We start from the raw sequence: 56,144 nt of genomic DNA, 5'->3' as shown, positions 1-56,144 counted from the left end.
GCTTATATGAGATAAACATATGTACGTGATCACATGATATTTTCCCTGAAATTATATGTACTTCATGTTCCATACAAATCTGCCTCAGTAAATCTCTAGTCCTTTCCGATACTTTGCCTATCAATATTCTCTTCCTATATTTTGGTATCCATATAAGATGCACTTTTAAATCATACTGACTATGACTATTCTTTCTATAACTTCTCATATTTCTTGATATAAATTCATTGCTAAAGCAATTTCATTATATCTTCCCTTCGCCTAAAGGCGAGGGATTTTTGATCCCCGAAGGGGGACATTAATTATTGATAGTTTTATATGAATGATATTATTTTCTTATATGAATTAAATATTTAACTAATAGGTGAAGAGGCACCGTCAAGTTAAGGGAGTTATAAATTAAGTATTGAGCAATTACAGGGAATGATTTATAGAATAGCAGTAACAATTTATCCTAGATTTTACCGCTATGCATATTACTCAAGCCCCGAATAGACATCGTTTTCCAGCAAGCATTATTAGCCATACAGTATGGTTATATCATCGCTTTAATAATAGTTACCGAGATGTTCAAGAGCAGATGGCTTATCGAGGTATTATATTAAGTCATGAGACTGTAAGGTTTTGGTGTTATAAGTTTGTAGTTTATTTTCAAGATGTTATTAGTAAGAGAGAGCGAAAGCCAACTGATAAATGGCATTTGGATGAGATGAATATCAAGATCAAAGGTGAAGTATTCATATTATGGAGAGCTGTTGACTCTGAGGGACATGAATTAGAAGTATTACTGCAGAAGCGTCGTAACAAGAAATCAGCTATTCGCTTTTTATCAAGATTATTGGGTAATTATCCATGTCCAAGGGTTATTGTGACTGATAAGCTAAAAAGCTACATTAAACCAGTTAGGTATATGTGTCCTAGGACTAAGCATCGTACCGATAAAAGACTAAATAATCGGATTGAGAATGCCCATCAGCCAACTAGGAGAAAAGAGAAGATACTGATTAAATTTAAGCATCCTAATTCAGCACAATGTACATTATCACTGATGGGAAAAGTCAGAAATATATTTGCTGTAAATGTTGGAAGATATACTAAAACAGCATCTGAGCAAAGAATTGCATTTGCGTCCGCTAAATCCATTTGGGATGAAGCTACTCAAAGACTTCTTGGAGGGTGTCAGGAAGTTTGTGTAAGTTGTAAAAATAGTTAAGAATAAAAATAACATAAACAACTTACATGGAGCTAATATCAAGAACAATAACAAAGTATCAAATCCAGCTATAGAAAAATTAGTATCAGAAATACTATCACAAAGTGATCCATCTGAAATATTTGGTAAAGAAGGGATATTTCAGGGAATTAAAAAGCAGATAGTAAATAAGATTTTAGAGAAAGAAATGGAATCTCATATAGGTTATGAGAAACATTCTAAAAATGAGAAATACTCAGATAACAGACGTAATGGTAATTATGAAAAGACTCTAATAGATCCAGAAGGTCGTAAATTGACAGTAGAAGTGCCAAGGGATCGGGATGGAGAATTTGAACCTCAACTAATTCCAAAAGGAGTGCGTAAATTTGAAGGATTTGATGATAAAGTAATATCCTTATATGCTCGGGGAATGACCATTAGGGAAATACAAGGGCACTTAGAAGAACTATATGCCACCAAGGTATCATCTGAGTTAATATCAAAGGTAACTGATGGTATTTTAGAGGAAGTAACTGCTTGGCAGAATAGAGCACTTGATAATGTATATCCTATAATGTACTTAGATTGTATTCATGTTAAGGCAAGAGATAATCATGTAATAATAAATAAAGCGGTTTATCTAGCTATTGGAGTGAATATGGAGGGCAAGAAAGAGCTATTAGGAATTTGGATAGGCAAGAATGAAGGGTGTAAATTTTGGATGCAGGTAGTAACAGAACTGAAGAATCGAGGAGTTGCACAAATATATGTTGCATGTGTTGATGGTCTTAAGGGTTTTCCAGAGGCGATAAATAGCATTTTTCCAAAGACGATAGTGCAGTTGTGTATTGTTCATATGGTAAGAAATTCTGTAAAATACGTATCATACAAAGATCTAAAAGCGGTAACAGCTGATTTAAAAGCAGTTTATTCTGCAATAAATGAAGCAGAGGGATTAAGAGAATTACAAAACTTTGCCAAAAAATGGGATGAAAAATATCCAGTTATTTTTGACATATGGCAACGAAATTGGTCTGGCATAGCTCCATTTTTTAGCTTTCCGGAAGACATTAGGAAGGCGATTTACACTACTAATGCTATTGAATCCACTAACCGTCAAATTCGTAAAATTATTAAAAATAAAGGAGTATTTCCAGATGACAAATCGATTCAGAAAATAATCTTTTTGGCGTTGACAAATGCCTCTAAAAAATGGACAATGCCTATTAAGAATTGGGCGATGGCTTTAAATCAATTTGCTATACTTTGTGATACTAATTTACAAAATTGGGCAAATGGAGAAATCGTACTTACACAAAAAATCTGACAGACCCAAAAAATCTGACAGACCCACTTCTGAGTCAATCATAATTTTTGTGTTAGTTCAGGATAGGCTTTGGTAAATTCCACAGCACAAATAAAATCTTTATTAGGATGGTTAATAGCTCCTAAACAAACCGCTTCAAAATATAACATTTTAGCAGTTTCTATATTTTTAGTACTCGATAAATCCCTTAATTGCTTTGCTAAATATTTATCGCATAAATAACCTTTCACACCCCAATTGCCTAAGAACCTAATAAAAAATTTTCCTGTACTCCATTTACCTTTAGCAGCATTAGTATATATTTTATTTAAAACTTTTTTTTGTATTTTTTGTTTAACTTCTAAAGTAACTTCCTCAAAATCCCTACGTTGTAATATAAACTCCCTAGTCTCGTTATTTTTTATAAATTCTGGTGAGATTATTTTAATATAACTTTCTAAGTTTTTAGTATGGGAATGTTTTAAGCCTAAAGTTTGTACATACATTAAATAAGCTTGTTTATGAAGTTCTTTTGCTTTGCTTATGTCTCCCAATTTTCTATATACTGTTCCAATATCAATAAAAGAAAGAATAATATAATGATGATTTCCTTTGTATAATATTTTTATCATCCTAAACGCTTCTTCTTTATATCTTAGTTCTTTAGAGATATGGTTTAATTTATCATAAACTGTATTTACATTATTAAGGGAGGTAATAATTGTAGGATGATCAATTTGATATAATTTTTGTTTCATCTCTAAGGCTTTTTTAAAATATTCTAGCCCTTTAGAAATATTGTCCAAATCCTTATAAACTAAGCCCACATTATTAAGAGAATTTGCAATATCGGGATGATCAGCTTGATATAATGCTTGCCTTATCTTCAAGGCTTCCTCCAAATATTCTAGTGCTTTTGAAAACTGTCCTAATTTTTGATAAGCTATACCAATATTTTTGAGAGAAATAACAATATAAGGATGATTACCTGAATACAGTACCCTATATTTCTTTAAAGCTTCCTCGTGATATTCTAATGATTCTTTAAATTTATATAATATATGATCATTATAATACCCCACTTTTTTATATAAGCTTGCTTTGCTAAGTTTATGTATATTTAATATTTTTATTACATGAGGATAAATTAATTTAGCATTTTCCCAATCTTTGCTTGGTTCATTTGTTACTGACGGAAATAAATTATCTAGTACTTCTATTAATCTTACAAAAACTTCTTTTTTATCTATTGCATGCTCTTGATGTCTATCTACATATCTTTTTACTGCAAACTGTACTAATCCATGTAATTGTAAACCTGCTTGTCCATCTTGGTATATTAGCTTCATTAATGATAATGCTTCTAATTTCTTTATAAGTTCTTGCAATTTTTCTTCATCTAATAAAAATAATTTCTTGAAAATATCTATACTGATAAAGTCAGGGTCTAAATATGCTGAGTATTGTAACATCTGCCAGGCTACTGGTGATTTTTCTAATATTTCTAACAATAATATTGTCTCAGGTTGTTTATCTTTGTTATTACGTAGAAAATTAAGATAATCTTTTACTTTAAGTAATTTATTTTCTTTTAAATACGCTACTGCTTTGTACAAACTATATGGCAATACTTCATCTTTATTGCCTAGCTCTTCTATTAAATCGTTAATATCTTGATCATTAAACCTATTTCCTAAGGAATTTTCTAAATATGTTATTGCTGTTTTTATATTAAAAGGTTTTAATTCAATATTTGTTATATCATCACTTAGCTTATTATTTTTAGTAGTAATTATTACCTGTACTTTATCTTTAAGTATACTCATCATACTGTTAAGATAAGGCTCAATGTCCTTATATATTTCTACGTTATCAAAAATAAATAATGTATTTGAATTTAATTTTGCGATATTCTCATGGATTAATCTTGTTATATCTTCTTCCTTTTCGCCTATTGTATAAATACCAAGCTCTTTAGCAAGTTGCCTATATGCTTCATTAATTTTATAAGCAGAATCCGTATTAATAAAACGTACTATTTTCTTTGCTTCTTCTATTTGTTTACGACCGTAATCCTTAGCTAGGGTAGTCTTACCCGTTCCGGCAAAAGCACTAATGGCTACACATGAGTTTTTACTTAAAGCATTATCGATTTGTTTAAATACAGCTTCACGATGAATAAGGTTATGAATTGATAAAATAGGTAAATTACTGTTTATAGTATTGGAAATAAAAGCATTACGATTTTTCAATATTTTTTTTTGCTTCTTTGCTAACTTTAACTAATCTTAGAATTTGTTCTCTTAAATCATCAACTTTAATATCAGGTGAGTTTGTAAATATATAATTTTTATGATTTTCTTCCTCTATCTCTTCTATCTTATATTGTTCTTTTATGATTTTTAATTGCTTTTTAATTAACTCTGGTATTTCCTTTATTTCAAGGTTTAGTTCTGCTAATTGGCATAAATACCAATCACCATTTCTTTTATTATCTATATTTACTACATCTTCAGATAAATTTACTTCCTGCGAGCGGTAATGTCCTTGATAAAAAAGCTCAAATTGTTTCTTTCCCTCTGTTTATGTAGGTTCTTCTAAATGCTTATAAATTTCTAAAATTTGCTCAATTGCAATATTACCGCTGACAAAATGATCAACTACCTCAAGAAAACTTCCTAATGTCGTTGCCGTGATGCCTCTTTTTACTAATTTAGTTGCTATCCCTCCAGCAGGTATAGAATCAAATATTTTATCTCCTAAAGTATCATCTTTAGGCTCATATTTGATACAAGGCCAATCTATTATCTGTTCATATTTTATAGGTCTACTTTAATGGGGATTGCTTTATTCAAGGTATTTATTATTTTACTGCTATACTCGGTAGCCGTAATTTCAGGAAATAATCTATATGCTTTATGAATATGAGCGTTACTAGTATTTACAAAATTTGGAGCAGATAGATAAGTAGTTATGTCTAAATTTCTTATATCAAAATAAGTTTTATGACTAATTATATTGGGTTTAAAACTACCTATAACTTTTGCAGAGCCAGGACTATCGAACGTTATAGCTTTTGCTTTGAAATAGTTAAAATCTTGATAAGCAAAATATAAGCTTAATTCTGCAAACCATGCACCTAAAGAATAACCGGTAAAAGATAGGTTATAGTCATGCTTTTTAGCATACTCGGTAATTTCTTGCGTAGCCTGATATGCTGCTGCTTGCTGTGCTACTATCTGCCCGCCTAAAATGCTTTTTAAGTGAGCCTTAAGCGGCGAGTCTGTTTTTAGCAAATTCCACCCCTCAAATGTATTACCTCGATGAGCAAATACTAGCTGCTTTTTCTTTTCATTTACATATGCTACTGCGTAATATCTGCCTATTTTAGGCTCATTAAATATTTTAAATATTTTCCAATCTTCTAAATATAAATTATATTTTGCTTTTTCAAAGGCTACTTTTTCTTGTGTTTTAGAATTTATATAAGAATGCAAACTAAGTAACCCATGAATAAAATCGCTAGGGTGCTGCTTGTAATTCTGATTGTTTAAAATTATTTTATTTTCTATCTTCTGTATAAAATCACTGGAAGAATTAGGCATTTTTCCCCAGCTTACATTACCGATAAAATCATTATTTTGGATTTTACTTGCTATTTCTTCTAGCTGCAATATTGTTAAATCTATATCTTTAAGGTCAAGATATACAAAATTAGGATCGTTTTTTTGTAACTGAGTGATAAGTGCTTGATATTTGTTCGTAGAATTCATAAATAGATTTAGTTGAATTTTCACAAGGCATTATAAATTAAATTTTATAATTTTCAACTGTTACGTTATTTACCATGAAATTTTTTATCTATAATCCTTTATCAAAAACAGCATTTTTAAATATAAAAGTTAAGGCGGCTGCCAAAATTAATGATATCAAAGAATTTATTATAATTAACGATATCCCCCATCTAAAATTATCTATAAAAGCACTGCCAGAACAAAGCAAAGCTAACGAAGAGATCATAAATTTTTTAGCAAAAGAATGGCAGTTATTGCGGAGTAATTTAGAAATTACTAAAGGACATACTAACAGCTTAAAGACAATTTTAATAAAAAATATTGACGAAGAGTATTTAAATTTGATTTTAAAATCCTATATTAAATGAATAAAGTTTTGTTACATTGGTGTCACCCCGTAGCTTGACCGGCGTTGTTGCACGGCTCGGGAAATACCATCAATGTCATTCCCGCCTAGGCGGGAATCCAAAAAAAAAGCATAAATACAGTAAATTTTTAGGACTAAAAGCTTGATTTATCTCGCTTTATGCTGGATCCACGCAACAATGCCACGCGGGAATGACATAACCGACTATGTAGGAATGACATTACAAAACTAAAAACACGAATTTTAAAAGGTTAGTATGAAACAAGAAAAAAAGAAATTTGATGCCGAAGTTGGTAAGATTTTAAATTTAATGATTCACTCTCTTTATAGTAATAAAGAGATTTTTATGCGGGAATTGATTTCTAACGCTTCTGATGCTTGTGATAAGCTGCGTTATTTATCTCAAAGCAACGCTGAATTAGTAACCGGTGACTCTAACTTTAAAATTACTGTTAAAGTCGATAAAAATAATGGTCAGGTTATCATCCGTGATAACGGAATCGGTATGAATAAAGAGGATTTAATCGAGAATCTAGGCACTATTGCAAGATCGGGTACGGCAAATTTCCTTAAAAATCTCTCAGGTGACTCTAAAAAAGATAATATGCTAATTGGTCAGTTTGGCGTTGGTTTTTACTCAAGCTTTATGGTAGCTGATAAGGTCACTGTAACTTCAAGAAAAGCTGGCGAAGATAAAGTATATGTTTGGGAATCGGAAGGCGAAGGCGAATATATTGTATCAAGCTCAGATAGAGAATTTAGCAGAGGAACGGAAATCGCTCTACACATTAAAAAGGAAGAAGATATTTTCCTTGATCATTTTAGATTAAAACATATAGTTAAAAGCTATTCCGATCATATAGCTGTGCCAATATATTTCTTTGATGAGGGGGATAATAACGAAATACAACTAAATTCTGCATCAGCATTATGGACAAGATCAAAATCAGAAATTACCGAAGAGCAATATAAAGAATTCTATAAAAGCTTATCTTATGCGGTGGATGATCCTTGGGTTACTATGCATAATAAAAACGAGGGAGCTATAGAGTTTACGAACTTGCTATTTATTCCATCAAGCAAAACTTATGATTTATTCCATCCTGATCGCAAAAGACGAGTAAAATTATACATAAAAAGAGTATTTATTTCTGATGAGAATATTGATTTAATCCCATCATATTTAAGGTTTTTACGAGGAGTGGTAGATTCAGAGGATTTACCGCTAAATATAAGCCGTGAATCGTTGCAACATAATAACATACTTGAGAAAATCAAAAACGCTATTACTAAAAGAGTGCTAGGAGAGTTGAAGAAAAAAAAAGAAGATTCGCCAGAGGAGTATAATAATTTTTGGGCTAATTTCGGCGGAGCTTTAAAAGAGGGGTTATGTGAGGCTACAACAGATCATGAAAAATTGTTAGAAGTATGTGTATTTAGAAGTGCTTTGCATAACAAAATGATTAGCCTTGATGAATATATAAAAAGCTTTAAAGATGGGCAGAATACTATATATTATTTAAGTGGTGATAATCCTGACAAACTACTTTCAAGCCCACAAATAGAGGGGTTATTAAGTAAAAATATCGATGTGTTATTATTTACCGATACTGTTGATGATTTTTGGGTAAATGTTAATAGCGAATATAAAGGACATCCGATTAAATCGGCTACAAGAAGCGATATTGATGTAGATCAAGCTACTTCATCACCAGAAGAAAAAAATAAGGATGATAAAAAATCTGATGATGAATATAAATCATTAACTGATTACTTCAAAGAGGTTTTAGGGAATGTAGTTAAAGAAGTAAAGATATCTAAAAAGCTGACTTCAAGCCCTGCTTGTCTTGCCGTTAGCGAAGCTGCTATGGATATTCGTATGGAGCGATTTTTGATCGAGCAGAAACAAATAGCTGCTGCATCTGCTAAAAATCTAGAGCTGAATCCCAAAAATAAGATCATAGAAAAAATATTTAATGACTTAAAAGCGAATAATAAAAATAACGAGGAGCTAGTTAAGTTAATATTTGATCAAGCTTGTATTTTAGAGGGTGAACCGGTAGCAGATACAGGGGCTTTCTCAAAAAGACTTAATGATATTGTACAAAAAGCTATATTATAGCTTTTAACTTAATTAGTTTTAATGTAGAATGGTTGCATATGTCATCCCCGCGTGGCTTTGTTGCATAGCTCGAAAAACAAGTATAATGTCATTCCCGCACAGGCGGGAATCCAGAAAAAAAGCCTAAGTACAGTAAGTTTTTAAAATCAAAAGCTCAATTTTATCTGGTTTTATACTGGATCTAGTTCCCAAGCCACGGGATGACATCTCATAGAGTTTATAATTAACAAAATGGATCCCCGCCTACGCGGGGATAACATTTTAAATGTCAATTTTTCAAGCAAGATAATAGGTTTAATGTCTTATTACGATACTATATTTAGCGATCATATAGATAAAATTAAAAATGAAGGAAGATATCGGGAGTTTAAAGCCTTAAAAAGGCAAGCCGATAATTTTCCTTTCGCTATGTGCGATGATAAACAAATAGTCATGTGGTGTATCAATGACTATTTGGGTATGAGCAAGCATCCAAAAGTAGTGCAAGCTTCCATAGATGCATTGCTAAAATATGGCGTTGGTTCAGGCGGAACAAGAAATATCGGCGGTAATAATGTAGCTATTCTTGAGCTTGAGCAGGAGCTGGCAAGCTTGCATAACAAAGAAGCCTCCTTAGTCTTTACTTCCGGCTTTGTGGCAAATGACACAACCCTTGCAACACTTGCTAAAATTATGCCTGATCTTGTCTTTTTTTCCGATGAGCTAAATCATGCCTCGATCATTGCCGGCATTACCGGTTCTAAAGCCGAGAAGCACATATACAGACATTTAGACGTTAAACATTTAGAAGAATTATTGCAATCAGTTGATATTAAAAGACCTAAAATAATCGTTTTTGAGTCGGCTTATTCCATGGACGGCTTCTTTTCTCCTGTTAAAGATATAATCAATTTAGCTAAAAAATATAATGCTTTAACCTTTATTGATGAAGTCCATACAGTAGGTTTATATGGCAAAACCAGTGCAGGTATTGCTGAGCTTCTTGATTGTAGCGATGAAATCGACATTATCCAAGGAACGCTTGCCAAAGCATATGGCACTATTGGCGGTTATATCACCGCAAACCATAGCTTAATTGATGCTATCAGATTAACGGCTTCCGGCTTTATTTTTACTACCTCATTGCCGCCGGTAATTTCTACCGCTGCAACGCATAGTATTAGGCATTTAAAAGAATCTAATCAAGAACGAAAAACACACCAGCAAGTGGTTAGCAATCTTAAAAGCTCTTTTGACCGCTTTAATATTCCTTATTTAAAAAATGAAAGCCATATAGTGCCGATAATTATTGGTGACCCTATCAAGGCTGCCAAAGCTTCTAATATGCTGCTTAATGAGTATGGTATTTACGTTCAACACATCAATTTTCCAACAGTACCAAGAGGAACCGAACGCCTTCGAATTATCCCAACTCCTGCACATACCGATGAAATGATCAACAACTTATCTACCGCCTTAGTGCAGATATTTGCTACATTAAACATAGAATTATCTTCTGCAAAAGAATTAAATGATGAGATATATTTAAACCTTATTGCTTAATCCATGCGGTTTAATTAACGATGGTTCGAAAAATATTTTCGATGTCGTCCCGTGGCTTGTCCGGTGTTGTTGCATGGATTGAGAAACACGGCACCGTCAAGTTAAGGGAGGTATAAATTAAGTATTGAGCAATTACAGGGAATGATTTATAGAATAGCAGTAACAATTTATCCTAGATTTTACCGCTATGCATATTACTCAAGCCCCGAATAGACATCGTTTTCCAGCAAGCATTATTAGCCATACAGTATGGTTATATCATCGCTTTAATAATAGTTACCGAGATGTTCAAGAGCAGATGGCTTATCGAGGTATTATATTAAGTCATGAGACTGTAAGGTTTTGGTGTTATAAGTTTGTAGTTTATTTTCAAGATGTTATTAGTAAGAGAGAGCGAAAGCCAACTGATAAATGGCATTTGGATGAGATGAATATCAAGATCAAAGGTGAAGTATTCATATTATGGAGAGCTGTTGACTCTGAGGGACATGAATTAGAAGTATTACTGCAGAAGCGTCGTAACAAGAAATCAGCTATTCGCTTTTTATCAAGATTATTGGGTAATTATCCATGTCCAAGGGTTATTGTGACTGATAAGCTAAAAAGCTACATTAAACCAGTTAGGTATATGTGTCCTAGGACTAAGCATCGTACCGATAAAAGACTAAATAATCGGATTGAGAATGCCCATCAGCCAACTAGGAGAAAAGAGAAGATACTGATTAAATTTAAGCATCCTAATTCAGCACAATGTACATTATCACTGATGGGAAAAGTCAGAAATATATTTGCTGTAAATGTTGGAAGATATACTAAAACAGCATCTGAGCAAAGAATTGCATTTGCGTCCGCTAAATCCATTTGGGATGAAGCTACTCAAAGACTTCTTGCTGTCTGAAATCTAAAAATATAGTACTTTGTGACACTAATTTACTTAACTTGACGGTGCCTCACAAAGTATAGCAAATTGATTTAAAGCCATCGCCCAATTCTTAATAGGCATTGTCCATTTTTTAGAGGCATTTGTCAACGCCAAAAAGATTATTTTCTGAATCGATTTGTCATCTGGAAATACTCCTTTATTTTTAATAATTTTACGAATTTGACGGTTAGTGGATTCAATAGCATTAGTAGTGTAAATCGCCTTCCTAATGTCTTCCGGAAAGCTAAAAAATGGAGCTATGCCAGACCAATTTCGTTGCCATATGTCAAAAATAACTGGATATTTTTCATCCCATTTTTTGGCAAAGTTTTGTAATTCTCTTAATCCCTCTGCTTCATTTATTGCAGAATAAACTGCTTTTAAATCAGCTGTTACCGCTTTTAGATCTTTGTATGATACGTATTTTACAGAATTTCTTACCATATGAACAATACACAACTGCACTATCGTCTTTGGAAAAATGCTATTTATCGCCTCTGGAAAACCCTTAAGACCATCAACACATGCAACATATATTTGTGCAACTCCTCGATTCTTCAGTTCTGTTACTACCTGCATCCAAAATTTACACCCTTCATTCTTGCCTATCCAAATTCCTAATAGCTCTTTCTTGCCCTCCATATTCACTCCAATAGCTAGATAAACCGCTTTATTTATTATTACATGATTATCTCTTGCCTTAACATGAATACAATCTAAGTACATTATAGGATATACATTATCAAGTGCTCTATTCTGCCAAGCAGTTACTTCCTCTAAAATACCATCAGTTACCTTTGATATTAACTCAGATGATACCTTGGTGGCATATAGTTCTTCTAAGTGCCCTTGTATTTCCCTAATGGTCATTCCCCGAGCATATAAGGATATTACTTTATCATCAAATCCTTCAAATTTACGCACTCCTTTTGGAATTAGTTGAGGTTCAAATTCTCCATCCCGATCCCTTGGCACTTCTACTGTCAATTTACGACCTTCTGGATCTATTAGAGTCTTTTCATAATTACCATTACGTCTGTTATCTGAGTATTTCTCATTTTTAGAATGTTTCTCATAACCTATATGAGATTCCATTTCTTTCTCTAAAATCTTATTTACTATCTGCTTTTTAATTCCCTGAAATATCCCTTCTTTACCAAATATTTCAGATGGATCACTTTGTGATAGTATTTCTGATACTAATTTTTCTATAGCTGGATTTGATACTTTGTTATTGTTCTTCATATTAGCTCCATGTAAGTTGTTTATGTTATTTTTATTCTTAACTATTTTTACAACTTACACAAACTTCCTGACACCCTCTATAAACATTTTCCAGTTTTTAAACGCTTTACTTCAGCTACTCTTACATATGCTTTATCAAGAGCTATAATGTATGTAGTAGTATCCTTTGGTCTTGTTTATTTAACTAAGGTTTTAAATTATTGGGGACTATTTATTGTTTTTGCTTTACTAGCAACTGGTTTTGCAATTGGTTTATCTCATTTTGAAAAGGTAGAAAAAGAAGCTGGGAATTATCCTCTATAAATAATTCTTTTTGTTGGTTTTGTATTGACAAATGTGTATAGCATAGTTGGATTAATTTTTGTACTAGTGTAGGTATTTCTAAGTGCATACTAATTGTTATAAATACATTTAAACTTTCTGTTATAATTTTTTTAATTTTTTCAGGTGATTTTGCTCCAAGAGTTTGTAGATTATGGATACGATCAAAAAGTTTTATTAATGCTGTATCGTATCTTTTTTGTTTAACTAATAAGTTTAAACTTTCTGCGGCTGTAATTTTACCATCAAATTTAACTCTAGTAAGACCCTCTACATGTTTTGCTACTTCTTGCCCAAAAACCTTGGAAATCATTTCTTTCGTAAGCTCTGTATCTTCAATAGTATCATGAAGTAGTGCTGCTTGTATCATTACAGCATTGTAAAGCTTAGGTACTTCCATTGCTGTAAATTCTGCAAGCATAATTGCCACTTCAATCGGATGAGAATAATAAGGATCGCCTGACTTACGCATTTGTGTGCCATGATACTTTCGGGCATAATAAATACCCTTTTTGACTTCGAGGGGATCTATAGGATTATTCACTCTGGTATTTAAATATTCGAGTTTATCAAGTAGTTTTTTAGTATAGATACAGCTTTCAAACTTTTCTTTCCAACGGCTTAAATCTTCCATAAAAGTTACATTTAAATTTATTAAAGAATTTTTTATAACAGTTTCTACTTAAAACTAAACAACCCTCAGCTATAAGCTGAGGGGTTATAAAGTGGAATCGATTAGAAATCGATCATCATTCACAGGTTCACCTTCCTGTTCATCAATATAGTGCTGTATCATTTCATCAGTTATATTACCTGAACTGACTGCCATATAGCCCCTAGCCCACAAATGATTGCCCCAAAATTGTTTTCGTAAATGAGTAAATTCTTGCAATAAAATTCTTGAGCTAATGCCTTTTAAATACTGTACTAACTTGCTAAGAGATATTTGCGGCTTATATGAGATAAACATATGTACGTGATCACATGATATTTTCCCTGAAATTATATGTACTTCATGTTCCATACAAATCTGCCTCAGTAAATCTCTAGTCCTTTCCGATACTTTGCCTATCAATATTCTCTTCCTATATTTTGGTATCCATATAAGATGCACTTTTAAATCATACTGACTATGACTATTCTTTCTATAACTTCTCATATTTCTTGATATAAATTCATTGCTAAAGCAATTTCATTATATCTTCCCTTCGCCTAAAGGCGAGGGATTTTTGATCCCCGAAGGGGGACATTAAAAGTAGGAAATTGCAATAATAAATATTATTTAAACTTTGTGTGGCAAAAATAAACTAGCTTATATACCTTGATATGACTAACAAAATAATATTAATTTGGTGCTACGTTAATTAACTGACTCAAAATAATAATTAACAAAAAGAATTTTTATTAAAAACTAGCGACGCAACTAATAATTGTATTTATACTAAACTTCAAACTTTAATCAATTCATAGCTATAATTAAAGCTTTCAAAAGCTTTTTTTAAGTGAAAAAAATAGTCGGCGGTAATTCTACTACCTATAAACGCCGTTTTTGGTTTAAGAAAAATTTTGTTATTTATCTCGTCCTTTGTCACTAATTCTAGCTTACTAAACCAAGCTATATCAACCATTTTTCCACAAGAATATATTAAATACTCCCTAACTTTACGCCATATATCGTCAAGTCCAACTAGTGCCGTTTCAATATAACTTTCAATACTTACTTCTTGCTCTTGTTTTACAATTGGTTTAGCGTCACTAGTGTGCTTTACTTTTTTAGCTCCATAAACAGCTTGTATTTTTGTCTTATGGTCATATTCAAAGCTAAAATCTTCACTATTAGCCGTAACAGTGTCACGTTTTTCGTTTATTAAAGCTTTAGCCATATAATTTAACAATTTTTCTTTTGTGCTAAAACGATTATTAGGCTTATTATCAGCAAGTTTTAACAATAATTTATTCATAAATCTTAAGTTAAAATCACGACCTGACCTTAATCTTAACCATTCGGCATCTTCTTCGGTTAATGGATGAAATTCTTCCGTTTTCTTCATAACACCTGAAGAAGTAGCCTGATTTATTACCTTCGGCTCTAAACTTTCATTTTTACTTTCAGAAATTAGCGTGTTACCCAAATCGTTGATATTTTCGTTGCTTAAATTTCCTTTATCAAAAATATCATTTTCAAAATCAGCTTCTTCATATCTAGATTTATTTATAGATTTATTATTATCTATTATATTGTGTGGGTGAAAATTATTTCGGGGTTACCCCGAAATAATTTTCAGGGTGACCTGAAATTTTTTGCGGGTAGAATACAAAATTTTTTACAAGCTTAATACTTAAAATATTACGATATTTAGTATATTGTTCAGTCATATTAATTAAAGTAACTTTAATATAGCCACTTTTTTCAAGTTCTACTAAACACTGTCTTATACGTCGCTGACAAAGCCCAAGAAGTTTCTTAAAATAATAGTAAGTTTCCTGTAATTCATTTGGTAAGCTTATGTCATTACTATTTATTTCTTCAGCTTTATCTTCTATATAAGGCATTCGTGAAACCACAAGTGATAAAATTTGCCTTGCGGTTTTGCTCAAAATTTTTCCACTACTAGAAGTTAAATTTTTCCATTCAGGTGGTATAAAATGCCCTACTATATCGTAAAAAATTGTATCGTTGTAAGACTCTGACAAAGAAAAAGGAGCAACTATGTTATTCATAGTTCCTCCATTTTATTGAGGGAAAACCAGCATAAAGCTACCCAGCATATAAAAAATATATATAAGGTAAGGATGTGTTAGAAAGCTGATTATAATATGGTGGGCGATGACAGACTCGAACTGCCGACCCTCTCGGTGTAAACGAGATGCTCTACCAACTGAGCTAATCGCCCTATATTATTAACTTAAAGTTAATTAGATAAAATGACAATGAAGAATAAATTATTAAAAACTAGAATTAAAAAATAATATAATTGTTTTTATAATTTAAATTTAATTCATAGTTTTTATTTTTTTTGATAATTTACTTATTTTTCTTGATGCAGTATTTAACTTAATTATGTTTTTTTTCACACCTTGCATTATCTTAGATTGTGCAATTACTAAAGCTGAGTTAGCTTCTTCTTTATTACCTTGATTAATTTCATGCAAAACTTTTTTCACAAAAGTTTTTATTGCACTAGCTCTTTTTTTATTAACTAAGGTTTTTTTTACTGTTTGTCTTGCAGCTTTCTTTGCTGAAGAATGATTAGCCATTATTTAGTCCCTTTATTACTTTTAATATCTTCTTTGCTATTATCTTGAGGTATATTTCCTTTAGCATTAATATCTCTATCTACAAATTCAATATATGCGATTGGAGCTAAATCACCATAGCGAAATCCGGCTTTTACTATTCTAGTATATCCACCTGGTCTATCTTTGTATCTAACACCTAAAACATCTATAAGCTTCTCGATTGCTTTTTTATCTTTTATTTTTGATAGAATATTTCTTCTTGCTGCTAAGTTATTATCCTTAGCCTTAGTAACTAGAACTTCGATATAAGGTCTTAATTCTTTAGCTTTTGGCAAAGTAGTTTTTATCTGCTCATGAGTAACAAGTGATACTGCCATATTAGCAAGCATTGCTTTTCTATGGCTACTTGTTACATTTAATTTTCTACCTTTAATTTTATGTCGCATCTCTATTGTCCTTAATTATAAGAATCTTCGTAACGTTTAGATAATTCATGTATATTTTCTGGCGGCCAATCTGGTACGTCCATACCAAATCTCAAACCAAATTTTGCAAGTATTTCCTTAATTTCATTTAGGGATTTTCTACCAAAATTTGGAGTTCTTAGCATATCAGCTTCAGTTCTTTTTACCAAATCACCTATATAAATTATATTATCATTTTTTAAACAATTTGCTGATCTAACTGATAATTCCAATTCATCAACTCGTTTAAGTAGATAAGGAGAAAATGGTAATGCATCTGTTTTAACTTGTTTATCTTCTTCTTGTTCTTCAAAAGAAATAAATAATTGCAGCTGTTCTTGCAAAATACGAGCAGCTAAGCCTACCGCCATTTCAGGTAATATATCACCATTAGTTTCAACAAACATAATTAACTTATCATAGTCAGTGACCTGACCTATCCTTGTATTTTCTACTTTATAAGTAACACTTTTTACAGGATTAAATAAAGCATCTATAGCTATTTCACCAATCGGTAAGTTATTATCCTCATTATTGTTTGTACTAAGTGTGTACCCCTTACCAACTTTGCAAGTTAATTCCATTTCAAATTGTTTATTCTTAGCTAAATTGCAAATTACATGATCAGGATTTAATATTTCTACGTCATGTCCAGCTTCAATCATACCAGCCGTTATAGCACCAGGTCCTGTTGCTTTTAATCTTATAACACGTTTTTCTGCAACGTGCATTTTGATTTCTATGCCTTTAACATTCAAAATTATCTCTGATATATCCTCTTTTACACCTGGTATAGAAGAAAATTCATGCTCTATTCCAGGAATTTTTATAGAGGTAACCGCTGCTCCTTGTAGAGAAGAAAGTAAAACTCTTCTCATAACATTACCTAGAGTCAAACCAAATCCCCTTTCTAAAGGCTCAACTATAATCTTAGATTTATTATTAGTCTCAGGGAAGCTCTCATAAGATACTTTATCTGTTTTTATTAAAGCGTTCCAGTTTTTACTTAACGATAACATTTAATACCTATGCTTCTTATACTCTTCTTCTTTTTGGTGCTTTTACTCCATTATGAGCAATTGATGATACATCTAAAATCGATGTAACTACAAAATTTTGGCCAAATAAAGCTCTCATTGCAGATTCACGCTGAGCACCAGGTCCTCCAATTCTAATAGAAATAGTTTTTAGACCGTATTCTTTTGCTTTTTCAGCTGCTTTATCAATTGTTATCTGAGCTGCATAAGGTGTAGCTTTTTTTGCTCCCTTAAACCCATTAGCTCCAGCTGATGCAGAAGATATTGCATTACCCTGAACATCAGTAAATGTTACAATAGTATTATTAAACGATGCTCTAATATGTACCACACCTAGTGTGATAGTTTTTTTCTTTTTTTTAGCTTTAACCGTCTGATTCATTATGTTTATACTCTACTTTAACTATTATTTTACAGCTTTTTTCTTTCTTGCTATTGCAACAGCTTTACCTTTTCTAGTTCTAGCATTAGAATGAGTATTCTGACCTCTCACAGGTAGCTTACGTATATGTCTAAGCCCTTGATAACTTCTAATATCTTTTTTCTTTTTAATATTAAACGTTACTTCTCTTCTTAAATCACCTTCAACTTTATATTCATTTTCGATAATATTACGTAAGCTTATTAGTTCTTGATCAGTAAGGTCTTTAACTTTCTTATCTTCTAATATTTTTGCTTTTTTACAAATTGTTTTTGCCATAGTAGTCCCAAGACCATAAATATAAGTCAAGCTTACTACTAAACGTTTATTATCGGGAATGTTAACATTCGCAATTCTTGCCACAAATATTCTCCAAAATTTTACTGGTAACTAGAAAATAATATAAAAATCTTTACTAAAGTCAATTTATTTTTAGTACTTTCTCTATATGATCTTCTATTTGCTCTTCATTTTTATTTCCATCAATCATATAAAAATCATCATTGTTTTTATAATGCTGTATTAATGGATAAGTTTCAGTTTTAAATATATTAATTCTTTCTTTTATTACTTCTTCATTATCATCTTTTCTATATTCAAATACGCTTGATTTACAAACATCACATATTTTATCAATCTTAGGCTTTAAAAAATAATCATTATATATTTTTCCGCAATTTTTACAACTATATCTGCCTAAAATTCTTTTAATTAGTAATTCATCTGAAACATTTAAATATATTACTTTTATTTTTTCTGTAACGAATGATTCAAAAAACTTAGCTTGTTCTAAATTACGCGGATACCCATCTAATATATAACCTTTTTTATAATCAGAAGATGATAAAAAGTTTTTAATTATCTGATTAACTATTTCATCAGGAATAAGCTTTCCTTGCTCAACATAACTATTAATTATCTCAGCATCCTTACTTGATGTTTTAATAATTGCTCTAAATATATCGCCAATTGCTATATGTGGTAAATGAATTTTTTCAGCTATTTTTTTTCCTTGAGTTCCTTTTCCAGCACCAGGAGGACCTAAAAAAATTATTATCACTTCCAACTCATTTTTAATTTTTTAATTTTACTTTTTTCATTAAACTTTCATATTTACTACTAAATAAGTAAGTTTGAATTTGAGTCAACGTATCAAGTACTACATTTACTACAATTAAAAAACTTGTACCACCTAAAGAAAGAGAAATAACATATTTATTCATTAATAATTCAGGTATTATACATATTATACTTAGATATATACCACCTACAACCGTAAGCCTAGTAAGTATATAATCAAAATATTCAGATGTATTTTTTCCTGGTCTTTTACCAGGAATATAAGCACCATATTTTCTTAAATTATTAGCAGTTTCTTCAGAATTAAATACTATTGCTGTATAAAAAAAGCTAAAAAACATTATTAATGCTACATACAATAATATATATATAGGCTTCCCGTGACCCAAATAATAAGTAAGCATATTCATTATTTCAGAATTACTACTTGAAAAATTAGCCAATGTAGCCGGAAATAATAAAATTGAACTAGCGAATATCGGAGGAATTACCCCAGAAGTATTTAACTTAAGTGGCATATATGTTGAATCACCACCATAAATTTTATTTCCTACTTGCCTTTTAGGATACTGAACTAATAATTTTCTTTGTGCTTTCTCAAAGAAAATTATTATAGATATTAATATAACTACTCCCACACAAACAGCAATTGCAACTAAAGGTGATAACGCACCTTTTCTTGATAGTTCAAACATACTAATAATAGCACTAGGCACACCAGAAATTATACCTATAAATATAATTAAAGATGTACCATTACCTATACCACGTTGTGTAATTTGTTCACCTAACCACATTAGTAGCATCGTACCTACCACTAAAGTAATTACTGTTGTAATTTTAAAGAAAAGCCCCGGTATAATTACTAGAGGTCCAGTATTTGTTACAATTGACTCTAAACTTACTGCAACACCGTAAGCTTGAAGTGAAGCAAGCAAGACTGTTAAATATCTAGATAATTGATTTATTTTCCTTTTACCCGCTTCTCCTTCTTTTTTCAAATTTTCTAAAGGCTTATATGCTACAGACATTAGCTGGATAATTATTGATGCTGTTATATATGGCATAATCGCTAAAGCAAAAATGGACATTCTGCCTAGTGAGCCGCCTGACAGCATATTAAACATACCAAGTATCCCTGACTGATTTTTTTCAGCAATACTACCTAAAGCAATAACATCTATACCTGCAATAGGTATAAACGAACCAAATCTGCATATTATAAGAACAAAAATAGTAAAAATAATACGATTAATTAAATCATTGCTAGATTTTTTAGAGAAATTTTGGTTCATAAATTATAATAATTTTCCGCCTGCTTTTTCAACTATTTCTTTAGCTTTAGAAGAATAAGAATCCAATTTAAACGATAAAGAATAATTGAAATCATCACTGCAAATAGATAACAATTTTACTAACTTTTTATTACTTTTATTAATTAAACCAATTTCTATTAATTTTTCCTTAGTAATAACATCATTAACATTTAAACGCTCTTCTGCTAGTGCTGCTTCAATATTATAAATATTAATAACATTATATTTTTTAGATGAGATACAATTAAAACCCCTCTTAGGCAGCCTCTTAATCATTGGAGTTTGACCACCTTCAAAACCTTTTATTGCAACACCTGCTCTAGATTTTTGACCTTTAACACCTCTTCCAGCAGTTTTTCCTTTTCCACTACCAATACCACGTGCTACTCTTTTTTTATTTTTTTTAGCACCTATATTATTATATAATTCATTTAATTTCATTGAAAAACTCTAATTATACATTTTCTATTTTTAATAAATGCTCCACTTTTTTGAGCATACCTTGAACTGAATCAGTATTTTTAAGAACAACAGATTTATTAATTTTATTTAAACCAAGCCCAATTAATGTTAATTTTTGATCATACTTACGACCTATACTGCTTTTAACTTGAGTAACTTTTACATCATTAATTAAATTTTTATTATTCATAGCGTATACATCTTACCTTAAAATATTATTCATTAACTTGGACATCAGAAGATTTTATAAAAATTTCATTCATTTTTTTATCTCTTCTTGCCGCAATAGATCTTGGGGACGAAAGTTTTTTTAATGCATCAAACGTTGCAGCTATCATTGTATAAACATTTGTTGACCCTATTGATTTAGCAACAATATCATGGACTCCTAAAGAATCAAAAATTGCTCTCATAGATCCCCCTGCTATAACGCCTGTACCTGCTTTAGCTCTTCTTAAAATCACTTTAGCTGCTCCACTTCTGCCTGTAACATCGTGATGAATTGTTCTATTTTGATATAAAGATACTTTCATCATTTTCTTTTTAGCAGCTTGTTTTGCTTTTTCTCTAGCGTCGTTTACTTCTTTTGCTTTGCCGTGACCTGCTCCAACTCTTCCAGCTTTATCACCAACTACTACATAAGCAGAAAAAGCAAATCTTCTACCACCTTTTACTACTTTTGTAACTCTATTTACATCAACTAAAACTTCACTTAAAGCTTCTTCGTTTTTTCTAACTTTAGACATATTTTAAACCTTAACCTAAAATCTTATTTTTTTTCTAGCAGAATCAGCAAGAGCCTTTACAACACCATGATACTTATATCCGCTTCTATCGAACACCACCTCTTCTACACCACAAGATATAGCTTTCTCAGCTATTAACTCACCTATTTTTGTAGCATTTTCAACATTACAATGAGATTTTTTTATTTTTTTAATTTTTTCGTCTAAAGTTGAAGCAGAAGCAATTGTTACCGATTTAGTATCATCAATGATCTGTGCATAAATATGTCTACCTGATTTAAATATTGACAATCTAGCTCTATTAGCTGTTTTAGCTATTTTATGTCTTATTTTACTTCTTCTCTTTTCAAATTTTAGCTTAGCACTACGCATATTTAACTCTTAAATTAATTTTTCTTACCTTCTTTACGTGGTATGAATTGATCTTCAAATTTAATTCCTTTTCCTTTATAAGGTTCAGGCGGTCTTTGTTTTATAATAATTGAAGCAAATTGACCTAATTTTTCCTTATCTGTACCTTCAAGAATAATTATATTTTGCTTAGGTACTTCAACTTTAATATGTGAAGGTATTTCAATTTTTGTATTATGACTTTTAGCAAGCATCAAATTTAAATACTTGCCTTTCATCATTGCTCTATACCCTACGCCATTAATTTCAAGCTTTAACTTAAAGCCTTCTTTAACTCCGGTCACCATATTTGATATTATACTTCTAGCTGTACCCCACATAGCACGTGCAGTTTTACTTGAAGATAATGGTTTTACTAGAAGCTTATTCTCTGCTAATGAAATTCCTATGCTACCTTTAAAGCTTTTTGATAACTCACCTTTAGGTCCTGATATTTTTACTTCTAAATCATTTAACCCGACTTTTATACCTTTAGGTATAATAATCGGTAACTTTCCAACGCGTGACATTTTTTTACCTTAAAATACTTTACAAATTACTTCACCACCAACATTTTTAATATGAGCTTCTCTATCGGACATAACACCATAAGGAGTAGATAGAATATATATTCCCATATTATTATAGTATCCTTTTAAGTCCTTAATTGCAGAATACACTCTTTTACCTGGCTTTGATACTCTATGAATCTCACGTATAGAAGCATCACCATTAGCAGAATATTTTAAGGTTACGTCAGTATAGCTAATATTATCTTTTGGAGTATTTGTATAATTTTTTATATAACCTTCTTTTTGTAGTACTTCTAAAATTGAAGTTTTAATTTTAGAACTAGGAAAAGAAACATTTATTAGTTTGCTTTTATAAGCATTTCTAATTCTAGTTAACATATCTGCTACATTATCTGTCATTGACATATTTATTCACCTATTATTTTTACCAACTTGACTTAATTATCCCTGGAACTAAACCTCTGCCACTTAATTCTCTGAGTTTATTTCTTGATATGCCAAATTTTCTTATAACCCCTCTTGGTCTACCTGTAAGCTCACATCTATTTCTAATTCTAGTGGCTGATGAATTTCTAGATAATTGTGCTAATGACATTACCAAAGAAAAACGCTCTTCTAATGAAATATTCTTATCGTAAATTTTATTTTTTAATTTCTCACGCTTATTATGTAAGCTTTGTGATAATTTTTTTCTTTTTTCATTCTTCTTTATAGAACTTACTTTTGCCATTATATACCTTAAACTTAATTATAAAAAGGTAAATTGAATCCTGATAACAAGGACTTACCTTCTTTATCTGTTTTAGCAGATGTAACGATTGTAATATCCATTCCTCTTATAGTATCAATTTTATCGTAATTAATCTCAGGAAAAACTATCTGTTCTTTTAGTCCAAAAGTAAAATTACCTTTACCATCAAAACTTTTGTAAGAAAAACCACGAAACTCTTTAACACGAGGTAATGCAACAATTACTAGCCTTTCTAAAAAATCATACATTCTATCTTTACGTAAAGTAACTTTGCAACCTATTTTCATACCATCACGTAACTTAAATGTTGCAATAGATTTTCTTGCTGAAGTTACAAAAGGTTTTTGACCAGAGATTAAAGTTAAATCATTTACCGCTTTATCAATCACTTTTGAATCAGCTATTGCTTCACCTACACCCATATTTATGACAATTTTTTCAATAGCTGGAATTTCATGTTTATTTTTATAAGAAAATTCCTTTTGTAAATTGCTAATAATTTCCTTTTGATATAGTTCTTTAAATCTTAACATTATTTGCCTTCCTTACCAATAATTTCTCCAGATTTTTTTGCTATTCTAACTTTAGAACCATCTTCTAAAAATTTAAAAGCTACCTTAGTAGGATTACCAGTTTTAGGATCAACATGTGCAACATTTGAAATATCTATAGGTAATTCCTTAGTTATTATGCCACCTTCGCTTACTTGGGTAGGTTTAGTATGTTTTTTAACTAAATTTATTCCTGAAACAACTATTTTATTTTTTTCGGGAAAAACCTTTAATATTTTTCCTTTTTTCCCTTTATATTTGCCAGTAATAACAATAACTTCATCACCTTTTTTTACTTTTAATTTTATCATTTATAACACTTCCTCTGCGAGCGACATAATTCTAACATATTTTTTTGCTCTAAGTTCTCTTGTCACAGGACCAAAAACCCTAGTACCTATAGGCTCATCTTGTTTGTTTAAAAGCACTAATGCGTTCTTATCAAACTTTATTGTACTACCATCAACTCTTACAACCCCTGTTTTTGTACGGACAATAACGCCTTTATAAACGTCACCTTTTTTAACTTTACCACCAGGTATAGCTTCCTTAATAGATACAACTATAACATCGCCTAGCTTTGCTACCATATGATGGGAGCCACCTAGAACTTTAATACACATAACTTTTTTGGCACCGGAGTTATCTGCCACTTCCAAAATGCTTTGCATTTGAATCATATATCACTTCCAATTTTATTCACGAAAGACAAAATAAACAATTTTCCTAATAAAGTCAAAGGATAAAACCTTTACTCTTCATTTATTACTACCCATGTTTTAGTTTTTGAAATAGGACGACTTTCAATTATATTAACTTTATCGCCTTCTTGAAACTTATTATTTGGATCATGAGCTGCGTATTTTTTAGATACTTTTATAAATTTTTTATAAATAGGATGTTTAAATCTTCTTTCTACTTTTACTGTAACTGTTTTATCAGTTTTTGAACTTATAACTACCCCTTGTAGGACTCTTTTAGGCATTTTAATTACTCTCCACTACTAGATCTTTTTGTTAATTCAGTTTTAATACGTGCTATAGACTTTTTAACTAATGAAAACCTACTAGTATTTTTTAATTCACCCAGAGTTTGCTGAAATCTTAAATTAAATAGTTCTTTTTTTAAAAGATTAAGATGCTTAAAAAGCTCTTCAATTGTTTTACTTGTCAATTCACTCTTTAATGATTTTAAATCATTCATAACGCCTCACTATCCTTGTTCTAACAGGTAATTTTGCACTTGCAAGCTCTAAAGCTTTAACTGCAACATCTTCCTCAACCCCTTCAATTTCAAACATAATTCTTCCAGGTGATACCCTTACTGCAAAAAATTCAGGATTTCCTTTACCTTTACCCATTCTTACTTCAGCAGGCTTTTTGGAAACTGGAAGATCAGGAAAGATTCGTATCCATAACCTTCCTTGACGTTTCATACATCTAGTAGCCGCTTTTCTTCCTGCTTCTATTTGTCTAGCAGTAACACGCCAACCATCTATAGATTTTAAACCAAATGAGCCAAAGGAAAGTGTTGTACCTGCTTTTGATTTTGAAACAACTCTACCTTTATGAGCTTTTCTAAATTTTTGTTTTTTTGGAGCTAACATTTTAATACTTAAACATTAATTATATCTTTTATTTTCGGTATATTCGCCTTTATAAATCCAAACTTTAACTCCTATAACCCCATAAGTAGTTATAGCTTCTGCAGTCGAATAATCAATATCGGCTCTTAAAGTATGCAACGGCATTCTCCCTTCTATATACCATTCTGTTCTAGCAATCTCAGCTCCACCAAGACGTCCTGAGCAACTAACTCTTATACCTTGTCCACCTTGTTTAAATGAAGCTTGAATTGCTGTCTTCATTGCTTTTCTAAAGGATACTCTTTTTTCAAGCTGTGATGCTATTGTCTGAGCTACTATAGCCGCATCTATATTAAACTTTCTAACATCATGAATATTTATATAAACTTCGCTTAAAGAAGTCATTTTTTCAATAGCTTTTTTTAGCTTATCAATTTCACTACCATTTTTACCGATAATTATATTCGGTTTTTTTGCATTAATATTGATAATAATACTTTTGTTAGAAGGGCGTTCAATTAAAATTCTGCTAACTTGAGCTTGAGTAAAACTTTTATTAACTAATTCTCTAATCTTTAAATCTTGTATAAAAAGAGTTTTATACTGCTTTTCTGCATAAAATACAGAATCCCAACCTTTAATTAAAGTTGGTCCAACCCTAAAACCATGTGCACAAACTTTCTGCCCCATCTTAATTATCCTCTTTTTCTGTAACAGTTATATAGAGATTACTAAAAAACTTATTTATTCTAGTAGCTCTTCCTTTTGCTCTTGGCATAACTCTTTTCATTACTAAAGCCTTGCCTACTGTTGCGTTAGTTATGACTAATCTGTCTATATCTAAACCTAGATTATTTTCAGCATTTGCTACAGCAGATTGCAGACAAGCTTTTACAACTTTTGAAATTCTTTTTGGCGAAAAAGTTAATTGCACTAATGCTTCAGAAACTTTCATGTTTCTAATGAAAGCTGCAACTAAGTTTAATTTCCTTGGACTAACTCTAATTGATTTAGCTTTTGCCGTGGCAAAATTTTTGTTTTCCTGTACCATATGATTTTATTTTCTTTTAACTTTTTTATCTGCCCCATGCCCATGAAATGTTCTAGTAGGAGAGAATTCCCCTAGTTTTCTACCAACCATTTCTTCATTTACAGAAACTGGAATAAATTTATTTCCATTGTGAACAGAAAACGTAAAACCAACAAAAATAGGCAAAATGGTTGATCTTCTAGACCAAGTTTTAATCATTTCTGACTTACCAGATTCCATTAATTTTTGAACTTTTTTTATTAAATAACCATCTACGAAAGGCCCTTTCCACACCGAACGTGCCATAATTAATACCTAATTAATTTAAAAATTTACTTTCTTTTCTTTATAATAAACTTAGAAGTACGCTTATTTTTACGCGTCTTTTTACCTTTCGTCGGGAATCCCCAAGGAGTAACTGGATGACGCCCACCAGAGGTTTTACCCTCACCACCACCATGTGGGTGATCTACAGGGTTCATTGCCACACCTCTTACATGAGGTCTCCAACCAAGCCATCTATTTCTACCAGCTTTACCTAAGTTAATATTTTTTTGATCAGGATTAGATACTGTACCTATCGTAGCCATACAATCTAAAGGTACTAATCTAAATTCACCTGACTTTAATTTAATTTGTGCATATCCTGAATCTTTACCTACTAAATCTACCGACGTACCTGCTGATCTTGCAATTTGACCACCTTTACCAACTTTCATTTCAACATTATGTAAAGTAGTACCGATAGGGATATATCTTAAAGGTAAACAGTTGCCAATTTTTATATCTGCATCTTTGCTTGATATTATCTTATCTCCTACTACTAATTTTTGTGGAGCTAGAATATAAGCATGCTCACCATCTTCATATTTAATTAAAGCAATAAAAGCAACTCTGTTAGGATCATATTCTATTCTTTCAACTATAGCAGAAATATCTAATTTATTTCTTTTAAAGTCAATAACACGATATAGTCTTTTATGACCTCCACCTCTTTGCCAAGAAGTTATTCTACCCTGATTATTTCTTCCACCCGTTTTAGATATCCCTTTAGTTAGAGCCTTAAAAGGTCTACCTTTCCATAAACTAGTTCTATCAACTTGAACTAACTCTCTCAAAGAAGGGGTAATTGGATTAAAACTTTTTAAAGCCATTTATTTAATTCCTCCAGCAAAATCAATATTATGATCTTTTTCTAATGTTACCACAGCTTTTTTTCTATCAACTTGACGCCCGATAACTCCCTTAAATCTCTTCTTTTTACCTTTGACATTTAAGATATTTACTTTTTTTACTTTTACTTTAAATATTTCTTCTATAGCTTTTTTAACGTCAAGCTTCTCAGCAAGTTTATCTACATAAAAAGTATATTTATTTTGTTCTGAAAGAAGTGTGGTTTTTTCTGTAATAACAGGTCTTCTAATTAAATCGTAATATTTATAAGAACTCATTTTAACCTCTCTTCTAAAACATTCACTGCTTCTTGTGATAATAATACATATTCATGTCTTATTATGTCATAGACATTTGCACCTATTTGCGGAACAATTACTGTATTATAAATATTTTGTGCTGCTAAAGAAAAATTAACATCCACTTCATTGCCATCTATTACAAAGAAGCTTTTACCTTGAAACTTATTTAATATATTAACAAGATTAGAGGTTTTAGGCGTTTCTAATTTTAAAGAATCTATGACTAGTAATTTTCCTTCAGAAAATTTTTCGGATAAAGCATGGATTAAACCAAGTTTTCGTACTTTTTTAGGTAATTTAGTTGCATGACTACGTACTACAGGACCATGAATTACACCACCTCCATGCATCTGTACAGATCTTAAAGAACCTTGTCTTGCATTCCCTGTACCTTTTTGCTTAAAAGGTTTTTTTGTAGTACCAGATACTTCTGATACAGTTTTAGTTTTATGTGTACCAGCCATTGCTTTAGCTCGTTGCCAATCAACAACTTGCTTTATTATATCATCCCTAATAAACTCTACAGCAAATATATCTTCGTTTAAACTAATCTCACCAACTTCTTCATTAGCAAGATTTAACATTTTAGTTTTCATTTTTTTTCAACCTATACAGTCTTATATAAAATCTTTTATACAAATAGTTTTTTTATGCAGTTATTGAAATCTTTTTTATTGCATCTTTTATTGAAATATATGAACCTTTATGTCCCGGTATACTTCCCTGAATCATAATAAGCCCTTGCTCTTTATCGATTGCAAATATTTTTAAATTTTGGATAGTAACTTGACTACACCCCATATGTCCAGCCATTTTTTTACCTTTAAAGACTTTTCCTGGATCTTGTCTTTGACCAGTAGAACCATGTGAACGATGCGATATTGAAACACCATGAGAAGCTTCAAGCCCTCTAAAATTATGTCTCTTCATACTACCAGCAAATCCTTTACCTATAGTAGTAGCTGTTACATCTATAAATTGTCCTGCTGTAAAATGATCTACTTCTAAACTTGCTGCTATATCAATAAAGTTATCTTCAGAGATTCTAAATTCTTTTAATTTAGTTTTAGGAGACACTTTAGCATTAGCAAAAACTTGTTTCATAGGCTTAGTTACTCTAGATATTTTTTTATCTTTTATCCCTATAACTAAAGCATTATAACCATGTTTTTCAGCAATTTTATGTCCTACTACTTGGCAATCATCAACTTTCACCAGTGTTAATGGAACTCTTTTTCCATTATTATTAAAAACACTAGTCATCCCAACTTTTTGAGCAATTATTCCAGTTCTCATTATTCCCCACTCTCTAATTCGATCACTACATCAACGCCTGCTGCTAAATCAACCTTGCTTAAGGCATCAACAACTGCTGAATTTGGATCATCTATAACCAATAATCTTTTTTGTGTTCTAATTTCATATTGCTCCCTTGATTTTATATGCACATGGGGAGATCTATTTACAGTAAATCTTTGAATTTTTCTAGGTAAAGGAATAGGACCACTAATATTAGCGAATGTCCTTTTAACAGCACTAACTATCTCTTTAGTAGCCTGATCGAGACTACGATGATCAAATGACTTTAAACGAATTTTGATTTTATTTTTCATTTAACAAACCTTAATTATAAACAGCAAGATGTTTTTACATCTTAAAACATAAATACCTATTATTAAAAAATAATAGGTATTTATAAAATAGACTAATTAATTACTTTAGAAACTACACCAGCACCTACTGTTCTACCACCTTCACGAATCGAGAATTTTAAACCTTGCAGCATAGCAATAGGAGAAATTAACTTAACTTTGAAAGTAGCATTATCACCAGGCATAACCATTTGTTTATCAGCCAGTAATTCTATTGTACCTGTAACGTCTGTTGTTCTAAAATAGAATTGTGGACGATAGTTATTGGTAAATGGAGTATGACGTCCACCTTCATCTTTACTAAGCACATATACTTCAGCTTCAAATTCATCGTGAGGTGTTATACTACCAGGTTTTGCAAGAACTTGTCCTCTTTGTACAGCTTCTCTATCTATACCACGTAATAATATACCAACATTATCCCCAGCCTCACCACTATCAAGAAGCTTTCTAAACATTTCAACACCGGTACATGTAGAAGTTTGAGTTGCTTTTATTCCAACTATTTCAACAGCTTCACCAACTTTAATTTTACCAGCTTCAATTCTACCTGTTACAACTGTTCCTCTTCCTGAAATAGAGAACACATCCTCGATAGGCATTAAGAAAGGCTTTTCAGTTTCTCTAGTAGGTTGTGGTATATAACTATCTACTGCATCCATTAATTCATGAATAGCTTTCTCACCTTCAGGCTTTCCTTCTAAAGCTTGAAGAGCAGAACCTCTAATTATTGGTATCTCATCACCAGGGAAATCATATTTTGATAATAATTCTCTTACTTCCATTTCCACTAATTCTAGTAGATCAGGATCATCAACCATATCAACTTTGTTTAAGAACACTACCATTTTAGGCACGCCCACTTGCTTTGCTAATAATATATGTTCTCTAGTTTGTGGCATTGGACCATCAGCAGCAGAAACAACTAATATAGCACCGTCCATTTGAGCAGCACCTGTGATCATGTTCTTTACATAGTCAGCATGTCCTGGGCAATCTACGTGTGCATAGTGTCTAGTTTTAGTTTCATATTCTACGTGAGCAGTTGATATTGTTATACCTCTTTCCTTTTCCTCAGGAGCGGCATCAATTTCATCATATTTTTTAACTTTGATATCTTTATTATCTTTTCCAAGCACCATTGTTATTGCTGCTGTCAAAGAAGTTTTCCCATGATCCACGTGACCGATAGTACCGATATTAACATGCGGTTTGGTTCTTTCAAACTTTGCTTTTGCCATATTTTTACTCTCTTACAATTTTTTAAGTTTAATACAAGTTAATTTAAAGTGCGTTTTTTGCTAAATTTATTTGTCACCACTATATTTAATGGAGCGGGTGATGGGAATCGAACCCACACAGCCAGCTTGGAAGGCTGGAACTCTACCATTGAGCTACACCCGCAACTAACACCAATTTTATTCAGACTTACAATTATACACGATTATATTTTATTTTTAAATATAATTTATAATATAAAATGATAAGTTTAAAAAATGATATGCTTCCCTGAACCATTCAAGTGGTGGAGGGAGAAGGATTCGAACCTTCGAACGCTTACGCGGGCAGATTTACAGTCTGCTGCCATTGACCACTCGGCCACCCCTCCTAAAGAACTTTACTGTATTAAATAGACTAATTCACTTTAAAAGACAATATAAATTAGTATTAGGACTTAATAAAACTTCTCGCCGAATCATCAAATAAACAAATAGCAGCTTGCACATTTATTTAGTTGTAACTTTCTATAATAAATAGTAGTTTCTGTCAAGAACAAATTACCAAAGGTTTTCAATAACATGCAAAATAAAAAGCTGGATTCTAAAAATTACTACTATATTTATGGAAAACATCCTGTATTTTCAGCCCTTAATAATCCAAAACGTCAAATTGAGGATATTTTATGCACTCAAATGATCTTTGATGCAAATAAAAAATTAATAAGCTCCAAGCCTTATAAAATTGTTAATAATGATGTTTTATCTAAATTGCTAGAAAACCAGACCCACCAAGGAATAGCTGCTAAAGTTAAGCCAATTTTTTCCCATAATATAGAAGATATCAACATAAAAAATTCAAAATGTAAGATTGCAATTCTTGATCAAATAACTGATCCGCAAAATATTGGAGCAATTATTCGCAGTGCAGCAGCTTTTAATATGGATGCTATAATCTTACCACTAGATAATTCACCTAATGAAAATGGCACTATAGCTAAAGCAGCTTGTGGAACTTTAGAATTAATAAAAATTATTAAAGTAACCAATCTAAACTCTTGTATAAATTACCTAAAAAAACATGGTTTTTGGGTTATAGGACTAACTGGGGAAGCCGATGATTATTTTACTGATAAATTAATCTCAGATAAAATAGCTTTGGTATTCGGCTCGGAAGATAAAGGGATGCGAAGATTGGTTCAAGAAAATTGTGATCATTTAGCCAAAATTCCTATTTCTGATAAAGTAGAAAGCCTTAACGTATCAAATGCCGCTTCTATAATTTTTCACTCACTATGGGATCATTAACAAAGTTGAAATATTTTTAACAAATCAAATATTGTTTTTTATTTACTTCCCTGTAAATATTTAGTCTACTTAAATATATGTTTATTAAAATGATAACGTACACTACTATCTGCGTTATCATTGTTCTTTATTTTTTCAGTATTAGATAAGATTTATTCTATCACGTTACTATTATTAATGTCCCCCTTCGGGGATCAAAAATCCCTCGCCTTTATGCGAAGGGAAGATATAATGAAATTGCTTTAGCAATGAATTTATATCAAGAAATATGAGAAGTTATAGAAAGAATAGTCATAGTCAGTATGATTTAAAAGTGCATCTTATATGGATACCAAAATATAGGAAGAGAATATTGATAGGCAAAGTATCGGAAAGGACTAGAGATTTACTGAGGCAGATTTGTATGGAACATGAAGTACATATAATTTCAGGGAAAATATCATGTGATCACGTACATATGTTTATCTCATATAAGCCGCAAATATCTCTTAGCAAGTTAGTACAGTATTTAAAAGGCATTAGCTCAAGAATTTTATTGCAAGAATTTACTCATTTACGAAAACAATTTTGGGGCAATCATTTGTGGGCTAGGGGCTATATGGCAGTCAGTTCAGGTAATATAACTGATGAAATGATACAGCACTATATTGAGGAACAGGAAGGTGAACCTGTGAATGATGATCGATTTCTAATCGATTCCACTTTATAACCCCTCAGCTTATAGCTGAGGGTTGTTTAGTTTAGTTCTAATCGGTAGCGTTATGTCACAAAATATATTACAAAACAAACAAATTATTAAGAGCTTTGAAAAGCAACTTAATATATTCTTAGATGAGTATAAAGAAAGAGAAATTACAAATATTGTTCTAAGTAATTTTCTCGACAAAGTAATTAATAATTTAAAGCATGAAAAATTAATTAGTGATACACTATTTGAAGTATATCAAGGCAAAGCAGTAATTGCTAAACCGTTACATACAGATTACCCTCAATCACCCGAACAAGCACATGACGAAAATTGGCAAAAATTTTATAGTTTTAATCATGATATAATGATAGAAAACACAATCGGATTTATTGCCAAAAATCTAAAAAAAGCTTCCATTAAAGACAAATTATACTATAGTTTTGCTAAATTATCCGAGCAATTAGACTTAAATGCTATCAGTGATCATTTTATGAATAAAATAAATAATTATATAACATTTAACGATTTATGACAAACTATAGAACAGAAAGCGACTCTTTTGGGGAAATTCAAATAGAAGACAAATTTTATTGGGGAGCACAAACACAAAGATCATTAGAAAATTTCAAAATAGGCAAACAAAAAATGCCAGAAATTCTAATCCGCTCTCTTGCTATATTAAAAAAATGTGCTGCGAAAGTTAACCTCGAATTTGGTGATCTAGAATCTAAAATAGCTGAGAGTATAGATAAAGCTGCAAGCAGAATTTTGAATGGTGAATTTAGCGATAATTTTCCTTTAGGAGTTTGGCAAACAGGCTCTGGAACGCAAACAAATATGAATATGAATGAGGTAATCGCCTCTATTGCAAATGAAGAGCTAACCGGCATGAAAGGCGGTAAATCTCCAGTACATCCTAATGATCATGTCAATAAAGGACAATCGTCAAATGATTCATTCCCAACGGCTATGCATATAGCAACCGTGCTTGCAACTAAAGAAAAGCTAATACCGGCTTTAAATAATTTACTTACAGCTTTACAAGATAAATCGAAAGATTGGGACAGCATTATAAAAATCGGACGTACCCATTTACAAGATGCAACTCCTCTAACACTTAAGCAAGAATTTTCTGGATATATTACACAAATAGAATATGCTTTAGAAACAATAGAAGACGCATTAAAAAAAGTTTATCTACTTGCCCAAGGAGGAACAGCAGTTGGAACAGGCATCAATTCACGTAAAGGCTTTGATATAAAATTTGCTGAAGAAGTAGCAGAATTTACAAAACAACCTTTTAAAACAGCACCTAATAAATTTGAAAGCTTGGCTAGCCATGATGCACTTGTAGAATTTTCAGGCACTCTTAATACTATAGCCGTTAGTTTGATGAAAATAGCGAATGATATAAGATTGCTCGGATCAGGTCCAAGATGCGGTCTTGGTGAGTTGCACTTACCAGAAAATGAGCCTGGCTCTTCAATTATGCCAGGTAAGGTAAACCCTACACAAGTCGAAGCTTTAACAATGGTTTGCACTCAAGTTATGGGAAATCATGTTACAGTTACTATTGCCGGCTCAAACGGACATCTTGAACTTAATGTCTTTAAACCAGTAATAATATATAATATTTTGCAATCTATCGAGCTAATATCGGATGCCACAAATAGCTTTGTCACTCACTGTGTGGACGGGATAGAGCCTAATATAACCCGTATTAACGATTTACGTGATAAATCTTTAATGCTTGTCACCGCTCTTAATCCGTATATTGGCTATGATAATGCTGCAAAGATTGCTAAAGAAGCCCATAAGCACGGAATCACTCTAAAAGAAGCCGCAAAAAAACTTGATCTTTTATCAGAAGAAGAATTTGATAAAATAGTAGTACCTGAAAAAATGGTTAGACAATCTTAGGTTTTTATAAAAAACTAAACAACCCTCAGCTATAAGCTGAGGGGTTATAAAGTGGAATCGATTAGAAATCGATCATCATTCACAGGTTCACCTTCCTGTTCATCAATATAGTGCTGTATCATTTCATCAGTTATATTACCTGAACTGACTGCCATATAGCCCCTAGCCCACAAATGATTGCCCCAAAATTGTTTTCGTAAATGAGTAAATTCTTGCAATAAAATTCTTGAGCTAATGCCTTTTAAATACTGTACTAACTTGCTAAGAGATATTTGCGGCTTATATGAGATAAACATATGTACGTGATCACATGATATTTTCCCTGAAATTATATGTACTTCATGTTCCATACAAATCTGCCTCAGTAAATCTCTAGTCCTTTCCGATACTTTGCCTATCAATATTCTCTTCCTATATTTTGGTATCCATATAAGATGCACTTTTAAATCATACTGACTATGACTATTCTTTCTATAACTTCTCATTTCTTGATATAAATTCATTGCTAAAGCAATTTCATTATATCTTCCCTTCGCCTAAAGGCGAGGGATTTTTGATCCCCGAAGGGGGACATTAAATTTAAACTATTAATTGTACTATACAAAATATAATAAATAGGCTAGTATAAGCTAGTCTATTTATTATATTACTTAATATGAAGCAAAATTTATCTAATCAAATTAATTTGTTAGAAGCAAAAACACATTTTTCTAATCTAATACAACGTATATACTCGTTTTATTTGAAAAATTGGCTGAGTCGTCTTTGTAGCCCTTTCGGTACTCATGTACTTTTTGTACACTCCGTTCCTCAGTCTACAGACTCCTAGCTCTTTTTCAAATAAAACTTCGTCTATTAACTTTTCATTTACTAGAAATATAAAAGGAAGAGAACAAATTACTATTTGTAAGCATAATACACCGGTTGCTGTACTTTCACCAATAACTCAAAAACCCAAAATAAAAACAGAAGATATAGTTGAACAAATAATGGAATTTAATAAAGATAAAACACTAGCACCATATACTATAAAAGAACTTAGAGACGAAGGTAGAAGATGAATAAAAAAACTCAGAACATACTACAATAATGGTTATCTTTTTTATGGATCGAGAGTCGGCATTACAGCCCTGTCATCCCGTGATTTATAAACTAGAGCCAGTTAAAAATATCAATAATATTGATATTTTTAGTTGTTTTTCTGGACCTAGTTCCCAAGCCACGGCAGGCATTGTTGCGTGGATCGAGAATCGTCATTGCGAGGAAATTACGAAATAATTGACGAAGCAAGGAAGTAAAAAAATGCTAACTTTATAACATTTTTTATTATTTTTTCTGGATTGCTACGCTCCTTGCAGTCGCGTAGCTCAGACGATTTGGTATCCACGCAACAATGCCGCCACGGCATGACACTGAACACGTTTTTTCATCCACGCAAGCAAGCCTCACTCAGCAATGACATAGTGGGTATTTTTCAAGCCATACAACAACGCTAAATTGAAGACGACTTTCGATCCACACAATAACATCATAATGGTGTTCCGCTATTAAACATTTCAAACAAAAGTTGCTAATCTAAATAAAACCTATTACATTAAAGATATAATGTTATATGGAGTTAATTTATGACAGATCCTTATGTTGAATATGCGATAGCTATCTTACCAAGCTCTGAAGTAGCACAACAATTTACAGATATAAATACAAAACTTGCTAAACAACTAGTACCGCAAGGTCTTGAGCATAAGCATAATAAATGCCATGTTACATTGTACCATGGTGTATATAACTTTCTGGATTTACCAAAAATCTCTGCTAAACTAGCAGATATAGCTTATAACACAAAAAATATCACATTAAATTTTAAGAATGAAATAGTAGTTACCGGACCTGATAGATGGATTGATATCAATATTAAGCGTTTTGATAAAAATGATAAGGTCAAGAAAGATTATGAAGCAGTATGTGATTTGCATAATAAAGTAGTTGATACATTTAATGAATATCACAAACGTCCACTTGAAAGAGCAAGCAATACTCTTGAAACGCTTAAGCCCAAAATTGAAGCACAAGACGAAAATGCCTTAAAAATAGCTCAGCAAATTGAAAAATATGGCGTTTCAGGTGTTAAAGAATTATATAACCCGCATACTACAATATGGTATCAATGGCCTCCAAATCCCACCCTTAACGATGCTGCAAATAGCATAAAAGATGAGTCTAGTGATTTTTCTTGTGATGCATCAGCTTTAGTTTTAGGATAACTAGGATTTAACGGAAATATAGAAAATCCTTATGCTGTTTTTCCTTTAGGTCAAGATTTTATTATAAAACAAGCGATAGAACTTGCTGCAAAAACTAATCTTGATTGGTAGTACTCATAAATTTTCTCAAAAGATTATGGAAATTTCTAAATCTTCTATTATACTTAAATCATAATAATATAAATAAACGATTATCATGGCTTTAATAAACATAAAAGCACCAGAAAATATAATATTAAAACCGCGTATTACAGTTTTTGGTGTTGGGGGTGCAGGTACTAATGCAGTAAATAATATGATTGGTGCTAACCTGCAAGGAGCTAATTTTGTAGTAGCTAATACTGATGCACAATCATTAGAATATTCTCGCTGTGAAAACAAAATACAGCTTGGCGTCTCCACAACTAGAGGTCTTGGTGCTGGAGCTGCCCCTGAAGTTGGAGCAGCAGCTGCACAAGAATCAGAAAACGAAATTCGCAATTATCTAGAAAATAGTAACATGGTGTTTATTACGGCAGGTATGGGCGGCGGTACTGGTACTGGCTCTGCACCAGTTATTGCACGAATTGCTAAGGAACTTGGAATTTTAACAGTTGGAGTAGTAACTAAGCCTTTTCATTTTGAGGGCGGGCATCGTATGAAAACTGCCGATAAAGGAATTATAGATTTACAACAATTTGTTGATACTTTAATCGTGATACCAAATCAAAATTTATTTCGTATTGCCAACGAACAAACTACTTTTGCTGATGCTTTTAAAATGGCAGATGATGTACTGCATGCAGGCGTTAGAGGCGTCACGGATTTAATGATTATGCCAGGGCTTATCAACCTTGACTTTGCTGATATCAAAGCTGTTATGAGCGAAATGGGCAAAGCTATGATGGGTACAGGCGAGGCTAGCGGTGAGGATAGAGCTACTAAAGCAGCAGAATCTGCAATCTCTAATCCATTACTTGATCATAGTTCAATGTGCGGTGCTAGAGGTGTATTAATTAATATTACAGGCGGACCAGATATGACTTTATTTGAAGTCGATAACGCTGCTAATAGAATTAGAGAGGAAGTAAATAATAAAGATGCTAATATTATTTTTGGTTCAACATTTAATCCTGAGCTAAAAGGGATTATTAGAGTTTCAGTTGTTGCAACAGGTATTGATGCAGATAAAATACCACTTTATAAACCTGTTAATTCTAGTGCTACCGATTTATCTACCGAAGAAGATGAGGATACAAAACTTAGAGCTCAGTCTACTCAAGGAGATCAACCTGTTCATATTGAAGAAATTCCTAATTTTAACAGCTATAGTAACGACGAAGCAGAAATTGCTGACTCTCTAGACCAAAATCCTAACCCAACCAATGATGATATGGAACCAGGGGTAAGTCTTACTAATGATGCTGGAGAAACTCCTAAATCATCTTTCTTTGTAAGGATGTGGGGGTCACTAGGCACACAAAATAATAATCAAATCCCAGAACGAAAAAATGTTGTAGTTGGTATGCCCGATGAAGAGACTAAAGAATCTGACATTCACGATATACCAGCTTTCCTAAGAAAGAAAAGGGATTAAATATCATTCTCATTTAAGGCTTGCTTACGTAGATTGAAAAACATTCTAAGTGTCACTCCGTGATGGCATTGCCCGCGTGGATCGAATAACGTCCTCAGTGTCATCTAGTTGCTTGTACCTGCGGCATCCAAAAAATAATAAAAAATACTAATTTTATTAGTATTTTTTAGCTGGATCCCGCTACAAGCCCGTGGGATGACAGGGGGATAGTGATCCACGTGAACAAATCTTAAGCTAGAAATAACATCAAAACTATCAGGAGTAAATCATATGAAAATTATATCATTTCTTATACTATGTTTTTTCAGCATTAATTTATTAGCCGATAATAATAGATCACTAAAGGATATTGCACCCTACCCTGAACCTCTCAGCGATCAAAAACGTTATGTAATTTATTTACCTAACAAGTCTAATGAGGAAAATTTAAAAGTAAAATTATAAGCTACAAAAGAGGCAATGAAAGATTGTAATAATATGAGGTTTGGCGGTAAGCTAGAGGAAAAAACTTTAGATGGATGGGGATATAATTATTACGTAATAGATCAAGTTGGTGACCATCCTATTACTACATTAATGGGATGCCCAGGTGTAAAAGCAACTATGCAGCCTGTAAATGTATATTTGGGTGATAAAGCATTTATAAGGTATAACAGCAAATTACCTATAGTAGTTTATGCTCCAAAAGATGTTAAGTTACAGTACGTTATTTGGAATCAAGATGATACAATTAATGACGCAAAAGAAGAATAGGCTTGATAAATATTTATTTACCTGAATGCGAATAGCGAATTATTACATAATACGCTATTCGGCTAGGAATATTGGATACAAAAGGCGAAAAGCAGTTTCCGCCTTTTATATAAATTCAGTTATATATATATTATTTTTAGTACAAACTTATAAATTTTGTTCAATGTAATAAAATTTTTATTTTGAAATCTTTGGTAGAAGAACCGCTTCAAATCTTGATTTCTACAATTTTTTATCAATAACAAATTACTTTTGTAATTTGTTATTGACGATACCTGAGGTGTAAAATAAAGATGCAATATATGTTTTATTTTTATTTTACGCTATATTTAAATTTCTCCTATTAATCCTAATTCTTCTAGCTTTTCTTGAACATACAAATAGTTATCCTCTAAAGTTCTAACAATTTCTTCTGTTTTGATTAATAGCTTTTTTAACTCTTGATCATGAGCCACATCCGAAGGTTTTCTGCCAAGATTATCTTCTATTATGACAGTAGATATATTACTTATAAGTAAAAGCTTTGCTATCACTTTATAATCTAGAATAACAGCTAAAAATAATGGTGTTTGACCTTTATTATTTTGGCACAAAACATTTGCATTATGTTGAATTAATAAATCAATAACAGAAGCATCCCCTCTACTACTATCTACAGCAAAATGTAATGCACTATTTCCTATACTATCTACTGCGTTAGTAGTTATACCTTGGTCTAATAAATATTTAATTTCTTTTATACTAAAATTATAATTCAATGCTTGAATGAGCCTTAAATCCTGCATAATAATTTTGTCTTATTTATAATTTAGTAATCTGAAATACCACTAAACGATTAATAAGTAAAGCACTATTTAAACCAAATTATTACTGATCAAAATCCTCTTCAACAACTTCAACTGCTATAACTTCTGGTACGAAATGTTTCAGCATCGATTCAATACCATTTTTTAAGGTAATAGTAGAGCTAGGGCAACCAAGACATGCACCACGTAATGCTAACTTTACTACACCATTTTCAAAACCTTTATAAATTATATCACCCCCATCTTGTGCAACAGAGGGACGCACTCTTGTCTCAATAATCTCGATAATTTGCTTCTCTATGTCTGAAAGCCCCTCAAGGTTTATATCATCCACTTTAGCACTTTCTTCAAATACTGGAAAGCCCGCAACGAAATGATCCATAACAACCATTAAAACTTCTGGCTTTATCACTTGCCAATCACTTTCAGCTTTTTTAGTAACAGTTATAAAATCACTACCGAAAAATATTGATTTAACATTATTAATATTAAATAGCGATTCTGCAAGTTTGCTTTTTCCTTTTACTTCAGCACGCTCACTAAAAAATATAGGCTGAGTACTTATTTCCTGTCCAGGAAATAACTTTATTGCATCAGGATTTGGGGTATCTTCAGTTTGAATAAACATAGTAAAATTACTTTAATAAATTTGCTTGTTATTATAACTTACTAGGGCTATTTTTACAATATAATATGTGAACAATAAATTTTAAGTATTGACAAAGTATTTACATAATATAAAATGATAATATGTATAAGTAGGGTAAATATATGAGCAGTAAATTAGATTCTTACGAACAAGATATTGAAGATAATTTTGAAAAGCATCAAAAATTTGATGATAAAAATGAAATAGCTTTGCTTCGAAAAGCTGCAAAGGCACATCTTAATAACAAGCGATCTATTACTATTAGGGTTGCAGAACATGATATCGAAGCAATAAAGATCAAAGCTTCTAAGCACGGCTTGCCTTATCAAACTTATCTTAACATGCTAATTCACTCAGACGCTACTAAACTCTAAAATACTATGCCCAAATTTAGATATAATCATGAAAAAAATGCTAAATTATTACTTGAGCGGAATATAGGCTTTGACGAGATAATTCAGTCAATTAATGACGGTAACTTATTAGGAATTAGATTACATTATAATCAAGCTAAATATAAGGGACAAAAAATTTTCTATGTTAGAATAACTGATCAAGTATATGTAGTACCTTATGTAAAAGAAGATGACGGTACTATTTTCCTTAAAACTTTATACCCTAGTAGAAAAGCAAAAAAAGAATTTTTATCAAAGTTATACTCTAGGTAAATATCTGATTAGAATATATGCCGGTATAAAACAAAAACCTGCAATAGCAAAAAAGTATCCCCAACCTAAATAAGTAGCGGCGTAACCGGAAATACTACCAAACAATACAGTGCTAATATAAGCAATAGAAGTAATCAAGGCGATCTGCGTTATGCAATATTTAGAGCTACAACATCTTAATTGGTAAGAAAAAAACGGCGACATAGTTAGCCCTTTGGTAAATTCCTGAAAAAACACTGCTATATAAAGAGTTGTCATAGTTTGACTGTAAGAATAGAGCAGTAAAAAAGTTATACTAGATAAAGCATGATAAACTAATACTCTTTTAAAAATATAAGTATATTCATATTTTCGGCATAGAAAACCGCCTATAAATCCTCCAGCTATAGTAGCACACATACCAAAAGCCTTATATCCAAGAGCTAAATCTTTTTTCGTATAACCGATATCAAGATAAAACATATTTGGCATAACTGAAAGAAAGTTATCCTGCAAGCGATATAGAAGCATAAAGCCAACAATTATTAGCCATTTAGGTTTTTTGATAAAATCATAAAAAGCGTGCCAAAATCTATCAAAATCATTAACGGCTATTTTTTCTTTAAATTTTAGCGGATAGAAAATAATTAGCAATAATGATGGTACACATAAAATCGCCATTACACGATAAACTTCTTGCCAAGATATGATAGTCGATAAATATAATGCACCAAAACCTGATATGAGTATGCCGATTCTGAACCCACTAGTGCAAGCTGCCTCACTTATTCCCCAATTTTTATTATTAATAAGTAGCATTTGGGAAGATTGCAAAAGCATGTCATAAATAGAGGAAAAAAATGCCAGAATTATCAAGCACAAAGAGAATGATATAAAATTAGTACTGGGATTAAAGCCTGTTAAAATATATACGCAACAAATGCAGCTAATCAATGAAAAGATTAAACAATATTTATATCCACGACTATTTGAGGTTATAAAGCTTATTTTTTTAAGTAGCGGTCCCCATAGAAATTTAAATATGTGAATGAAGTTAACCAGACTAAAAAGACCGATGGTAATTTTATCAAAACCGGATTCTCGAAGCCAAAAAGAAAGCGTCGAACCAGTAAGTAAATAAATTAAACCACCAGGGAGCGAAATAACTAATATAAATAAAATACTATATATATTTTGTAATCGTGAAAAATTAGAAATTATGAATTTATCCTCCTATAATTATGTGCCATTACGTTGATTGGAAACGTCATGCTCATTCCTTGATCACAGCATCGTCTGCAAGGTCCCGCAAACAAGTTGCGGGATGGACTTTCCTCTTAAGATACTTTACTTCTTTTTTAACTGTAATTATTACTATTACTCTCAGAACTTCTTTTATTGCCAGAACCGAATCTTTTATTAGAGTTATCGCCTCTTCTATTATTACTAAAAGATCTTTTACGATTATTTTTGTTACTTCTAAAGCTCTCTCTAGGAGTAGATTCGCCTTGATTTATTAAACGATCAATAGCACGCCATCTAACAACATCATCAGGTGAAATAAATGATAATGCATTACCTTTAGCACCAGCTCTACCAGTTCTACCTATTCTGTGCAGGTAATCTTCCGGACACATCGGTAAATCATAATTAATTACGTGTTGAGTATGCGGAATATCAAGCCCACGAGCAGCAACATCAGTTGCCACCATTATTCTATGGTTTGACTTACGGAATGATAAAATTACTCTATCACGTTGACGCTGACTTAAATCGCCATGTATAGCTTCTGCTTTATGATTTTCATATCTTAACATTTTAGCCAACTGATCAGTAGAACGTTTTGTTTTTACAAAAATAATTACTGATCCCTCTCTATCACCAAGCTGCTTATTTAATTCAGTAAATTTTTCTTTATCTGTAATATGTACTGACTCTTGTTTTATTTCTGCTGCTGCTTTATTAGTAGCACCGACTGTAATACGTACAGGATTATTTAAATATTTTTGTGAAAGAGAAATAATATGTTTTGGCATAGTAGCAGAAAACATTAAAACTTGTCTTTTTTCAGGCAAAAATTTATTGATTTCTTCTAACTGCTCTTTCATGCCCATGTCTAGCATTCTATCCATTTCGTCAAGCACAGTTATACCTATACGATCAATTTTTAGGCTTCCACGATTTAAATGATCAATAATACGCCCAGGAGTTCCTATAATTACTTTAGGATTTTTCTTTAATTGCGTAAATTGCTTAGGCATAGGTTCACCACCTATCAGAACTGCATTATTTATTTTGAAAGACGTAGTTACTTTGTTTAAGGTAGAACAGATTTGTGTTGCAAGCTCTCTTGTCGGTACTAATATTAAAGTAGTAGTTTTATCTTTAATAAATGCATTAATTACTGGTAACAAGTAAGCTAAAGTCTTGCCTGAACCAGTTTGGCTAGAAGCAAGTATATCAGAACCTGCAATAGCAACCGGAATCGATTGTTTTTGTATTTCGGTTGGCTCTATTATCTTCATCGCTTCAAGCGTAGTAGTTAATTCTTCAGGTAAATTAAAATTTTTCATTATATAATCCAATAAAGTTTAAGTTAAAATATGCACATTATTGATTGTATAAAAATAACTCACAGCAAAAAATAATGACTTTAGTATCTTCGTATTACAAAAATATACTAGTAGCAGCCATTAAATTATCTATAGCATATTAACAAAATAGCTTTAATTGATTCGAAGTAATAGCGAACCTATTTCAAAAAAATCTTATAATTTACAGCAAAAAAGATTTTAGTTAGCTTTAAAATTATTTGTTAATAATACCATAATTATGATATTTTTTTACTTTTAAGCATTAAACCATTCCAATGCTTAAGACATGTATAAGGTTATTATAAGACAAAACAAAATATCTAATATTTTGTTGTAAAAGGTGACGAGGCTATCCAAAATTTGAAAACTTTGGATAGCTGTTTTTGGTACAAATATATTTATTTAATTCTGAGGTTAACTGCAGAAATTTTACCATTCTTGTCTTCAAGATCAAAAATTACATCTTGTCCTTCATTAAGACCTGCAAGACCTGCTGCGTCTACGGCAGATCTGTGTACAAACACATCTTTGCCGCCATTTTCCTGTTCAATAAATCCAAAATTTTTCGTCGGATTAAACCATTTAACTTTACCTACTATATTTGTAGTCATAAAAACCTTTTTAGATAGAAATTGCTTATTGGAATTTAAATTATGCTTAATAAAAAATTAAAGTCAGACTTACATTTAATATTAAGATTAATAAAAAATTCACTATGCAAAACTAGCTTACCTTGCGGCATTTGTCAATAACATGCAAAAGAAAGTATTACTTTCTAAGGTTAATTATATCATATTATTACTATTTTGTCACTATTTTAGTTAATATATTATAGGCAAAATTTGATTTGCCTGCATTAGACTTTTATTATTATGTAATTAATAAATAAAAGTGCTTGCTTTTTTTGCTTTTTTTTATTAATCTGTCCACTTAGCAAAATACACTATTGTATTTTTAATTGCCCGCGTGATGGAATGGTAGACATAACGGACTTAAAATCCGTGGAGCGTAAGCTCTTGCCGGTTCAAGTCTGGCCGCGGGTACCACATGTCAAAGTACATAGAAGATCTCCACTTTTAACTTGTAAACTTCCCCATAAATTCTTTATTTGTAAGTTTTTTTAGTTTCCTATTTTATCTCACTATTTATAAGATAATTTATAATTTTTGATATTCTATTCAACTGTAAACCAAAAGTAGAAAAAATTATATTAATATCATTGCAAATACAAAATAAATAGCTATAATAGTTTCAAGGATAGGAATTTAACGAATGCAATTTAAAATTTAAATAATAACAAAAAAGATGTAAATATAATAATATAACTCAAAATATATGGATAATTTAATAAAGTTTTTAGAAGAAAAGGATTTTACAGAAGAAGCAATAAATTTAAAAAAAGGCGGTGATATTCTTAATCTTTCGAAAAAAAGATTAACTGATAAAGATGTTAAAGAAATCTCTAAATTGCTAGCAAGCGATAATAATATTATCCAGCTCGATTTGTTTGGTAATAATATAAGTACAGACGGAGCTATAGAGCTTGCGAAACTGCTTAAGCTTAATAAAACCCTTATTGGTCTTGACCTTTGGGAATAACGATATAGATAAAACAGGAGCAAGCGAGATTGAGAAAGCTTTAAAAGCAAATACAACTCTTATTTTTCTTAATGTCCCCCTTCGGGGATCAAAAATCCCTCGCCTTTAGGCGAAGGGAAGATATAATGAAATTGCTTTAGCAATGAATTTATATCAAGAAATGAGAAGTTATAGAAAGAATAGTCATAGTCAGTATGATTTAAAAGTGCATCTTATATGGATACCAAAATATAGGAAGAGAATATTGATAGGCAAAGTATCGGAAAGGACTAGAGATTTACTGAGGCAGATTTGTATGGAACATGAAGTACATATAATTTCAGGGAAAATATCATGTGATCACGTACATATGTTTATCTCATATAAGCCGCAAATATCTCTTAGCAAGTTAGTACAGTATTTAAAAGGCATTAGCTCAAGAATTTTATTGCAAGAATTTACTCATTTACGAAAACAATTTTGGGGCAATCATTTGTGGGCTAGGGGCTATATGGCAGTCAGTTCAGGTAATATAACTGATGAAATGATACAGCACTATATTGATGAACAGGAAGGTGAACCTGTGAATGATGATCGATTTCTAATCGATTCCACTTTATAACCCCTCAGCTTATAGCTGAGGGTTGTTTAGTTTGACATGGAATTCAGTAGAATCAGCAAAATATAAAAATATCAAAAAATATTTAGTTAGAAATGCCAATTTAACAAACGAGCAAGAATTAGTAAAAATGGCAAAAAAATTTAATGAAATAGACGAAGAAAAATTATTAAAGAAATTAGATATAATCTAATTTGAATTTATGCCGCTTGTTGTATAAAAAAATATTACTATCTATTTTCCAAGGCTTTTTTAATATCTTTACTTTGCGTATCTTTATTAATAGTACCCAACAGTTTTTAAAAAAGATCCGTCATTGCGAGGAAATTACGAAATAATTGACGAAGCAATCTAGTAAAAAAATACTAAAATCAGTACTTTTCTACTATTTTTTCTGGATTGCTTCGTCGAAACTTATAGTTTCTTCTCGCAATGACGACTCTCGATCCATGCGGGGTAAGCCTCACGCAGGAACGACATTAAAGCTTGCAACAACGCCAGTTTTCTGCATGCTATAAGAAAAATTATTGCTGGAATAGCTTTATATCATAAATTTTAATTTTATTCTACTTTTAATTGAAAAGATACTTATTTCTATATATTAATATATTATTGATGGGATTAAAACTATTAAGGCAAAACATAGACCTATTTAGATATTTTTATAATTGTACGAAAGCCTATATATTAATAATGATTTTTATAGCAAGTTAAAAGATATATTACAAAATAGTAAATATTAATTGTAAAATACATTTACTATTTCTATCAACCTTGACAAGGCATATTCCTTGATTTATAAGATAATATTATTTAAAAAAATAAGGTTATGTTTAGAAAATATTTCTCAGGTTTATTTATTTTTCTAATTTTATCAGCTGCGATGTATGGCACTGAAGGAAATTTAAAATTAAAAGAACTGTTAGACGTGATGCCGCAAATAACAAATGCTACCTCCTCTTCTTCTGCTCATCCTGAAATTTGCAGCTCGAAAGTAACTATTAACGGCGTTAATTATGAAATTAGGTATTTTAGTTTTGAAGATACTAGCAAAAAATTACCTCCAAATATGACTTTCAAAGAATATGCTGAAAAACAAAATTTGCTAGATATGAAAAGTTCTTATTCAAACCCCATACCCGAGATAGATTTTGAGTCTTTTGATTTCCGTAGCGTAAATCTCGGGGATGGAGTATATTTCAGTACGGCTTTAAGGAAAATTGAATAATATGAAAATAGCTTTTCTACTAACTATAATAATTTTCATGACAGGTTGTAAAAGTAACATGATAGACCCTAAAATTTCATTACCGGAATATGTAACTCTAAATATTGACACTTTAAATAATTCAGAGAATAAAACCATTAGAGTCAAAGCAAAAAAATTAAGCTTCCCTTTATCTTTAGAAGATTTACATGATATAAGTATTTTAGAGCAAAAATACGATCAAGAAGAAAATTGTGCAGGACTAGCTGCTCTGCAAATAGGAATCTCAAAGCAAATTATAGTGTTTGCAGTAGCCAATAACGAAGAGTTAAAAAAATGGCGTCCTGACCTTACTGATACAATGCCTAAAAGCATTTGGATTAATCCATCATATGAACCTATAGGTAATGAAAAACACGAAGATTATGAAGCATGCTTTTCAGTAGAAAATGCTACAGGTCCTGTTGCAAGATTCAAAAAAATCCATTATGTAGCTTATACTATTAACGGTAATAAAATTGAAGGCACTGCTGAAGGATTTTTAGCAAGGGTTATTCAGCATGAGATTGACCATTTAAACGGTAAAGTGTTTTTAGAGTATGTATATCCTGAAAAAAGAATGACTAAAGAAGAATATTTGGAAATGCGTAATAAAGCTATGGAGCAGGAAAAATAAAATTTTTATAACTTTCCAAAATTAAGGTAAAGCCTTAAAAATCTCTTTATATATGCGATAAAGCTGAAAGAAAACGTACATTTTCAGGGGTTAGGTCATCTATTTCAATAAATTTAACCTCTGAAATTTCATTTATAGCATTACTTGGTATTTTTAGTAAATTGTTCTTAGGAAGAGTAAAATCTTTGTCTATTATATGACACTCATAAACATAGAACCTGCCACTAAAATCTTTTGATTTACCTGAGTTTAACGTTTTTACAACTAAAATAGAATTATCCTTCTAACAATACAGCCTGCATTTCCGTGAGGAGTATGATGCTTTTTTAATACTCGAGGCTTATATATTTTAGTAAAGTATGGCAACTTTGATTCAACTGCAAAGAACTTTTTCAAACAATTTATAGATTTAAAATCTGTTATACCGTAAGGAGCATACTTTGCTTTTTGACCTTGCCAAGTCATGCCTTCACCAGAATAATCAATATCATGCCAATCTCTACCTATAATATGAGAAGTATTTTCATCAAACGCAGCAACATTTTGAAAATTATAAGATTCTATTAATTCTTGCAAATATTTTGCCATTATATCCGCTTCTTTTTTATCTAAGCTTCTCTCATTGATAGCTATTAATAACTCAAGGGTATTTTTCGGTAGAAAATTTTGTAACTCAGATAAATAGATGAAATTATAATTAGTAGAGCTTAAAAACTTCTCTAAACTTTTTGCATTTGATTCTTGTAACTTCATTTTTCGAGGAGTTTGCTCTACTCTTGCGTTCAAAATAGGGCAAAGCTTTTGCCACTCTTTTGGTAAATTGCAATAATTAATTGCTGATTGAGTCATTGGCTCTTCACAATCAACAGCAAAAACATTAGATATTGAAATAAAAAATATCAGATATATAAAAATTATTTTTTCATTATTTTATTACTTTTTCCTCACAATAAAATTGAACCATAATTTATCTTTACTTGCGGAGATTCTACCGTCTTCGCTTGTCCACATTTTAATTATATCAAAAAGTCCATCGAAATAAGGCTTTACTATATCTTCATTCATATTATAAAAATCTCGTTCATCAGCTTGCACTAAATCATCCCCATGAGTATAACAAGCATAAAAAATTCCATCTGGTTTCAATGCCCTGTGAATTTTTTTGTAAACATCTTTTGTTTCACTATAAGGAACATGTAGTAATGAAGCTTGAGCCAAAACTCCATCAAATATATTTTCAAAATCCATATCCTGAAAACTTAAATGTAGAATATCAATCCCTGTTGCTTTTGAAGCTAATTTTACCATTTCGCTTGAACCATCAAAAGCAGTTACTTGATAATTTTGGCTCAGAAAATATTTTGTATCACGCCCTGCCCTGCACCCTGCATCTAGAATATGAGCTTTCTCAGGTAAATAACTTATAAACTCTTTATAGCTATCAGATAAATCTAGATTAATCGTTTTATCATAAAACGACTGTGCATTATTATCATAATATTGTATATTTTTTGTTATCATAACTTCGTATATTGAATACAACTAATAGTATAGTTATACTTATCAAACAACAAAATACAAGTAGGAATATGAATATATAAACATTATAGCGAACGCTAAACAATTTTTAACGAATCAGTCGCTGTAGATAGATATCAAGTGCCACGTTTTAAATTTTTTAGTTAGAAAAACTTAGTCGATACTATTTTTTTGATTATCATCATCGATGATTAATTAAAAATATTACTTCAATGCTTGCCCTACAACTTGCTAAAGTCTTAACTAAACAACCCTCAGCTATAAGCTGAGGGGTTATAAAGTGGAATCGATTAGAAATCGATCATCATTCACAGGTTCACCTTCCTGTTCATCAATATAGTGCTGTATCATTTCATCAGTTATATTACCTGAACTGACTGCCATATAGCCCCTAGCCCACAAATGATTGCCCCAAAATTGTTTTCGTAAATGAGTAAATTCTTGCAATAAAATTCTTGAGCTAATGCCTTTTAAATACTGTACTAACTTGCTAAGAGATATTTGCGGCTTATATGAGATAAACATATGTACGTGATCACATGATATTTTCCCTGAAATTATATGTACTTCATGTTCCATACAAATCTGCCTCAGTAAATCTCTAGTCCTTTCCGATACTTTGCCTATCAATATTCTCTTCCTATATTTTGGTATCCATATAAGATGCACTTTTAAATCATACTGACTATGACTATTCTTTCTATAACTTCTCATATTTCTTGATATAAATTCATTGCTAAAGCAATTTTATTATATCTTCCCTTCGCCTAAAGGCGAGGGATTTTTGATCCCCGAATGGGGACATTAAACAATTTGAATCTCTACAACTCACTCCTTATTATTGCCAAGCAGGACTTAAAACAATTGGTTATGGTCATGTAATAAAACCTCATGAAATGTCATATTTAGATAATAAAATAACCCTAGAAGATGCTGAAAAATTACTTAATGCAGATATAGCAGAAGTAAATTGTGTTTTATATAAATACTGCCACAGTTCTTTAAACATTAATCAACAAGTAGCATTAATTTCTTTCATCTTCAATTGTGGTAGCACAGCATTTAAAAATTCTACATTGCTTAAAAAACTCAACCAAAATAAGCACCTAGAAGCTGCCGATGAATTCCTTAAATGGATTCATGTTAAAGGTAAAAAATTGAAAGGTCTTGTTAAACGTAGACAAATTGAGAGAGCTATATTCTTAGGTAGAAATACAACCGAAAATTAAAATTGTTGACTTATTTTAATTCTTGCTATAGCTTTTTCATGATCGTTTAAACTAAATTACTAAAGGATTAGCATATGAACAATACAGAAGAAGAGCAAATTTTAACGTCTGAGTATCAGTTTGATGAAGAAGAAGAAAAACGATTAAAGTCTGAAAATTCAAAAAAAGAGCTTAAACTAATATTATTAACTTTTGCAATAATTTTAACCAGTTTTTTAACTTTCTGTTATTTCTTTTTTAGCTATGTAGAAGAAAAAGCAGCAGAGTATAAATTACAACAAGAAGCAGAATCTAAGGAAGCTAATAACAAAATATAATAAATATAACGCATTGTTTAGAATAAGATTTTTTGTAGAATCTTATTCTAAATTGGTAATGAAGTTTTATTTGGAAAAGAGGAATCGATCTTGAAGCTTATACTAGCTGCGTACATATAGTAAACTCAGTTGAATTTTGTGACAGGCGTGAGGGTAGAGCCTATAATAATAGGCGAGACGACGAGCAACCTGCTACATGCGTTCAAATCAGTTGGGTCTGTCAGATTTTTTGTGTAAGTACGATTTCTCCATTTGCCCAATTTTGTAAATTAGTATCACAAAGTATAGCAAATTGATTTAAAGCCATCGCCCAATTCTTAATAGGCATTGTCCATTTTTTAGAGGCATTTGTCAACGCCAAAAAGATTATTTTCTGAATCGATTTGTCATCTGGAAATACTCCTTTATTTTTAATAATTTTACGAATTTGACGGTTAGTGGATTCAATAGCATTAGTAGTGTAAATCGCCTTCCTAATGTCTTCCGGAAAGCTAAAAAATGGAGCTATGCCAGACCAATTTCGTTGCCATATGTCAAAAATAACTGGATATTTTTCATCCCATTTTTTGGCAAAGTTTTGTAATTCTCTTAATCCCTCTGCTTCATTTATTGCAGAATAAACTGCTTTTAAATCAGCTGTTACCGCTTTTAGATCTTTGTATGATACGTATTTTACAGAATTTCTTACCATATGAACAATACACAACTGCACTATCGTCTTTGGAAAAATGCTATTTATCGCCTCTGGAAAACCCTTAAGACCATCAACACATGCAACATATATTTGTGCAACTCCTCGATTCTTCAGTTCTGTTACTACCTGCATCCAAAATTTACACCCTTCATTCTTGCCTATCCAAATTCCTAATAGCTCTTTCTTGCCCTCCATATTCACTCCAATAGCTAGATAAACCGCTTTATTTATTATTACATGATTATCTCTTGCCTTAACATGAATACAATCTAAGTACATTATAGGATATACATTATCAAGTGCTCTATTCTGCCAAGCAGTTACTTCCTCTAAAATACCATCAGTTACCTTTGATATTAACTCAGATGATACCTTGGTGGCATATAGTTCTTCTAAGTGCCCTTGTATTTCCCTAATGGTCATTCCCCGAGCATATAAGGATATTACTTTATCATCAAATCCTTCAAATTTACGCACTCCTTTTGGAATTAGTTGAGGTTCAAATTCTCCATCCCGATCCCTTGGCACTTCTACTGTCAATTTACGACCTTCTGGATCTATTAGAGTCTTTTCATAATTACCATTACGTCTGTTATCTGAGTATTTCTCATTTTTAGAATGTTTCTCATAACCTATATGAGATTCCATTTCTTTCTCTAAAATCTTATTTACTATCTGCTTTTTAATTCCCTGAAATATCCCTTCTTTACCAAATATTTCAGATGGATCACTTTGTGATAGTATTTCTGATACTAATTTTTCTATAGCTGGATTTGATACTTTGTTATTGTTCTTCATATTAGCTCCATGTAAGTTGTTTATGTTATTTTTATTCTTAACTATTTTTACAACTTACACAAACTTCCTGACACCCTCAATCAGTTTACTATACTATATTATTTCAGGATACTTACCTATTACTTCTGTCATATATTTTTCTTTCATATCTACAGAAATACATGTAGGATTTGGTTCGACACTTAAAGTTCCCTCTAAGGCACTTACTACCTTAAATAACATATTCTGTTTTTTACAAGGCGTAGACTCTACGCTCATGGCTAAAATATATTGATATGCAGCCTCTTCATCTTGTTTTTGAGAAATTAGATAATCTCCTTTTTGACGATACGGGGTTACATTATCAATATCATCATTTGAAATACTATCTAAGGTTTTTAATATGTGAAAAAACTTGTTATTGGGTTTATAAAATTCAACAGCTGCTTGTTTTTTTCCTAATTTATATAATATATCAGCCATTTCGTTATATATTGTTTTACAATTCTCATTATATTTAAGAGCATAATGATAATTAACTAATGCTTCCTCATAATTTTCTGCTTTACTAAGAAGATTAGCGATTTTTAAGTAACATGTAGCTTTAATTTTTTCAATTTCTTTAGGTTCATTATATCTATTCAGCCATTTTATGGCTTCTCTATAATATTCTATAGGTTTATTATCTTGAGGCTGAATATTTTTTATGGAAGAAAGATAATTATCATTTATAAATGACTTACAGATTTCTAATTTATAAGATTTATTAGAATTTAATGCTTCTTGGAAAAATAGTACTTCTCTAATTTGCTGATCTAATACATAATAATAATCCTCCATTTTATCATGTATTGCTTTATCATTAACAAATTTTTTTAAAATACTTAAAACTTTAAGCCCTGTCGGTAGTTTATCATTATCTTGTTGATTTAAAACTTCTTCAAGTTCAAATAATTGCTGTAATCCTAGAAAATGAGATGGATTTGTTTCCAAAGCTGGATAATTTAATTTTTTGGAAAATGGTTGAATAAAATTATTATAATTAAACAGATCACAAAATTTTGAGCAATTAAGCGTTTTATATATATTAAAGCCTTTTTCCGTAAAAATTAATCGAATAACATCATATATTTTAGATATATTTGACTCTCTACTATCATATAAGCTTTGTACTAATTCTAAATGAGCTGCATTATAATGATCTATTGAAAAAAGTGAATTTAATTTCTTTATATTTATTTTTTTCTCACTCGTATTAATATTTTCTAGTTTTAAAGTGACCTCTTCATTTGGTGTGTTAGAAGCATATAAATAATATAAATCTTCAAATAATTGCGGAAAATATTCTAATATGACTTCTTGATTTTTTAATAATTGTACAAATGATTCTTGGGTATTTTTATTAAATTTTGTTACTACGAATGTAACATTTTCTTTTAAATTTTCATGATTTGCTTCAGGGAACATGTCTATAAAATCGTCTATAATTGCAGTAAAGTTCTCAACAGTTTCATTAACTGTTGTTTTTTGTGGTACCACTACAATAAATCCTACTTTATCTGAATTTTGTAATATATTTTTCAAAAAGAATCTATTAACTAGTGCTTGAAGGATAGATTCTTTATCAGTTGTATTAGTCTTTATTTTATTAGAACATTCCCAAAGTACTTTATCATTAATTTTTAAACCTCTTGGTAAATTTATGTTTGATGCATATTGCGAACTGAATTGTTCAGAATTTTCATTAGTTAAAGTTTTTAAAACATCAACCCTACCACTATCAGACGGTCCTATTACTATAACATTTTCTTTATCTGCTTTTTTAAGTAAATAATTAACTTCAGGAAGAAGTTTTAAAGCTTGTTCTTTTAAAAAATTAAAATTATGAACATCATCTGATAAAGGTTCAAAATACTCTTCTTCATCCTCACTTTCGCTTTTTATTATGACTTCTATTGTTTTCGACATTGAAGTTACCATTTAATATTTGATATAAATTTTTACGCTATCGCTTTGACCACTATCATTAATGGCTCTAATAACAAACTCGCCAATTTTTGCTCTCCACTTTACTGCTTCATTTGGCTCAGCAACTGCTATTAGTTCATTATTAACAAACCAGAAAATATTATTAGTTTTATTATCACCAATTGCGTTTAAAATTATATTATCACTATTTTTGATTGAGTATATGGAATTTTTTAACGGATGCGTAATTTTAGGTTTCTGATGATACCAATTTATCAAACTATTACAATAATTCGCTGGCACAGGCTTTGGTAATATATGTATACCAGCTTTTTGGTAAACCGATAATACATCAGTTGGCCATAAATTTACGATTTTATATTCTGTCTGTCCTTCGATAAAATTACAAGCCGGCATACCAGTTTTTAAATCTATCAACATTTTTCTATAAATGCCTGATTGTTTTATTGGCGATTTACCTTTAATAAATAAGGTCTCGGTTTTTACCGGACACATATCATTATCAAGATCACCTGTATCAGCACAAACTTTTACCTTAGTAATATTTAAATCATCTACCTTGGCAGCAATTAAATCTTTGTCTTTATTTGGATCAATTATTGATTCTATAATATTAAAAAATAAAGGTGCAGCAGAACCATTACCAGTAAATGATCCATGAGTTTGCCCTTTAAAATCTCCAACCCAAACAGCAAGTACATATTTCCCAAATATTCCAACACTAACCCCATCTCTAAATGAGCTAGAAGTTCCCGTTTTCCAATAAACTGGTATATTTATTTTTGTATTATAATTAAGCGGTCTTGTAGTATCTTTGATAATATCGAGTATTAAGTAACTTGCTTCAGGTGAAAGTAGATTTGGATGACTCTCTTCTATGTCATTCAAATCTAGCACTTTCCTAACCAGCTCGTAAACACCCAAATTAGCAAGCATAGCATAAAGAGTAGTAAGTTCTTCAAGCGTAACTTCTACAGTGCCAAGTACTATAGACAAGCCATAAGTTTCAGGCTTTCGTAAGTTACTGATTTTAGTTTGTTGTAAGAATTCATAAAAATTCGGATTCTTTAATTTAGATGCCAGGAATATAACGGGTACATTACGGCTTTTTATTAATGACTCTTTAGCACTTAAACCCCCAGCAAATCTACTATCAAAATTTTCTGGTTTATAATTATCATAGTAAGTAGGAGTATCTTTTAGCAAGGTTAATGGATGTATTAATGATTGATCAAAACTAAGTGCATATACAAAAGGCTTTAAGCTAGAGCCAGGAGACCGAGAGCTTTTAACACCATTAATCTGCCCGCAAATATCGTTATTAAAAAAATTGCTAGAACCAACACTTGCAAGCACCTCCATTGTGGTAAAATCAACAAGCATAACAGCAGCATTATTTATGCCGTATTTTTTCTGATCATTAACATATAGCTGCACCTGCTTTTCTAAAATAGTCTGTAGGCTTTTATCAATAGTAGTATAAATTATTGGACTATTATTGTCTGCTAATATATCTAAAGTAAAATGTGGTGCAATAAAAGGTAGGTTTT

72 protein-coding genes, 4 tRNA genes and 4 pseudogenes (2 of these 80 running past the window's edge) are annotated in these 56,144 nt (G+C 31.2%); 27 read left to right on the top strand and 53 right to left on the bottom strand.

Translation table 11 applies throughout. From position 1 onward, the window contains the following. Positions 1-208, bottom strand: partial view of an IS200/IS605 family transposase gene (gene tnpA / locus BA173_RS05920; RefSeq protein ID WP_095568239.1) — the start only. It extends 233 nt beyond the left edge of the window; 208 of the gene's 441 nt are visible here — the first part of the coding sequence; its start codon is at positions 206-208; its stop codon lies beyond the left edge, outside the window. 261 nt (positions 209-469) lie between these two features. On the opposite strand from tnpA (BA173_RS05920), the gene BA173_RS05915 reads away from it, so the two are divergent. Both BA173_RS05915 and BA173_RS05910 read left to right on the top strand, forming a co-directional pair. Continuing rightward, positions 470-1,213, top strand: coding sequence for an IS6 family transposase (locus BA173_RS05915; RefSeq protein WP_095568319.1), 744 nt, complete (start codon positions 470-472; stop codon positions 1,211-1,213). Positions 1,214-1,250: 37 nt separating this feature from the next. Beyond that, the gene (locus tag BA173_RS05910) at positions 1,251-2,522 is read left to right on the top strand and encodes an IS256 family transposase (protein ID WP_068042377.1); all 1,272 of its coding nucleotides are present in this window, start codon (positions 1,251-1,253) and stop codon (positions 2,520-2,522) included. 38 nt (positions 2,523-2,560) lie between these two features. Here the strand turns inward: BA173_RS05910 and BA173_RS05905 are convergent, their stop codons facing one another. Together BA173_RS05905 and BA173_RS08575 are read right to left on the bottom strand one after the other, a co-directional pair. Continuing rightward, positions 2,561-4,753, bottom strand: a complete 2,193-nt coding sequence (locus tag BA173_RS05905) for a tetratricopeptide repeat protein (RefSeq protein ID WP_068945260.1) — start codon at positions 4,751-4,753, stop codon at positions 2,561-2,563. Positions 4,754-5,320: 567 nt separating this feature from the next. Then, on the bottom strand, positions 5,321-6,274 hold the full coding sequence (locus tag BA173_RS08575) for a hypothetical protein (RefSeq protein WP_232505915.1): 954 nt from the start codon (positions 6,272-6,274) through the stop codon (positions 5,321-5,323). 74 nt (positions 6,275-6,348) lie between these two features. On the opposite strand from BA173_RS08575, the gene BA173_RS05890 reads away from it, so the two are divergent. The 3 genes from BA173_RS05890 to hemA all read left to right on the top strand — a co-directional run bounded on the left by BA173_RS05890 (position 6,349) and on the right by hemA (position 10,326). Then, the gene (locus tag BA173_RS05890; protein WP_068041723.1) at positions 6,349-6,663 is read left to right on the top strand and encodes a DUF167 domain-containing protein; all 315 of its coding nucleotides are present in this window, start codon (positions 6,349-6,351) and stop codon (positions 6,661-6,663) included. Between the two features lie 255 nt (positions 6,664-6,918). Continuing rightward, the gene (htpG, locus tag BA173_RS05885) at positions 6,919-8,784 is read left to right on the top strand and encodes a molecular chaperone HtpG (protein WP_068041720.1); all 1,866 of its coding nucleotides are present in this window, start codon (positions 6,919-6,921) and stop codon (positions 8,782-8,784) included. A 297-nt stretch (positions 8,785-9,081) separates the two neighbouring features. Further along, the gene (gene hemA, locus BA173_RS05880; RefSeq protein WP_068041725.1) at positions 9,082-10,326 is read left to right on the top strand and encodes a 5-aminolevulinate synthase; all 1,245 of its coding nucleotides are present in this window, start codon (positions 9,082-9,084) and stop codon (positions 10,324-10,326) included. A 10-nt stretch (positions 10,327-10,336) separates the two neighbouring features. Here the strand turns inward: hemA and BA173_RS07970 are convergent, their stop codons facing one another. Then, entirely contained in the window at positions 10,337-10,492 is a 156-nt protein-coding gene (locus BA173_RS07970) for a hypothetical protein (protein WP_157738093.1), read from the bottom strand. A 21-nt stretch (positions 10,493-10,513) separates the two neighbouring features. On the opposite strand from BA173_RS07970, the gene BA173_RS05875 reads away from it, so the two are divergent. Further along, positions 10,514-11,224, top strand: coding sequence for an IS6 family transposase (locus BA173_RS05875; RefSeq protein WP_095568243.1), 711 nt, complete (start codon positions 10,514-10,516; stop codon positions 11,222-11,224). A 36-nt stretch (positions 11,225-11,260) separates the two neighbouring features. On the opposite strand, the gene BA173_RS05870 is transcribed toward BA173_RS05875, so the two are convergent. The 37 genes from BA173_RS05870 to BA173_RS05685 all read right to left on the bottom strand — a co-directional run bounded on the left by BA173_RS05870 (position 11,261) and on the right by BA173_RS05685 (position 31,156). Further along, complete coding sequence (locus BA173_RS05870; protein ID WP_157738092.1) at positions 11,261-12,493, bottom strand: IS256 family transposase; 1,233 nt, start codon at positions 12,491-12,493, stop codon at positions 11,261-11,263. Between the two features lie 211 nt (positions 12,494-12,704). Further along, the gene (locus tag BA173_RS05860) at positions 12,705-13,448 is read right to left on the bottom strand and encodes an HD domain-containing protein (protein WP_068042380.1); all 744 of its coding nucleotides are present in this window, start codon (positions 13,446-13,448) and stop codon (positions 12,705-12,707) included. An 84-nt stretch (positions 13,449-13,532) separates the two neighbouring features. Beyond that, a complete protein-coding gene (gene tnpA / locus BA173_RS05855; protein ID WP_095568239.1) occupies positions 13,533-13,973 on the bottom strand; it encodes an IS200/IS605 family transposase in 441 nt (146 codons plus the stop codon). A 289-nt stretch (positions 13,974-14,262) separates the two neighbouring features. Continuing rightward, positions 14,263-14,946: a hypothetical protein gene (locus tag BA173_RS05850; RefSeq protein WP_068041301.1), complete on the bottom strand. Its 684-nt coding sequence runs from the start codon at positions 14,944-14,946 to the stop codon at positions 14,263-14,265. A gap of 121 nt (positions 14,947-15,067) precedes the next feature. Continuing rightward, complete coding sequence (locus BA173_RS05845; protein WP_068041303.1) at positions 15,068-15,535, bottom strand: hypothetical protein; 468 nt, start codon at positions 15,533-15,535, stop codon at positions 15,068-15,070. Positions 15,536-15,632: 97 nt separating this feature from the next. Next, positions 15,633-15,708 (bottom strand) — tRNA-Val (locus tag BA173_RS05840). Between the two features lie 100 nt (positions 15,709-15,808). Next, positions 15,809-16,072, bottom strand: coding sequence for a 30S ribosomal protein S20 (gene rpsT, locus BA173_RS05835; RefSeq protein ID WP_016948257.1), 264 nt, complete (start codon positions 16,070-16,072; stop codon positions 15,809-15,811). Beyond that, positions 16,072-16,500 carry a 50S ribosomal protein L17 gene (rplQ, locus tag BA173_RS05830; protein ID WP_011477696.1) on the bottom strand — a complete coding sequence of 143 codons (429 nt, stop codon included), beginning with the start codon at positions 16,498-16,500 and terminating at the stop codon, positions 16,072-16,074. Before rplQ ends, rpsT begins: the two co-directional genes overlap by 1 nt. An 11-nt stretch (positions 16,501-16,511) precedes the next feature. Continuing rightward, a complete protein-coding gene (locus BA173_RS05825; RefSeq protein ID WP_016948258.1) occupies positions 16,512-17,537 on the bottom strand; it encodes a DNA-directed RNA polymerase subunit alpha in 1,026 nt (341 codons plus the stop codon). Positions 17,538-17,553: 16 nt separating this feature from the next. After that, positions 17,554-17,937, bottom strand: a complete 384-nt coding sequence (gene rpsK / locus BA173_RS05820) for a 30S ribosomal protein S11 (protein WP_011477698.1) — start codon at positions 17,935-17,937, stop codon at positions 17,554-17,556. A 24-nt stretch (positions 17,938-17,961) separates the two neighbouring features. Continuing rightward, positions 17,962-18,339: a 30S ribosomal protein S13 gene (rpsM, locus tag BA173_RS05815; protein WP_016948259.1), complete on the bottom strand. Its 378-nt coding sequence runs from the start codon at positions 18,337-18,339 to the stop codon at positions 17,962-17,964. Positions 18,340-18,397: 58 nt separating this feature from the next. Next, positions 18,398-19,036, bottom strand: coding sequence for an adenylate kinase (locus BA173_RS05810; protein ID WP_068041306.1), 639 nt, complete (start codon positions 19,034-19,036; stop codon positions 18,398-18,400). A 13-nt stretch (positions 19,037-19,049) separates the two neighbouring features. After that, positions 19,050-20,351, bottom strand: a complete 1,302-nt coding sequence (gene secY / locus BA173_RS05805) for a preprotein translocase subunit SecY (RefSeq protein ID WP_016948261.1) — start codon at positions 20,349-20,351, stop codon at positions 19,050-19,052. A 3-nt stretch (positions 20,352-20,354) separates the two neighbouring features. Further along, positions 20,355-20,813 carry a 50S ribosomal protein L15 gene (rplO, locus tag BA173_RS05800; protein ID WP_016948262.1) on the bottom strand — a complete coding sequence of 153 codons (459 nt, stop codon included), beginning with the start codon at positions 20,811-20,813 and terminating at the stop codon, positions 20,355-20,357. 13 nt (positions 20,814-20,826) lie between these two features. Continuing rightward, positions 20,827-21,024 carry a 50S ribosomal protein L30 gene (gene rpmD, locus BA173_RS05795; RefSeq protein ID WP_011477703.1) on the bottom strand — a complete coding sequence of 66 codons (198 nt, stop codon included), beginning with the start codon at positions 21,022-21,024 and terminating at the stop codon, positions 20,827-20,829. A 25-nt stretch (positions 21,025-21,049) separates the two neighbouring features. Continuing rightward, positions 21,050-21,580 (bottom strand): 30S ribosomal protein S5, encoded by a 531-nt coding sequence (rpsE, locus tag BA173_RS05790; protein ID WP_016948263.1) that lies wholly within the window; start codon positions 21,578-21,580, stop codon positions 21,050-21,052. 15 nt (positions 21,581-21,595) lie between these two features. Next, positions 21,596-21,952, bottom strand: a complete 357-nt coding sequence (rplR, locus tag BA173_RS05785; RefSeq protein ID WP_016948264.1) for a 50S ribosomal protein L18 — start codon at positions 21,950-21,952, stop codon at positions 21,596-21,598. 14 nt (positions 21,953-21,966) lie between these two features. Then, positions 21,967-22,500 carry a 50S ribosomal protein L6 gene (rplF, locus tag BA173_RS05780; protein ID WP_016948265.1) on the bottom strand — a complete coding sequence of 178 codons (534 nt, stop codon included), beginning with the start codon at positions 22,498-22,500 and terminating at the stop codon, positions 21,967-21,969. Positions 22,501-22,509: 9 nt separating this feature from the next. Continuing rightward, on the bottom strand, positions 22,510-22,908 hold the full coding sequence (rpsH, locus tag BA173_RS05775; RefSeq protein WP_016948266.1) for a 30S ribosomal protein S8: 399 nt from the start codon (positions 22,906-22,908) through the stop codon (positions 22,510-22,512). Positions 22,909-22,927: 19 nt separating this feature from the next. Then, positions 22,928-23,233, bottom strand: coding sequence for a 30S ribosomal protein S14 (gene rpsN, locus BA173_RS05770; RefSeq protein ID WP_011477708.1), 306 nt, complete (start codon positions 23,231-23,233; stop codon positions 22,928-22,930). Positions 23,234-23,247: 14 nt separating this feature from the next. Then, positions 23,248-23,787, bottom strand: coding sequence for a 50S ribosomal protein L5 (gene rplE / locus BA173_RS05765; RefSeq protein WP_016948267.1), 540 nt, complete (start codon positions 23,785-23,787; stop codon positions 23,248-23,250). Beyond that, positions 23,787-24,116, bottom strand: coding sequence for a 50S ribosomal protein L24 (rplX, locus tag BA173_RS05760; protein ID WP_016948268.1), 330 nt, complete (start codon positions 24,114-24,116; stop codon positions 23,787-23,789). The genes rplE and rplX overlap by 1 nt, the downstream gene beginning before the upstream one ends. Then, the gene (gene rplN / locus BA173_RS05755; RefSeq protein WP_016948269.1) at positions 24,117-24,485 is read right to left on the bottom strand and encodes a 50S ribosomal protein L14; all 369 of its coding nucleotides are present in this window, start codon (positions 24,483-24,485) and stop codon (positions 24,117-24,119) included. It abuts the gene before it with no gap. 71 nt (positions 24,486-24,556) lie between these two features. Next, a complete protein-coding gene (gene rpsQ, locus BA173_RS05750; RefSeq protein WP_011477712.1) occupies positions 24,557-24,790 on the bottom strand; it encodes a 30S ribosomal protein S17 in 234 nt (77 codons plus the stop codon). A 5-nt stretch (positions 24,791-24,795) separates the two neighbouring features. Beyond that, positions 24,796-25,008, bottom strand: coding sequence for a 50S ribosomal protein L29 (rpmC, locus tag BA173_RS05745; protein WP_016948270.1), 213 nt, complete (start codon positions 25,006-25,008; stop codon positions 24,796-24,798). Beyond that, entirely contained in the window at positions 25,001-25,411 is a 411-nt protein-coding gene (gene rplP, locus BA173_RS05740) for a 50S ribosomal protein L16 (protein WP_016948271.1), read from the bottom strand. Before rplP ends, rpmC begins: the two co-directional genes overlap by 8 nt. Before the next feature lie 15 nt (positions 25,412-25,426). Then, positions 25,427-26,080, bottom strand: coding sequence for a 30S ribosomal protein S3 (gene rpsC, locus BA173_RS05735; protein ID WP_016948272.1), 654 nt, complete (start codon positions 26,078-26,080; stop codon positions 25,427-25,429). A 1-nt stretch (position 26,081) separates the two neighbouring features. Further along, the gene (gene rplV / locus BA173_RS05730; protein WP_011477716.1) at positions 26,082-26,441 is read right to left on the bottom strand and encodes a 50S ribosomal protein L22; all 360 of its coding nucleotides are present in this window, start codon (positions 26,439-26,441) and stop codon (positions 26,082-26,084) included. 6 nt (positions 26,442-26,447) lie between these two features. Further along, on the bottom strand, positions 26,448-26,726 hold the full coding sequence (gene rpsS, locus BA173_RS05725; protein WP_011477717.1) for a 30S ribosomal protein S19: 279 nt from the start codon (positions 26,724-26,726) through the stop codon (positions 26,448-26,450). Between the two features lie 26 nt (positions 26,727-26,752). After that, entirely contained in the window at positions 26,753-27,574 is an 822-nt protein-coding gene (gene rplB, locus BA173_RS05720) for a 50S ribosomal protein L2 (RefSeq protein ID WP_016948273.1), read from the bottom strand. After that, entirely contained in the window at positions 27,575-27,871 is a 297-nt protein-coding gene (gene rplW / locus BA173_RS05715) for a 50S ribosomal protein L23 (protein ID WP_016948274.1), read from the bottom strand. It lies immediately after the preceding gene. After that, the gene (gene rplD / locus BA173_RS05710) at positions 27,868-28,491 is read right to left on the bottom strand and encodes a 50S ribosomal protein L4 (RefSeq protein WP_016948275.1); all 624 of its coding nucleotides are present in this window, start codon (positions 28,489-28,491) and stop codon (positions 27,868-27,870) included. Before rplD ends, rplW begins: the two co-directional genes overlap by 4 nt. A gap of 52 nt (positions 28,492-28,543) precedes the next feature. Next, a complete protein-coding gene (rplC, locus tag BA173_RS05705; RefSeq protein WP_011477721.1) occupies positions 28,544-29,191 on the bottom strand; it encodes a 50S ribosomal protein L3 in 648 nt (215 codons plus the stop codon). Continuing rightward, positions 29,191-29,508 carry a 30S ribosomal protein S10 gene (rpsJ, locus tag BA173_RS05700; protein WP_016948276.1) on the bottom strand — a complete coding sequence of 106 codons (318 nt, stop codon included), beginning with the start codon at positions 29,506-29,508 and terminating at the stop codon, positions 29,191-29,193. Before rpsJ ends, rplC begins: the two co-directional genes overlap by 1 nt. A gap of 92 nt (positions 29,509-29,600) precedes the next feature. Beyond that, positions 29,601-30,788, bottom strand: a complete 1,188-nt coding sequence (gene tuf / locus BA173_RS05695; RefSeq protein WP_016948277.1) for an elongation factor Tu — start codon at positions 30,786-30,788, stop codon at positions 29,601-29,603. An 89-nt stretch (positions 30,789-30,877) separates the two neighbouring features. Further along, positions 30,878-30,951: transfer RNA gene (locus BA173_RS05690), tRNA-Gly, on the bottom strand. A 119-nt stretch (positions 30,952-31,070) separates the two neighbouring features. After that, positions 31,071-31,156: transfer RNA gene (locus tag BA173_RS05685), tRNA-Tyr, on the bottom strand. Positions 31,157-31,346: 190 nt separating this feature from the next. On the opposite strand from BA173_RS05685, the gene rlmB reads away from it, so the two are divergent. The 5 genes from rlmB (at position 31,347) to fumC (ending at position 34,680) form a co-directional block, all read left to right on the top strand. Next, on the top strand, positions 31,347-32,072 hold the full coding sequence (gene rlmB / locus BA173_RS05680) for a 23S rRNA (guanosine(2251)-2'-O)-methyltransferase RlmB (RefSeq protein WP_016948278.1): 726 nt from the start codon (positions 31,347-31,349) through the stop codon (positions 32,070-32,072). Between the two features lie 120 nt (positions 32,073-32,192). After that, positions 32,193-32,318 (top strand): hypothetical protein, encoded by a 126-nt coding sequence (locus BA173_RS08840; RefSeq protein ID WP_257008615.1) that lies wholly within the window; start codon positions 32,193-32,195, stop codon positions 32,316-32,318. A 22-nt stretch (positions 32,319-32,340) separates the two neighbouring features. Continuing rightward, entirely contained in the window at positions 32,341-32,781 is a 441-nt protein-coding gene (gene tnpA / locus BA173_RS05675) for an IS200/IS605 family transposase (RefSeq protein ID WP_095568317.1), read from the top strand. A gap of 52 nt (positions 32,782-32,833) precedes the next feature. Then, positions 32,834-33,292, top strand: coding sequence for a hypothetical protein (locus tag BA173_RS05670; protein WP_016948279.1), 459 nt, complete (start codon positions 32,834-32,836; stop codon positions 33,290-33,292). Beyond that, positions 33,289-34,680 carry a class II fumarate hydratase gene (fumC, locus tag BA173_RS05665; RefSeq protein WP_016948280.1) on the top strand — a complete coding sequence of 464 codons (1,392 nt, stop codon included), beginning with the start codon at positions 33,289-33,291 and terminating at the stop codon, positions 34,678-34,680. The genes BA173_RS05670 and fumC overlap by 4 nt, the downstream gene beginning before the upstream one ends. A 44-nt stretch (positions 34,681-34,724) precedes the next feature. On the opposite strand, the gene tnpA (BA173_RS05660) is transcribed toward fumC, so the two are convergent. After that, positions 34,725-35,165 (bottom strand): IS200/IS605 family transposase, encoded by a 441-nt coding sequence (gene tnpA, locus BA173_RS05660; RefSeq protein WP_095568239.1) that lies wholly within the window; start codon positions 35,163-35,165, stop codon positions 34,725-34,727. A gap of 170 nt (positions 35,166-35,335) precedes the next feature. Here tnpA (BA173_RS05660) and BA173_RS05655 point away from each other — a divergent pair. From BA173_RS05655 to eco, 6 genes and pseudogenes are all read left to right on the top strand, one after another. Continuing rightward, positions 35,336-35,410, top strand: a pseudogene (locus BA173_RS05655) (type II toxin-antitoxin system Phd/YefM family antitoxin); the annotation flags it as partial. A gap of 124 nt (positions 35,411-35,534) precedes the next feature. After that, entirely contained in the window at positions 35,535-35,741 is a 207-nt protein-coding gene (locus BA173_RS05650) for a type II toxin-antitoxin system prevent-host-death family antitoxin (RefSeq protein WP_095568352.1), read from the top strand. 564 nt (positions 35,742-36,305) lie between these two features. Beyond that, on the top strand, positions 36,306-36,944 hold the full coding sequence (locus tag BA173_RS05645; RefSeq protein ID WP_179852186.1) for a hypothetical protein: 639 nt from the start codon (positions 36,306-36,308) through the stop codon (positions 36,942-36,944). Positions 36,945-37,140: 196 nt separating this feature from the next. Then, a pseudogene (ftsZ, locus tag BA173_RS05640) lies at positions 37,141-38,137 on the top strand (cell division protein FtsZ); the annotation flags it as partial. A gap of 239 nt (positions 38,138-38,376) precedes the next feature. Beyond that, positions 38,377-38,520 (top strand): annotated as a pseudogene (locus tag BA173_RS09025) (cell division protein FtsZ); the annotation flags it as partial. Positions 38,521-38,790: 270 nt separating this feature from the next. Then, positions 38,791-39,273: pseudogene (gene eco / locus BA173_RS07955) on the top strand (serine protease inhibitor ecotin). Between the two features lie 329 nt (positions 39,274-39,602). Here eco and BA173_RS05630 read toward each other — a convergent pair. Then, positions 39,603-40,058 (bottom strand): ankyrin repeat domain-containing protein, encoded by a 456-nt coding sequence (locus BA173_RS05630; protein ID WP_068041526.1) that lies wholly within the window; start codon positions 40,056-40,058, stop codon positions 39,603-39,605. 82 nt (positions 40,059-40,140) lie between these two features. Next, positions 40,141-40,707, bottom strand: a complete 567-nt coding sequence (locus BA173_RS05625) for a NifU family protein (protein WP_068041529.1) — start codon at positions 40,705-40,707, stop codon at positions 40,141-40,143. A gap of 143 nt (positions 40,708-40,850) precedes the next feature. On the opposite strand from BA173_RS05625, the gene BA173_RS05620 reads away from it, so the two are divergent. Next, the gene (locus tag BA173_RS05620; RefSeq protein WP_016947847.1) at positions 40,851-41,102 is read left to right on the top strand and encodes a CopG family antitoxin; all 252 of its coding nucleotides are present in this window, start codon (positions 40,851-40,853) and stop codon (positions 41,100-41,102) included. A 6-nt stretch (positions 41,103-41,108) separates the two neighbouring features. Further along, a complete protein-coding gene (locus BA173_RS05615; protein WP_068041531.1) occupies positions 41,109-41,396 on the top strand; it encodes a hypothetical protein in 288 nt (95 codons plus the stop codon). On the opposite strand, the gene BA173_RS05610 is transcribed toward BA173_RS05615, so the two are convergent. The 3 genes from BA173_RS05610 to BA173_RS05600 all read right to left on the bottom strand — a co-directional run bounded on the left by BA173_RS05610 (position 41,382) and on the right by BA173_RS05600 (position 44,580). Continuing rightward, positions 41,382-42,596 carry an MFS transporter gene (locus tag BA173_RS05610; RefSeq protein ID WP_179852187.1) on the bottom strand — a complete coding sequence of 405 codons (1,215 nt, stop codon included), beginning with the start codon at positions 42,594-42,596 and terminating at the stop codon, positions 41,382-41,384. The two genes, BA173_RS05615 and BA173_RS05610, sit on opposite strands and share 15 nt — an antisense overlap. Before the next feature lie 137 nt (positions 42,597-42,733). Next, positions 42,734-43,948 (bottom strand): DEAD/DEAH box helicase, encoded by a 1,215-nt coding sequence (locus tag BA173_RS05605; protein ID WP_016948371.1) that lies wholly within the window; start codon positions 43,946-43,948, stop codon positions 42,734-42,736. 419 nt (positions 43,949-44,367) lie between these two features. Then, complete coding sequence (locus tag BA173_RS05600; protein WP_016948370.1) at positions 44,368-44,580, bottom strand: cold-shock protein; 213 nt, start codon at positions 44,578-44,580, stop codon at positions 44,368-44,370. Between the two features lie 349 nt (positions 44,581-44,929). On the opposite strand from BA173_RS05600, the gene BA173_RS05595 reads away from it, so the two are divergent. The 6 genes from BA173_RS05595 (at position 44,930) to BA173_RS05575 (ending at position 48,049) form a co-directional block, all read left to right on the top strand. Beyond that, positions 44,930-45,015, top strand: a tRNA-Leu gene (locus tag BA173_RS05595). Positions 45,016-45,304: 289 nt separating this feature from the next. Further along, positions 45,305-45,568: a hypothetical protein gene (locus tag BA173_RS05590; protein WP_016948369.1), complete on the top strand. Its 264-nt coding sequence runs from the start codon at positions 45,305-45,307 to the stop codon at positions 45,566-45,568. A 160-nt stretch (positions 45,569-45,728) separates the two neighbouring features. Continuing rightward, a complete protein-coding gene (gene tnpA, locus BA173_RS05585; RefSeq protein WP_095568239.1) occupies positions 45,729-46,169 on the top strand; it encodes an IS200/IS605 family transposase in 441 nt (146 codons plus the stop codon). Between the two features lie 31 nt (positions 46,170-46,200). Continuing rightward, positions 46,201-46,359 (top strand): hypothetical protein, encoded by a 159-nt coding sequence (locus tag BA173_RS07950; protein WP_016948368.1) that lies wholly within the window; start codon positions 46,201-46,203, stop codon positions 46,357-46,359. Positions 46,360-46,995: 636 nt separating this feature from the next. Continuing rightward, entirely contained in the window at positions 46,996-47,394 is a 399-nt protein-coding gene (locus BA173_RS05580) for a hypothetical protein (RefSeq protein ID WP_016948367.1), read from the top strand. 1 nt (position 47,395) lies between these two features. Next, positions 47,396-48,049: a peptide deformylase gene (locus BA173_RS05575; RefSeq protein WP_373554026.1), complete on the top strand. Its 654-nt coding sequence runs from the start codon at positions 47,396-47,398 to the stop codon at positions 48,047-48,049. A 264-nt stretch (positions 48,050-48,313) separates the two neighbouring features. Here the strand turns inward: BA173_RS05575 and BA173_RS05570 are convergent, their stop codons facing one another. From BA173_RS05570 to tnpA (BA173_RS05560), 3 genes are all read right to left on the bottom strand, one after another. Next, complete coding sequence (locus tag BA173_RS05570) at positions 48,314-48,898, bottom strand: hypothetical protein (RefSeq protein ID WP_068042043.1); 585 nt, start codon at positions 48,896-48,898, stop codon at positions 48,314-48,316. A gap of 84 nt (positions 48,899-48,982) precedes the next feature. Continuing rightward, a complete protein-coding gene (locus BA173_RS05565) occupies positions 48,983-49,570 on the bottom strand; it encodes a class I SAM-dependent methyltransferase (protein ID WP_016948365.1) in 588 nt (195 codons plus the stop codon). 291 nt (positions 49,571-49,861) lie between these two features. Further along, on the bottom strand, positions 49,862-50,302 hold the full coding sequence (tnpA, locus tag BA173_RS05560) for an IS200/IS605 family transposase (protein WP_095568239.1): 441 nt from the start codon (positions 50,300-50,302) through the stop codon (positions 49,862-49,864). 89 nt (positions 50,303-50,391) lie between these two features. Here tnpA (BA173_RS05560) and BA173_RS05555 point away from each other — a divergent pair, with 89 nt between their 5' ends. Continuing rightward, on the top strand, positions 50,392-50,817 hold the full coding sequence (locus BA173_RS05555) for a lysozyme (RefSeq protein ID WP_068791176.1): 426 nt from the start codon (positions 50,392-50,394) through the stop codon (positions 50,815-50,817). 74 nt (positions 50,818-50,891) lie between these two features. Continuing rightward, on the top strand, positions 50,892-51,134 hold the full coding sequence (locus BA173_RS05550; protein WP_016948363.1) for a hypothetical protein: 243 nt from the start codon (positions 50,892-50,894) through the stop codon (positions 51,132-51,134). A 220-nt stretch (positions 51,135-51,354) separates the two neighbouring features. Here the strand turns inward: BA173_RS05550 and BA173_RS05545 are convergent, their stop codons facing one another. The 3 genes from BA173_RS05545 to pbpC form a co-directional block, all read right to left on the bottom strand. After that, positions 51,355-52,626, bottom strand: a complete 1,272-nt coding sequence (locus BA173_RS05545; protein WP_068042377.1) for an IS256 family transposase — start codon at positions 52,624-52,626, stop codon at positions 51,355-51,357. Between the two features lie 93 nt (positions 52,627-52,719). Further along, complete coding sequence (locus BA173_RS08570; protein WP_232505913.1) at positions 52,720-54,573, bottom strand: tetratricopeptide repeat protein; 1,854 nt, start codon at positions 54,571-54,573, stop codon at positions 52,720-52,722. Positions 54,574-54,585: 12 nt separating this feature from the next. After that, positions 54,586-56,144, bottom strand: partial view of a penicillin-binding protein 1C gene (pbpC, locus tag BA173_RS05525; RefSeq protein WP_068041229.1) — the 3' portion only. It continues 721 nt past the right edge of the window; only the last 1,559 of its 2,280 coding nucleotides appear in the window; its start codon lies off the right edge, out of view; it ends in the stop codon at positions 54,586-54,588.

It is taken from the genome of Rickettsia sp. MEAM1 (Bemisia tabaci), assembly GCF_002285905.1.
Taxonomy (GTDB): Bacteria; Pseudomonadota; Alphaproteobacteria; order Rickettsiales; family Rickettsiaceae; genus Rickettsia.
The sequence above is the reverse complement of the archived record's forward strand: the minus strand, read 5'-3'. Positions and strand labels throughout refer to the sequence as shown.

Bases quoted from the DNA above. Each gene is read 5' to 3' on its own strand.
- rplN (WP_016948269.1), bottom strand. From the start codon at position 24,485: ATGATTCAAATGCAAAGCATTTTGGAAGTGGCAGATAACTCCGGTGCC.
- BA173_RS05550 (WP_016948363.1), top strand. From the start codon at position 50,892: ATGAACAATACAGAAGAAGAGCAAATTTTAACGTCTGAGTATCAGTTT.
- BA173_RS05630 (WP_068041526.1), bottom strand. From the start codon at position 40,058: ATGCAGGATTTAAGGCTCATTCAAGCATTGAATTATAATTTTAGTATA.
- BA173_RS05870 (WP_157738092.1), bottom strand. From the start codon at position 12,493: ATGAAGAACAATAACAAAGTATCAAATCCAGCTATAGAAAAATTAGTA.
- rpmD (WP_011477703.1), bottom strand. From the start codon at position 21,024: ATGAATAATAAAAATTTAATTAATGATGTAAAAGTTACTCAAGTTAAA.
- BA173_RS05605 (WP_016948371.1), bottom strand. From the start codon at position 43,948: ATGAAAAATTTTAATTTACCTGAAGAATTAACTACTACGCTTGAAGCG.
- hemA (WP_068041725.1), top strand. From the start codon at position 9,082: ATGTCTTATTACGATACTATATTTAGCGATCATATAGATAAAATTAAA.
- rplD (WP_016948275.1), bottom strand. From the start codon at position 28,491: ATGAAAACTAAAATGTTAAATCTTGCTAATGAAGAAGTTGGTGAGATT.
- BA173_RS05570 (WP_068042043.1), bottom strand. From the start codon at position 48,898: ATGACTCAATCAGCAATTAATTATTGCAATTTACCAAAAGAGTGGCAA.
- rplB (WP_016948273.1), bottom strand. From the start codon at position 27,574: ATGGCTTTAAAAAGTTTTAATCCAATTACCCCTTCTTTGAGAGAGTTA.
- rpsK (WP_011477698.1), bottom strand. From the start codon at position 17,937: ATGAATCAGACGGTTAAAGCTAAAAAAAAGAAAAAAACTATCACACTA.
- rplV (WP_011477716.1), bottom strand. From the start codon at position 26,441: ATGGTACAGGAAAACAAAAATTTTGCCACGGCAAAAGCTAAATCAATT.
- tnpA (WP_095568239.1), bottom strand. From the start codon at position 13,973: ATGAGAAGTTATAGAAAGAATAGTCATAGTCAGTATGATTTAAAAGTG.
- BA173_RS05615 (WP_068041531.1), top strand. From the start codon at position 41,109: ATGCCCAAATTTAGATATAATCATGAAAAAAATGCTAAATTATTACTT.
- BA173_RS05890 (WP_068041723.1), top strand. From the start codon at position 6,349: ATGAAATTTTTTATCTATAATCCTTTATCAAAAACAGCATTTTTAAAT.
- BA173_RS05645 (WP_179852186.1), top strand. From the start codon at position 36,306: ATGACAGATCCTTATGTTGAATATGCGATAGCTATCTTACCAAGCTCT.
- fumC (WP_016948280.1), top strand. From the start codon at position 33,289: ATGACAAACTATAGAACAGAAAGCGACTCTTTTGGGGAAATTCAAATA.
- rplC (WP_011477721.1), bottom strand. From the start codon at position 29,191: ATGAGAACTGGAATAATTGCTCAAAAAGTTGGGATGACTAGTGTTTTT.
- rplF (WP_016948265.1), bottom strand. From the start codon at position 22,500: ATGTCACGCGTTGGAAAGTTACCGATTATTATACCTAAAGGTATAAAA.
- tnpA (WP_095568239.1), bottom strand. From the start codon at position 50,302: ATGAGAAGTTATAGAAAGAATAGTCATAGTCAGTATGATTTAAAAGTG.
- rplX (WP_016948268.1), bottom strand. From the start codon at position 24,116: ATGATAAAATTAAAAGTAAAAAAAGGTGATGAAGTTATTGTTATTACT.
- secY (WP_016948261.1), bottom strand. From the start codon at position 20,351: ATGAACCAAAATTTCTCTAAAAAATCTAGCAATGATTTAATTAATCGT.
- BA173_RS05875 (WP_095568243.1), top strand. From the start codon at position 10,514: ATGCATATTACTCAAGCCCCGAATAGACATCGTTTTCCAGCAAGCATT.
- rpsN (WP_011477708.1), bottom strand. From the start codon at position 23,233: ATGGCAAAAGTAAGTTCTATAAAGAAGAATGAAAAAAGAAAAAAATTA.
- BA173_RS08570 (WP_232505913.1), bottom strand. From the start codon at position 54,573: ATGTCGAAAACAATAGAAGTCATAATAAAAAGCGAAAGTGAGGATGAA.
- rpsS (WP_011477717.1), bottom strand. From the start codon at position 26,726: ATGGCACGTTCGGTGTGGAAAGGGCCTTTCGTAGATGGTTATTTAATA.
- BA173_RS08575 (WP_232505915.1), bottom strand. From the start codon at position 6,274: ATGAATTCTACGAACAAATATCAAGCACTTATCACTCAGTTACAAAAA.
- BA173_RS05575 (WP_373554026.1), top strand. From the start codon at position 47,396: ATGAAAATAGCTTTTCTACTAACTATAATAATTTTCATGACAGGTTGT.
- rpsE (WP_016948263.1), bottom strand. From the start codon at position 21,580: ATGTCTAAAGTTAGAAAAAACGAAGAAGCTTTAAGTGAAGTTTTAGTT.
- BA173_RS05590 (WP_016948369.1), top strand. From the start codon at position 45,305: ATGGATAATTTAATAAAGTTTTTAGAAGAAAAGGATTTTACAGAAGAA.
- BA173_RS05670 (WP_016948279.1), top strand. From the start codon at position 32,834: ATGTCACAAAATATATTACAAAACAAACAAATTATTAAGAGCTTTGAA.
- tnpA (WP_095568317.1), top strand. From the start codon at position 32,341: ATGAGAAGTTATAGAAAGAATAGTCATAGTCAGTATGATTTAAAAGTG.
- BA173_RS05545 (WP_068042377.1), bottom strand. From the start codon at position 52,626: ATGAAGAACAATAACAAAGTATCAAATCCAGCTATAGAAAAATTAGTA.
- BA173_RS05600 (WP_016948370.1), bottom strand. From the start codon at position 44,580: ATGACTACAAATATAGTAGGTAAAGTTAAATGGTTTAATCCGACGAAA.
- tnpA (WP_095568239.1), top strand. From the start codon at position 45,729: ATGAGAAGTTATAGAAAGAATAGTCATAGTCAGTATGATTTAAAAGTG.
- tnpA (WP_095568239.1), bottom strand. From the start codon at position 35,165: ATGAGAAGTTATAGAAAGAATAGTCATAGTCAGTATGATTTAAAAGTG.
- rplE (WP_016948267.1), bottom strand. From the start codon at position 23,787: ATGTTAAGATTTAAAGAACTATATCAAAAGGAAATTATTAGCAATTTA.
- BA173_RS05915 (WP_095568319.1), top strand. From the start codon at position 470: ATGCATATTACTCAAGCCCCGAATAGACATCGTTTTCCAGCAAGCATT.
- BA173_RS05845 (WP_068041303.1), bottom strand. From the start codon at position 15,535: ATGAATAACATAGTTGCTCCTTTTTCTTTGTCAGAGTCTTACAACGAT.
- BA173_RS05860 (WP_068042380.1), bottom strand. From the start codon at position 13,448: ATGGAAGATTTAAGCCGTTGGAAAGAAAAGTTTGAAAGCTGTATCTAT.
- rpsQ (WP_011477712.1), bottom strand. From the start codon at position 24,790: ATGCCTAAAAGAGTCCTACAAGGGGTAGTTATAAGTTCAAAAACTGAT.
- htpG (WP_068041720.1), top strand. From the start codon at position 6,919: ATGAAACAAGAAAAAAAGAAATTTGATGCCGAAGTTGGTAAGATTTTA.
- rpmC (WP_016948270.1), bottom strand. From the start codon at position 25,008: ATGAATGATTTAAAATCATTAAAGAGTGAATTGACAAGTAAAACAATT.
- rplP (WP_016948271.1), bottom strand. From the start codon at position 25,411: ATGTTAGCTCCAAAAAAACAAAAATTTAGAAAAGCTCATAAAGGTAGA.
- rpsT (WP_016948257.1), bottom strand. From the start codon at position 16,072: ATGGCTAATCATTCTTCAGCAAAGAAAGCTGCAAGACAAACAGTAAAA.
- rpsH (WP_016948266.1), bottom strand. From the start codon at position 22,908: ATGTCAATGACAGATAATGTAGCAGATATGTTAACTAGAATTAGAAAT.
- BA173_RS05620 (WP_016947847.1), top strand. From the start codon at position 40,851: ATGAGCAGTAAATTAGATTCTTACGAACAAGATATTGAAGATAATTTT.
- rplW (WP_016948274.1), bottom strand. From the start codon at position 27,871: ATGAGTTCTTATAAATATTACGATTTAATTAGAAGACCTGTTATTACA.
- BA173_RS05625 (WP_068041529.1), bottom strand. From the start codon at position 40,707: ATGTTTATTCAAACTGAAGATACCCCAAATCCTGATGCAATAAAGTTA.
- BA173_RS05580 (WP_016948367.1), top strand. From the start codon at position 46,996: ATGTTTAGAAAATATTTCTCAGGTTTATTTATTTTTCTAATTTTATCA.
- BA173_RS05565 (WP_016948365.1), bottom strand. From the start codon at position 49,570: ATGATAACAAAAAATATACAATATTATGATAATAATGCACAGTCGTTT.
- tuf (WP_016948277.1), bottom strand. From the start codon at position 30,788: ATGGCAAAAGCAAAGTTTGAAAGAACCAAACCGCATGTTAATATCGGT.
- rlmB (WP_016948278.1), top strand. From the start codon at position 31,347: ATGCAAAATAAAAAGCTGGATTCTAAAAATTACTACTATATTTATGGA.
- rpsC (WP_016948272.1), bottom strand. From the start codon at position 26,080: ATGGGGCAGAAAGTTTGTGCACATGGTTTTAGGGTTGGACCAACTTTA.
- rplO (WP_016948262.1), bottom strand. From the start codon at position 20,813: ATGAAATTAAATGAATTATATAATAATATAGGTGCTAAAAAAAATAAA.
- rplQ (WP_011477696.1), bottom strand. From the start codon at position 16,500: ATGCGACATAAAATTAAAGGTAGAAAATTAAATGTAACAAGTAGCCAT.
- rplR (WP_016948264.1), bottom strand. From the start codon at position 21,952: ATGCGTAGTGCTAAGCTAAAATTTGAAAAGAGAAGAAGTAAAATAAGA.
- BA173_RS05825 (WP_016948258.1), bottom strand. From the start codon at position 17,537: ATGTTATCGTTAAGTAAAAACTGGAACGCTTTAATAAAAACAGATAAA.
- rpsJ (WP_016948276.1), bottom strand. From the start codon at position 29,508: ATGAAAAATAAAATCAAAATTCGTTTAAAGTCATTTGATCATCGTAGT.